Origin of the sequence: Thalassobaculum salexigens DSM 19539 (assembly GCF_000423805.1) — a bacterium.
Classification (GTDB): domain Bacteria; phylum Pseudomonadota; class Alphaproteobacteria; order Thalassobaculales; family Thalassobaculaceae; genus Thalassobaculum; species Thalassobaculum litoreum.
Map to the genome: position 1 here is coordinate 1 of NZ_AUIR01000014.1, position 55,295 is coordinate 55,295.

Below are 55,295 nucleotides of genomic sequence, written 5' to 3' on the forward strand. Positions count from 1 at the left end.
GCTTCCAATGACCGTCATGGGGCGACGCCCGATCGTGAGCGTCTGGCCAAGCCCATCTGACCAGGTCTGACGATCGCCGGTACGCTCAGCAGTGCTGAGCGTAGGTCCAGGGCAACAACTCATCGAGCCAGTTGATCTTGTGCTCGGCGATCCGGCCGAGCACGTCGGTGAGCCAGGCCTGCGGGTCGACGCCGTTTAGCTTGGCGGTCTCGATGAGGGTGTAGGCGATGGCCCCGGCCTTGCCGCCGCCCTCGGAGCCCATGAAGAGGTAGTTCTTCCGCCCGACGGCGATCCCTCGGATCGACCGTTCAGGGGTTTCCGTACCGGATTCCCCCAAAGTACCGGGGACTGTTCCAAACGTGGGGTCACGCAGTGGCGGCAGTCGCGACGACACCTCTTCTGGTCGCTGCGTTCATAGCATTGAGACGCATGGTAACGACCGCGTGGGCACCGGCGGCCGACCATCGCATTTGCTGCAGCTTGTTCATCCGGCGGTTCACCAAAGCGTTTGCCAAGCCCTCGGAGATCGACGTGCCGACCGGCTTTCCGGCCCGCTGGCGTTGAGCGTAGTCGACCAGGTACGCGCTCTGACCGTCGACATACTCCCGCAGGCGTGCCTCCTGGAGCTCAACCACAGCACGCTGGAGATCAGCGAGAAGCTGATGCGCCATGGCATGATTGAGGCCGATATCGTCGACGCTGGCCGGAGCATGGATCTCGCCAAGCCAACCAACTTCCAGGCGGCGAGACCCGGAAGTCGGACCGACTTCCACCAGTTCGAGCTTCCAACTCATCCAACACTCCCGTCTCGGCCGATCCATGGATCCCTCACATCTGACCGATCGCGAGAACCCACAAGTCCGTCCGACCCCCACGTTTGGAACAGTCCCCGGTACTTTGGGGGAATCCGGTACGGAAACCCCGTACTATGGTGCAGGGTCAATGTTCGATTCGATAGTGAAAGCAGCAGGCAAAGCGCCTCAGACGGCGGCATTAGATGGCAGGGAATGTACCGGTGGGGGCACCACCCTTCTGTTGGGCTTGTGCGGCGTTATCCGATACGCCCAAGCAGTGGGAATGCGTCGAGCAGCCAGTATGAGAATGTCGAGAGTTGACCGGTCATCATGGTGATCCCCATCGCGACCATAACGCCCCCTGCGATTTGTTGGAGCCGGCGGCCGACGCGTCCAATGGTGCGCAAGCGCCTTGCGAGGCGGTCGGTGAAAGCGGCGGCGAACAGAAACGGGATACCCAGTCCGGCGGAATAGATGGCGAGCAGGGCGACGCCTTCCGCGACGGTCGCGGATGCGGCGCTGGCCGTCAGGATGGCGCCGAGAATCGGCCCAATACAGGGCGTCCAGCCGAATCCGAAGGCAATGCCGAGGACATAGGCAGAAAGCGGCCGTCCACCCGGAACGGACAGGTGGAACCGGAACTCTCGTTGCATCACCGTGATTTTTGCCATGCCGATCATGAACAGACCGAACAAGATCACGATCGCACCGCCCACGAGATTGAGCTCATACCGGTAGCTCAGCAGCATCTGGCCGAGCGCAGTCGCGCTTGCGCCCAGAGCCATGAAGATTGTGGAGAACCCGACGACGAAGTAGAGGCCCATGCTGATTGCCTGCCGTCGATGGTCGGACGGCTCGATGTACACGGTGCTCGTCGTATGCCCGGCGACATAGGAGACGTAGCCCGGCACCAACGGCAGCACGCAGGGCGAGACGAACGATACGGCGCCAGCCAGAAACGCGGCGATCAGGCCGATCCCAGACAGATCAAGCATCGACGATCACTGGCTTTCGACGCACCGTTGGGAGCGCCCTGGCAAGACTGAAACCGGCGAGCGGGACGATGATCCATTGCAGGACCGGGCTGAGTCCGACGTCCAGAATCGGGATTACGGGCATCAGTTCGCGATAGGCCCAGGCTTCCCGTATCTCGATGTTCAGCCATTCGCTGAAAATCGTATAAGCAAGCCCAAAGACGACGGTGCCCGCAAATACAGGAACCTTGCGTTCCGTGGGCCACGCTCCGTCGCCGAAAAGGAACAGGGACAGCATGACGGCGCTGAGCGCGATGAGGATATCGCCACCAGTGCAATGGATGGCTGCGAAGATGATCTCCCCTGCCGACCCTGTTTCCCACAGCGTATAGAGTGGCATATGTGCGAATTCCCAGATCAGGTTCGCGAAGGCGACAAAGGTAATATAGCGGCGCAGCGCCGAAAGCCATCCGACCGCGCCTTCACCGCGCATAGGGTCCATGTCCCGATGGGCGCCTGTCATTGAAACAACCCCTTGAGGTTCTCCCACCAGTCAGGCGCCCCCGGCTTCGCGGGGCGGTCGGGGGCATTGGTGAGCCCGTTGATGTAAAGCACGAGGTTCAACGGCCCGAACCGCAGCCCGTGGAATTTTGCTGCGAAACGCCCGCCTCTGTCGATCACGTGGGTGGCCACCCCGTGCATCTGCTGCCCGTCATCGAGCGGCTCGAACTTGACGTTATAGGTCTCCGATAGAGCGCGCGTCGCATCCTCGGGATCGCCGGGGCGTCGGGTAAGAAACATCCAGTTGCGGGGATCGAGGCCATGTGCCTCGCCATAGCGCCGCAGAATGTCCGGCGTGTCGACTTCAGGATCGGTCGTCACGGTTATGAATTGGACCATGTCCTCCATTGGTGTGCCGTTGATTTTGGACTGGACATCCGCGATTAGTGCGGAATGGAGCGGGCAGACATCGGTGCAGCCGGCGAAGACGAAGTTGAGCACGACGATCTTGTCGGCGAAGTCTGACAGACGGACGGTATTTCCATCGGCATCGGCCAGTTTGAACGGTGGTGCCGGGCTGTCGATGGCCTGAAAGAACTGCTCCTTGCTGCCCATGAACTTGTCGAGATCGGCACCGGGATGATGCGCCATTGCCGGCACGGCGAAGGTGACCGTTGCAATTGCCAATGCGGCAAATCGTGCGAAATACATGTTGTCTCTCCGGAATATCTGGCCGGCCGGTGATACCTATTGGCCGCGTCACTCTTGTCGATGAAGCGATTGTGACGCTGCGTCCGCCTTGCCGTGGGTGGCGCAGGACCTTGCACCGCCGCCACGCATGCACAGGCCGAGGGCGCACATCGCGGCACAAGGCGCAAGGCTGAGTAAAATTGGTGCGGCACCCACGGCAGTCAGCCAGTCCCAGTTGAGTGCCAATCCCGCGCCCACGGTCCCGAGGGCCAGAAAAAGGACAATCCGCCATCTTGATAGCCAAGGCAGCCAGAGTGATAAAGGCAGACGTGGGGCAGGTTCTGCGGCATTTCGGTCTGTGATCATTGGTTGGGTTCCTTTTCGGTGTATTTGGCGATCACAGCTTTGAATAAGGCGATCATCGCCGGTGTGTCCCATTCTGCTGGCCCGATCAGCCGACCGAGCTCCTGGCGATTCGGTCCGATGAGAAGTGTCCCTGGAAGGCCGAGAATCTTCAGATCGCGCGATGCCTTCATCGTCTCGTCGATGAAGATGTCCAGATGGGTGATACCGATCTCGTCGAAGAACCGGCGCACGACGCCGGCACCGGCGCGGTCTATCGACAGCGCCACGACATCGAAATGCTCCCCTCCGAGCGTCTCCTGGAGCCGGTCCAGTGTTGGCATCTCTTCACGGCAAGGACCGCACCACGTCGCCCAGACGTTCAGAAGGACGATCTTTCCCCGCCAACGGTCGAGCGTGAGCATATCGCCGCGTTCGTTAGTGAACGAAATTTGAGAGAGAGGCCGCGGCGTGTCGTGGAGTGGGACGGCAGTCGGTTCGGACGCTGCCGTTACCGATGGGAAAATGAGCCCGAGTACAAATCCGAGTGCAATCGCGACCTTCATCGATTGCCCTCCTTTTCCCGACGGCTGATCTCGGCCTGATGCGTTCGCTCGCGCTCGGGCCAAGTACTCTCGATGAAGGCCAGGACAGCGAGAATCTCGTCGTCGGAGAGCACGCCGCCGAAGCCCGGCATGTCGCTCTCATAGCTGCCGCCGACAACAGCGGCAGGCCCTTCCTTGGTGATGCGGAACAGCATGTCGTCGGGGTGATGCCACGTGTGCCCGGATGCATCATGGGGCGGTGCCGGCATGCGACCGGTCGGCAGGCGGCGCCGCCAGTTCGGCTGACCTTCCAGTTCTGCGCCATGGCAGGAGGCACAGTTCTCTGCGTAAATTGCTTGTCCGCGTTCCAGGCGTTCTGCGGACGGCCCCGTCGAACCGTTCCGGTCAAGTTCGACCCAGAGCAGGCTGGCCGCAGCGCCTCCGCCGAGCAGCGACACAACGCCGAAAGCGATCCGCGCCTTCAACGTTCGCCTCGGAAGAGGTGTTTTATAAGAGCTGCGACTCCGAGGACGAGTACGACAATCACGAGCAGCCAGAAAAGGCCCATGCCCCACATCATCATTCCGCCCATGGCGTCCATCATCTGGCCGCCCATGCCCATACCGGTCGGTGCGTTGTTCATGTCTTTTCCTTACTTGGTCGCGTAGAGGTGCGGGGCGCCGTCGCCGATGGCGTAGATCTCGAAGGCGCCGGTCTTGACCCCGCTCATGCCGGGCGAGCCCTGCGGCATGCCGGGTAGCGTGATTCCCTTGATACCCGGCCGCTCGGCGAGCAGGCGGTCAATAGTCGCAACAGGCACGTGGCCGCTGACCACATAGTCGTCGATGAAGGCGAGATGGCAGCCCTGGAAGCCGTCTGGAATCCCGGACGAGCGGCTCATGGGCACGAGTTCGTGGGTCGGCTCGACGGTGACGTCGAAGCCGTTTTCCCGCAGGTAGTCGGCATAGCCTTCGCAGCAGCCGCACTGCGGGTTCTTGTAGAGGGTCACCTCTTCGGCCTGCACGGCGGTGTCGAGCGTGAGATAGCCGGCGACGCCCAATACAGAGGCGGCTAAAACGGCGATGATAGACTTGCGCATGGTTTATTCCTTCCAAGTCGTGTCAGGCGACGCGGATGACGCCCATCATTCCGCCCGCCTGGTGTTCGAGAATGTGGCAATGGAACATCCAGTCGCCGGGGTTGTCGGCGACGAAGGTGATCTCGACCCGCTCGCGCGGCGCCATCAGGACGGTGTCCTGCCATTCGCGGTGTATCGTCGGCGCGCCGTTGCGCGAAATGACACGGAACGAATGACCATGCAGATGGATCGGATGATGCCAGGCGGTCGCGTTGGTCATCGCGATCACGTGGCTTCTGTCGCGTTCGAGCGTCAGCATCGGGTCGAGGACGTGCCCCTCTGCGGCCTTGCCGTTGATGAACCAGATGCCGTCGCCGTGCATCATGCCCATCATGCCGCTCGAACCGCCTTCTCCCATGCTGCCGCCCATCTCGCGCATCACCATGTCGCCCATCATGCCGCCGTTGAAAACGATCTCATGCCGGCGGACCGTTGCGGGATCGGGCTCCGGCAGGGGGTTGGCCGGCAGGGCGACGGACCAATTGGGTGCGCTGTCCCTGAGCGGCGCGTCGTCATAGGCGAGGTCGATTAGCCGGTATTCGAGGTCCTGATAGAATCTGTCGATGACCTGCACCCGGCTGCCCGGCTCTGCAGTCATGTCGAGGATAAGATCGGCGCGCATCGCCGGTCCGAGAACGACAAGACCGCCTGCCGGTTCGTGCGGGGTGACCGGCTGGCCGTCGAGGGCAATGACCGTGGGCGCGTGATCCTGGAAATCGAGACCGAAAATGCGAGCGTTCGCGGCGTTGACGAGCCGCAACCTAACCCGCTCGCCGCGCCGCACCGCGAATTCCTCCGGAACGCGGCCGTTGATGGTCGCTGTATTGCCGATCCGTCCGCCATGGCTCATGTCGTGACGGTTGCCGAAATCCTCGCCGATCTCGGCGGACTGCGTCAGCCGCCAATCGTCCAGGACCCAGGTCACCTCGCGGTCAACCCGGGGGGGGTCCGCCTCCTCTATGATCAGGGGACCGTAGAGACCGCGCCCGACTTGCTCGAAGCTCCGCTGGTGCGGGTGATACCAGAACGTCCCGGCATCGACCGCGTCGAACTCGTAGACGAAGGTCTCCCCGACGCCGATCGGCCGCTGGGTAAGATGCGGCACGCCGTCCATTGCGTTCGGCACGCGCAGCCCGTGCCAGTGGACGGTGGTCTCCTCGGCCAGAGCATTCTCGACCGTTACGCGGAGGCGCTCGCCCTGGCGCACGCGGAGTTCCGGGCCGGGGACGGCGTCGTTATAGCACCAGGCCGGCGTCTCGCCGTGTGGCTCGGGCACGAGACGTGCCCGGCCGGGGGCCGCGCGCAGCGAGAAATTCTTCCTCCCAGCGGCGCGCGCGGGATTCGACATAAGGCGCAGCATCGCCAGACTCGCCGTGCCGGCGGCGAGTGCTGTCAGCAGGCGTCGCCGTGACAGCGGCAGGTTGTGGATTGGGGACATTGTCGTGGCCTCATCTGATGTCGGGATTGCGGCACCAGCACGGTTCTCGATCCGAGCATGGGGTCAGCAGCGGCGGCCGGCGCAAGGGCCGGGCAATCGCGTTCCGACGCAGCGATCGAGGCGTACCTCGACCCGCGTCCGATCAGATGAGGGTTCGGGGAGGGTAAGGCTCCGGCAGACCGGTCTGGCCCACCAAGCGTTCAACCAGCAATGGCTTGGCCACGTGCGCAAAGTGGGGGCTGAACATGTCGATCTGGCCCAGGCTCGCAGCGAACGAGACCGTGCAGACGATGTCGCATGTTGTTCCGCTGTCCTCGCCGTCAATGTCGGTGCCGCAGCCTTGACAGTCCGCCATATCGGTTATGCCGGCGTCGCCCAAGGCCATCTTGAGCGACATGGATGTCGCGCCCGCAGAATGCACAATGACCCCCGCCGCAAAGAGGGCGAGCACTGCGAGGGTAAAGATCCGGTTTCGCGAGAGCATAGGTCTTTATACGGTGGGGGCTGTGGACTGTCGAGGCGCAAGGTGTCGCGGCCTCCGAGATGGGTCTATCCCGCACAGCAGGACAGCATCGCCACGTCCTTGTCGAAAGTCTGGGCGGCGAGTTTCAGCGCTTCGACGGTCGTCAAATAGGGGAAAATCGTCTCACCGAGCGCCTTCGCCGTCATGCCGGTCTTGAGGGCGAGGGCCAGCGTCTGGATGCTGTCGACGCCTTCAGGCGCGAGGATCTGGCCGCCCAGCAGCCGGTCCGTGCCGGCGTCCGCGACCAGCTTAACGAGCCCGCGCGTATCGCGCGCCGAAAGCGCCCGGGGCACCTGGTCAAGCGGCAGGATCGAGGTCTTGACGGCGTAGCCCGCTGCATTGGCAGCGGCTTCGCTCAGACCCACGCCCGCCACCTGAGGGTCGGTGAAGACCACCCAGGGCATGGCGGTGTTGTCGTAGACGAGGCTGTCGCCGTTCAGCGCGTTGAGTGCGGCGAGCTTGGCGCCGTAGGCGGCCATGTAGACGAACTGGTCGCGCCCGGTCACGTCGCCGGCGGCGTAGAGACCGGCCTTGGAAGTACGCATCCGCTCATCGATCGCGACGCCACCGTTGTTGGCGAGCTGGATGCCGTTTTCTTGAAGATCGAGCCCGTGCGTGTTGGGCGACCGCCCAGTCGTTACGAGCACCCGGTCTGCCGTCAGCGTTTCCTCCCGGCCGTCGACTTCCACGGTCAGGGCAACCGCGCCATTTGCTTGCACGATCCGCCGATAGGCGAGGCTATCACGCACGGCCAGGCCCTCGTCGCGCAGGTACCCGGTCAGGGCGTCCGAGACTTCCGGCTCGGCCTCGGGCAGCAGACGCGATCGGGTCACCAGCGTCACCTCTGCGCCCATCCGTGCGAACATCTGGGCAAGCTCGCAGCCGATGTAGCCGCCACCGACCACGATCAGAGAGCGGGGAAGCTCGGTCAGTTCCAGTGCGGTGGTGCTGGACAGCCACGGCACGTCGTCGATGCCGGGGATGTCCGGCGTTGCCGGCGCGGCGCCGGTCGTGATGATGGCCTTGCCTACCGGCATCACCTGTCCGTTCACGGCGATGCCGTCTGTGGTCAGGCGTGCGGCACCGTCGAGATAGGAAATGCCCGGCCAGGCGGACAGCAGGTCGATGTACTTGCCCTGACGGAGGCTCGTCACCAGTTCATCCTTGGCGCTCACAAGAGCTTGCCAGTCCGCCACCTGGGCCTCTCCGGCGAGGCCGGGAAAGCGGCTCGCAGCGCGCGCGCCATGCAGCGCCTCGGCGGCGCGGATCATTGTCTTCGATGGGACGCAGCCGACATTGACGCAAGTGCCGCCGATGGTGCCGTGGCCGATCAGCGCCACATTCGCTCCCTGTTCGGCCGCGGTGATGGCGGCGGAGAATCCCGCGGAGCCAGCACCCACAACGGCGAGGTCGTAGCGTCCGTCTGACGGCGGCGTGCAGCAGTCAGTCATGTCAGGTGTTCTCCTGTATTGCATTGGTATCAGTCGTGCAGCAGGCGGCAGCCCGTTGCCGCCGCCAAAGGCCGTAGGCCGTGATGCCGACAAAAACCGCCAGCGCGGGCAGCAGCACATAGTCGAGCCAGCCGAGCCAAGCCGACAGCCCGACCACGCCCAGCCCGATGACCAGCACCGGCGTGAAGCAGCAGATAGCGGCGATGACGGTGCCGATGACACCGGTCTTGATGAGCGTGGCGTCTTTCATATGCCCGCCCTCACGATTTCGGCTGGGCGGGATATCCCGCATTCGTCGACGCAGCGGCGATATCCGCCGTGGACGTGGTGCTCGGGTCGAACACGGCCGTGGCCGTCTTGGCTTCGAAGTCCACTTCGACGGAGCGCACCCCCTCGACCCCTTCCATGGCCTTGCGCACGGTGATCGGGCACATGGCGCAGGTCATTTTCTCTATGGTGAAGGTTTCCGTGGCGGTTTCCGTCGCTGCGGTTGTCGACTGCGCGTTTACCTGCGACTGCGGCACCAGGAAAAGCGCGGCGCCAATGGGCAGGATGGCTGCCGCCGCGGCTGTGATGAGGGGTCGTTTCATATGTTCGTCTCCTAATAAAACAGCGGCGCCCACCAGTTGATCGTCAGCGCCAGAACGAGCAGCGCCGTCCCGATCCAGAGGGCCGTTTGGGTGATGATTGAGGCCTGCGGCCGCGCGCAGTAACCGCCGTCCGCACACGCCTTTTTCGGCTTCACATACATTTGGTAGAAGCCGAGCCCGATGAAGACGAGGGTCATCGCAGCGAAGTAGGGCTTGTAAGGCTCCAGCGCGGTCAGATTGCCGATCCACGCGCCCGAGACGCCAAGCGTCAGCAACACCAGCGGCGCGATGCAGCAGGACGATGCCAGCACCGCGCCGATCAGCCCGCCGGCGGCATACCAGCGCTTTCTGTTGTCACCGGCATTTTCCGGGGTTTGGTGGACCTCGGAGCCGGTCTGCACCTCATGCATGTCGTTCTGTCCTCGATCTTGTTGTTCATTCAAGGTAGGGTCTGTAGTAACTACAGGCTCAAGGGGCTATTGCAGAAAAGATGAGAAACGACACGTCAGGGAAGGGATTGCGCAGGGCCGCGCTGGCGCGCCGGACCGGCTGCAACCTGGAGACCATCCGCTACTACGAGACGATCGGCATGATGCCGGAGCCGCCGCGCACGGAAGCGGGTTATCGCGTCTACGATGACCGCCATGTGGAGCGGTTGCGGTTCATTTTGCGGGCGCGTGAGTTGGGCTTCTCGCTCGACGATATCCGCGGGCTGCTCTCCCTCGTCGATCGCGGTACGCAGACTTGCGCCGAAGTGAAGGAGCGCACGGAACGGCATCTTGCTGATGTGCGTGAGAAGATCGCTGATCTCAAGCGCATCGAGCGAGTGCTGGCCGACACAGCAGCACAATGTTCCGGCGACGAGCTGCCCGATTGTCCCGTGCTGGAGGCACTGACTTCGTGAAACACCATGACGACCCAGCCCTGGGATTCCGGTACGGAAACCCCTCGTCGGACCAACGCCGGTGCCCTCTCTCCGCCATCACCCATACAAACGGCTAGTCAGATGTCTTTCGCTTACCGCCCATCACCAAAGCGGAGGCGCTTCGATCGACCCGCCGGGTCTCTTCCACATACCGCAGAGCCGTCACCGGCGTCTTCCAGCGCCCGGCGCGCTGCACGGCAGTGACATCCCCGTCGGTCGCCTCCGCCACGGCCGTCGCCATGCCCCGGCGCAGGCTGTGGCCGCCCCAGCGTATTGGTGCTGTGATGGTCTTGCCGCCCCGGTAGGTGCTCCGGACATCGAGACCCACCTCCCCTGCCCGCTCCTTCAGGATCAGCCGTACACTCTGCGCTGTCAGGGCCGTATGTTTGAGGCCGCCCAGCGGATCGAACGCCCGGAAGACCGGACCCTCCGATACGCCGGCCCGCTCCATCCAGTCGTTCACCGCCCGAACCGGACACAGGCTCGTACCCGTCTCTGCGATCACACAGACGTTGTCGCGATCGCCCTCGTCCGTCTTCGTGGTTCCCAACCAGATCTCATATCCGCCGTCGACCGCCTGCAGGTGATCCGCGTCTATCGCGACCAGTTCGCTTCGGCGCAGCGCCCCGGCATAACCGACCAGGATCAGCGCCCGGTCGCGCAGGCCGCGCAGCCAAGTCGTATCAATGGCCGCCACGATCGTCGTCAGATCCTCGATGCCCAGCGCCTGCACGGGCTCCTGACGCACCAGGACCGGGTTGTTGCGGGCCAGGCCCTTCAGCTGGTTGCGGATCGCCGGGTGTTTCCAGTCGAGCCCCTGCCCCGCCTCGCGGAAGAAGTGCTTCAGCGCCGCCAACCGCAGTTTGACCGTCGACAGCTTCTTGCGCGCCGCCGCATCCCCCGACGGCACCAGCGACGCTAAAAATGTCGCGATCTGCTCGGGGTGTTCGGTGAGCGGGGTCAGGTAGCGCGGCCGGCACCAGGCGCAGTATTGCCGCCAGCCGGTTTCATAGGCGCGCCGGGTGTTTTCGCTCAAGGCCGCGTCGTTGTTGCGGCCGGCATCGCCGAGGTTCGCGATCAACGCCCGATCGAGTGACGGGTCGAGCTCGACCACGCCTGGTGCCGTCGGGGCGGGAAGCGTCGTCGGCCCAGCGTCTCTCTCAGCGTCACTCATCGTCAGCGCTCCAGGTTTTGTGTCCGTGCGGGCCGTCTGCGCCGGATTCTACCGTCTTTTCCTTAAGTATCGATAAGGAAAATTATCACTACTAGTAACACATACCCCTTAGATGTATAGTTAAGAGGTGCTATCGTTACGTGCCCCATGGAAACCTCTGACATCATAGCATCCCTGGATGCCTTTGCCGCCGGACTGGAGAGCGAGCGCGACCCGGTACAGGTCCGGCTCGATGCCCTCGCCGACACCCGTGTGGTCTTGGCCGCCACGGACGGTGTTACCCGGGCCATGCTCGACCTGGAGCGCGCAGCCCTGCGAATCCCAGCTCAGCGACGTCGTCCCCTGCTGCGGATCCACGAAGCAGTCGCCCTCACCCGCCTGAATGGCGAGATGGTCCACGCCGACACCCTCCTCCTGGCCGACCTGGAACGCACCCACTCGCGCATCGTCGGCCCGACCGGTACCGGCCTTCGTGCCTTGAGAGCCTTACGGGCCCTCGACGACCCCAACACACCGTCACTGGAAACAGCCTTCCTACACCTCGATCGCGACATTACCGAATGGCCCGCGGATCGCGGCGCTGATCCACGGGCGCAGGCAATCCACCGACTGGTCGAGAAGCTCGAAGCCATCGTCAGTGCCGAGGGACCCGTGCTGGCCCGTCTCTACGATGTATGGCATTGCGTGAGAGGGGTCACCCTCCCCCGGTCCAACCTTGCCGGCACGGCTGCCAACCAGACGTCCTCGCTCGCCGGCGACGACCCGGCCTGGCTACGCCAGGTTGGCGCGTTAAATGAGACCGACCCTCGGCGGATGTTCGCGGCGATCGCTTTGTCATGGGCTGCATGGTGCATGGGATGGACTTCGGATCGAGGTCTCTGCACAGCGGCAGCCCTGCGTGCCCTACCCTACCCGCAGGACGATAGAACCAACCTTGGGCTTGCCTGGATCGCAAGGGTTTGCGCTCACGCCGCCGAGTTGACCCGCATGGAAGTGATTCGGATTGCACATGCCCTCGATCTGCTCGAGCTCGACGCTGGCGGTAAACGGGACCGATCCAGGTCCACCTTAATCGACTGCCTCTGCGCGCGGCCCGTTACAACGGCTGCCCAGCTCGCGCTAGATGCCGGGATTACCCGACCACCCGCCCTCAGGTTCCTCAATCGTCTGTCTGCCAATGGAAGTTGCCAGTGGAAGGGGATTAGACAGACAGGTCGTGTCGCCGTAGCTGTTCGGCTCACGGGATGAGCTTCCCGGCCATGGCAAAACAGGTTTTACCATATAAACCAGCCCAACTGTATAAACCATCTCAACTGTATAAACCATCTCAACTGTATAAACCGGCGCTTTCGGGCTACTCGCTCCTCACGGGCGAGAAGGCCTCCCGAAGCCCTGCAGTCGGGCTTTGCCGGCGAAACCACATCCCTCGTATCAACCATTAATCCCGTCTAAACTGGTATTTCTGGTTTTGCCATATTAATTACCCAATACATCTCTTCCATCTTATCCGTCTAATCTGTATTATCCGGCTTTACTGGATTAACCGGCTGGTCCGGTTAGACCGGCTTCCCTGGTTTTTCCGTATCATGGGGTTTAGCCGGTTTGCCCACCGCAACCGTTTTCGCCGGTTTTACCATATTAACCGGCCGTATAGAGGGACGGCGCCATGCCCGCGAAGATCATAACCATCGCCAACCAAAAAGGCGGCGTCGGGAAGACTAACATCGCCGTGAATCTTGCTGAGGGCCTAGCCCACGCCGGGCTTAAGACACTCTTGGTCGACACAGATCCCCAAGGAAGCGTAATGGCCTACCTTACGAGGCTCGACGAGGGACTGGAGAAGCCGCCCGTGCCGACCTTTGATCTCTCCGGTGCCGAAAAGCTCGTCCACCAATCGCTGCGCGCCTATGTCAACGAGTACCACGTAATAGTCGTCGACACTCCACCGCACCGAGCCGCAGTACAGCCCCGCAGCGCAATGCTGGTGTCGGATCTCGTCCTGGTGCCATTGCCCCCATCCGCTCCCGACCTTGACGCTACCAAGGCGACCTTGGAAATCATCGACGAGGTCAGGGCCGTTAACGAGACACTGGACGCTCGGATCGTCATTAGCCGAGTCGCTTCTAACCGACGTCTTGCAAAGGAACTACGGCCCGTCCTCGAAGATTGGGGCGTTCCTGTCCTAAAGCAGTCAATCGCGGAGCTGGAGGGCTTCCGAACAGCGGCCGTCGACGGCCGGTCCGTTCATGGGATGAGGCGGTCACAAACCGGCGACGCACGCCGCCAAGTTGACGCATTTGTGGCTGAAGTTCGCGAGATTCTGGGGGTGTGATATGGCTGGCGGATTAGGGAAAGTGGGGAAGCCAAAGGGTGCCATTGACCGATTTGCTGCGGCCGATGAGGCAATGTTGGAAACAAAAAGGTCGGACGCCTACTTGGCGACGCCGACGGCTGCTGTAACACCCACAGAGCCCGCACAACCGACATCCTCGACAATCAAGAAAACGCTTACGCTGCCATCGAGCACGATCGACCAGTTACAGGCTATCGACACCGCGCTACTTCGCAATGGCCGGAAGGCCAAAGAGGTTGAGCTTGTGCGAGCGGCGATCGCCTATCTCGCGACACAAAGCGACGACGTCATCGTCAGCTCTTTCGACGGTATCGAGAAGCTTCAACGCGGCCCCAAGCGTTAGACCTTCAAAGCACGAATCGACCTAACCTGAGTTAGAAGAATCTTAGAGAGTTAAGACTCGTTACCGCCTGGTTTTTGCCTTTTAGCTCAAGCTGTTATCAATCTCTAAGGTCCACACAGCACGAGCCCAAGGGTTCTATGACACGAATACTAGGCCCTCATAACTCGAGCCATTAGGTGTTCAGGACACGAATTACGACCGCAAATTAGGCGTTCAAAGCACGACCGACCATCGTACAGCTATCGCAATTCGTGCTTTGAGAGCCTTCCTGCTTCCCCTTGGCAGCAAACCCGGTTCTCGATTCGTGCTTTGACCGCCCTGTTTGAAGCCCGTCTCCCCCCTTTTCGGAAGTAACCGAGAATCAACAAGGCGTCCAAAGCACGAATCCGTTCTTCCTTGGTTCTTCTCGAGCAGTTCCATTGACCCGACCGCTGGAAATCGCAGCCGAGAACGCCTCCCAGAATGCTGCTAGCTGAACAGGGAAGGGGACTGTGATGCGATCTTCGTGCCTTGAGGGCCCTATCGCCCGATTCTTTATAATCAAGGCGTTCAAGGCATGAACATCCAATGTTGAATACAGCCGATATGTGGTCACACTGTCTGTGACGACCACAGGATGTGCCATGTCCAAATCCACCAGCCAACTCCCGCTGCAGCTCGACGGCCCGCTCGTCGGGGCGATCAAGGGCGAGCGCAACATCATGGCCTATCCCTTCTTCGACCTCGACAAGAGGGCGCTCAAGTCACGAATCGAATTCGAGGATCCGGAACTCGGTGTGAAGATCGCCGTCCGCGCCGCCGATGGCAGCGGTGTACCGACGATCTACGACAAGGACCTGGTGCTGTACGTCGCCACGGTGATCGCCCAGCGCATGGATGACGGGCGCCTAAACGGCACGGATGAAGACCGCGTCATAAATTTCAGCGTTCACGACTTTCTGCGCGTCGCCGGGAGGTCGACCGATGCGCGGAGCTACGAACGCTTCAAGGCAATGCTCGACCGGCTGACCAGCTCCACCATTTCCACCAACATCGAGGTGACGATCGACGATGAGACGATCGGCACCGACGGCTGGTTCGAGTGGTTTGAGCGGACCGGAACCGGAATTCGCTACCGAACTTCCGGTGGAAAGAAGCGGATCAGCCATGTTCGTGTGACTGTCGGGAAATGGCTGTTCAATGCGATCGTGAAAGACCGCAAGATCCTCACCTACGCTAAGGCCTATTTCGACCTGGAGCCGATCCCGCGGCGCCTATACGACTTGGCCCGGGTGCATGTCGGCAATCAGGATCGCTGGCAGATCCGCCTCCCCAAGCTCCAAGCCCGAATTGGAGACCGCGGCCGGCTTACACACTTCCTGTCGGCACTGATCAAGCTGGAGGCGGAGGACCCACTACCCGAATACCGGTTCCGGATCGTCGAACAAGTCCGACCAGGAGCAAAGCGGCGGTCGCAAAACGACCTTGCCCGCGTCCTCGTAGTCTTCACGCGGAAAGAGGCCGCTAGCAAGCCCGACGGCGGGGAGGTGATCGATCTTCCTTCCAGAGAGATCCGTTATCCTGGCCTGGTGACCGAACTGCGGTCGCGCGGTTTCACCGGTCGTTTGGCCTTCTTTGACCGACTGAAGAGGAAAGCCAAGGAGTTGGGTCAGGTCGAGCCGAATCGATCACTAGCCGACGATCCGGTCGAGCTCGCTGCGGCACTCGTGAGCGCTGGTTTGGAAGCCGCCCGCTAGATCGGCCCAGCAAAACGCCACGTTGCCGCGACTATGCTTGACGCGATCGTATCCCTGGCTCTACCAATAGTCGAGTACATCAGTTGCCGTCCCGGTACGGACCATAGCTATGCTTAAGGACGTAAAGTCAGCTGGCCGCTTTGCCGAAGAGGTTGCCATTCGGAACGAAGTCGGCCTTTTCGTTCTTCTCGCGGGACTGTTCTGGCGTTATCGCGTTGCCTTTTTCGCACTGCTAATCGCCATCCTCAGTATGGCCTGATCCAGGAAGCGCATGACCGCGAGGCCATTTCGACTGCATCTTGACACGTAACACCTAAGTGTCATGTTCTCGTCTCACTCACACATTGCCCGGGCGCGGCTCCATGGCTGACACAGCCCTCGTCGTCAGATCCTTTCTACACGCATTCGGACATCCGACGTTCCAGCTCGGGATCTTCAACGCGGCGAAGGAACAGATGTTCCTCCAGACCGCGACACCCGAAGAAGTTCACAAGCGGCTAGCCTGGCTGAAGCGCTGCAATGCCCGCGGCGAGAACATTTACGTCCGTCCCGTTCACCCCCATGGCTTCACCTTGCTCGATGACATCGACCGTGCGGCTGTTGCCGACCTGCAGGGCAGGGGAGTGGTCGCCGTCGTCGAGACGTCGCCACAGAACTTCCAGGCGTGGATCCGACACAGCCGTCACCTTGAGCCCAAACCCTCAACGCGGGTGGCCAAACTCTTAGCGGCGGACTTCGCTGCGGATCAAGGCAGCGCCGATTTTCTGCATTTCGGGCGGCTGCCCGGCTTCACCAATCGAAAGCCGAAACATCAGCGCCCGAACGGGCTCTTCCCCTTCGTCCGCCTGATCTCTTGCAATCGCCGGCATGCTGACTGGACCGACACGGTGATCGAGCTCGCAGAAAGGCAGCTCCGACAAGAGGCGGCCGACGCTGCCGAGCGTCGGGCGATCCGCCGACCCATAGAGGGCGGCGATCTTCGACGCTCAATCTCCGATTTTCACACCGACCCGCAATACGGCGGAGACCTGCACAGAGCCGATTTTGCATACAGTGTGTATGCCGCTTCGCGGGGGCGCTCCGTGGATCAGATCGCCGTGGCCATTCAGGCGGCCCGCGATTTGGATCACAAAGGCGGCCCCGCACGCCAGGCCAAATATGCCACCCGAACGGCCACGAAAGCCCATCAAACCGTCCGGGAAGCCGGATGAGCGGCTTCATCACCATCACCGAACGCTTCATCGAGGGGCGCCGCAACATGCGCATCATGGCAGGCGTGTGTACCGAGGGTCCCGAGATCGAAAATCAACCCGGTCGCCGGCGGCGGCTATTTCGCATGCCGCCAACCGAAATCATCCTGTTTGAGCGATGGGCCGGCAATGACCACGGAACCATCCTGTCCGAAATGATCGCCTTCACCGGTGGGGCAGGGGGCCGGATACCCGAGGTCGACCAGCCGGTAGAGATCCTGATGCATCTCTCCACATGGCGGATCACTCAGCGCTTCTATCCGGTCTACGACCGAATACGCGAAACCGGCACCTGGACGCTCCTGTCGCCCACTTGGTGGTGCATCTGCGGCGCGAGGATCAACGCCAACGTGACGCCTCCCTCCTTAGATCCGGAGTACCTAGACCGATGCGCAAGCTCCGGCCGTGGCACATAGCGGCACTGACCGCCTCAACGCTTTTCGCTGTCCTCAGCATCGTCGCACCAGGGAGCGGCCAGATCCATATCCCGGCAACGTCGTCAGTCCCGTTTGATCTCTATTTGGAAACGTCCGGCAACCCGGAACCAGGGGATTACGTGCTGGTCCGCGTTCCGGACGCCGCTGCACGCTTCGCACGCGAAAGAGGTTATTGGTCGGGCACGTCCGCATGGATCAAGCGGATTGCGGCACATACTGGCGATCAGGTTTGCGCTGAACACGGCCACGTATTCATCAACGGCCGCAATGCTGCTATCATTCTGAATAGTGACGCGCAAGGCCGTAGGCTGGAGCACATAAAACTCTGCAGAGCTCTAACAGAAACGGAGTTCTATGTTTTGGGTCTATCCGATCATTCATATGATTCACGCTACTTTGGACCTGTACCAGCCAGCTCGATCGTCACTAAACTTCACCCCGCATTTAACTTCTTTCATTCAGACTAGAAAACCCCCGGTGGTCCACACCTGCGGCCTCGCTTAGACGCTGCAGTGGCCAGGGCGGGGGAAAGCCTTCCCCCTGGCCGGAACCCTCACGCGGTTTCCTCCACACCCCCTTCTGCGGGGATACCCCGAAACGCCCCGGGAAGGCGGCGCCTTCCCCTTGTCGAGGGCCTGGCGCAAGCGGCCGGATCGGGCTGTGCCCGCCCGGCGCCCTCGACAATTCCCCTACCGCTCATTGGCGCGGGCCTAGTTCCGTTTGCATAGCAAACGGCCATGGCCAGTAAAGGAAATATCAAAGAAGAATAACCCAATAAAACGACGGTCTATGCGGCGGGTGTGTGAGGCTTTCACACGTTCTTTGTTTCGTTAATTCTTGAAGACATAGGTGTTATGTGCCAATATTAATCAACAACAACGCATGAATAGGAGCAAGGCAATGGCCATCATTACTGACGAGACTTTCACGACCACCTTTGACCAACTGCTGCCGCCGAAGGACAACCCGCGTAAGACTATCGGTGACGTCTCCGGCCTGGCTGCGTCGATCAAGAGCACCGGCCAGATTCAGAACCTTGTGGTGAAGCGCGAGGGCAAGCGCTTACGGGTGATCGCCGGTGGCCGTCGTTTCGCGGCCTTCAAGATGCTGATCGAGGCAGAGGACGTGCCCAAGGACTTCCCGATCAAGGTCGCTATCGGCAAGGGCAAGCCGAAGGAGCTGGAGCAGGCCGCTCTCGTGGAGAATATCCAGCGCCAGGATATGGAGCCCCTGGACGAAGCCGAGGGCTTCGTGCGCCTGATCGATGACGGCTGGTCGCTCGATGATATCGCCGAGAAGACCGGCATCAGCACGATGACCGTGCGCCGACGCCTTGCCCTGGCGGCACTCTGCAATGAGGCGAAAGAGGCCGTGCGCAGCGGTGACGTGAGCCTGTCCGAAGCCCAGGCCCTCACGATGGGCACGCACGACGAGCAACGCGAGATGCTACAGCACGTCGGGTCTTGGAGCTTCGACGCCGACAACATCAAAGAGGCCTTCACCGACAAGAAGCCGTCGCTGGCGGCGGCGATCTTCGACCCGTCGCTCTACACCGGCACGGTCACGCGCGATCTGTTCGCGGCTGACGATGCGGTGTTCTTCGATGACCGAGCGCAATTCATGGAGCTTCAGCGCGCGGCTCTCGATGCGAAGGCCGAGGCGTTCCGTGAGCAGGGTAGGACGGTCATCGATCTGACCGATGATCCCAATTACTCGTGGCACGACTACTACGAGCATGAGGAGGGCGATACGGTCCTGATCCGCATGTCCGTGACCGGCCGGGTGGAGATCCGCGAGAACGTACTTCGTCGCCCGAGATATTCGAGCGCCCCGGCGGTGAGCAGTGCGAGCGGTCCCGAGCCGACTGAAAAGCCCGTTCACACCGGCGCGCTCTTGGAGCTGATCGGCGCCACCCGTTCCGGTGCTGTGATGCAGGCGGTGATCGCCAACCGCCGCAAGGCACTTGAGATCGCGGTCTACCAGATCATGAGCAACTTCCAGGGCTTCGCCCATGGGATCGATCAGCACTGGTCCTTCCGCACGCTTCGCACCAAGGATGCGGGCATCGCCATCCTGGAAGCGCTCGACGCGGCGGCCGAGACGGCGGCTGCGCCATTGCGGGCGGCTGGTATGAAGGACGTTGAATATGAGGCACGCCCCGTCGAAGCCATCATGCACGCGGGTGGCGGCTTCCAACGGCAGCGGTTCGACCTCTACGGGGTGATCAGCGGTCTTTCTGATGACGATCTGGAAACCCTCCACAGCCTGCTGGTCGCGGTCTCGTTCGGGCAATACACCCAAGGCATGGACACGTCCGCCGACGTGTTCAATCGGGTCGCCCAGGACCTCGACGTAGACGTTCGCCGCTCCTGGCGTCCTTCGGAAGCCTTCTTGAAATCCTATCGGACCGATCGGCTCAAAGAGATTGCCGTGGAATGCGGATACGCCGCTGACCTGTCCGCGGTCGCGAAGGCCAAAAAGGGCGAGCTGGTTAAGGTGCTGGTCGCGTGGTTCGCACAAGCCGCAGAGGCCGACGCGCCGACCGATAAGCAGGTTATCGCGAACGCCTGGACCGATCCCGCGCTTCTCTTTCCCGCCGTAGCTCCTGGCGGGGAGCCGTCAGCTTCCTGTCCCTCCGAGGAAGTGGACGACCCGGAGCCTGTATCCGAGGCCGCCTAGACGGAGACTGGCCGCGCGATAAGTAGTCGCGCGGTCTCGTTTTGTAATTATTTCTAATACAAAGTAACAGTGATTCTCTATAGGCCATATTCGTTCGAGTATTATAAGTGACGGCCGTTGGTTTATTGTCAACTTGGCGCATTAATGCTACTGCGTCACTTGATTTGAATTTCTGTTTGTCCCGTCTTACATGCCTGAGAAAACCAACACCGGGAGTGTTGATATGACCGATGACCATGGCCGATGTGCTCTGCTTGTCGAAGCGGCCCGGTCTGTTTGTGCAGATCCGGTTTCGACCGGCATTCCGGCCCCAAAATTGGCCGCGCTGCGCGCGGGCCTGGAGACTATTGGCGAGGACGGCGGGCAGCGCGTTGGCTTCGGGCTCTACGTCGTTCGGTGGCGCTGGGACAATGACGCCGAAGCTCACTATGGAGCTGTCAGGCTGACGCCCGCCCAGGCCGACCAGATCCGCTCATGGCTCACTCGAAATTCGTCGGCCATTGGAGCTTCGGGAGTGTCGGTCGAGCCCCTGGCCGACGCCCTCGACTTCCTCAGCTATGAGGATCTTCTGTCGCAGTGGTCGACGCTGTTTGTGGGTTTCGATGATCTCGGGCGGGAGCGGTTCCTGTCGGAGGCGATCCTGACGGCCCCCGGCCTTACGCTGCTGCGCCGCGCGCCCGTGGTAGAAAGAACATAGCCCATACGTGCTATGTTCTTTCTCGCTCGCCGCTGGCGAGCCCGTCTGCCATTTTGCTTGCTGTAAGCAAGCCGCTGCGGTTTCAGTCCAGCCAGTCGTCTCCGATCAGCCCCGACCCGGCGCGTTGCCGCTCGCACGCAAGCGGTCGCGCCGGCGTCGTCTCGCTGATCTCCGACCAGGCGCTCGCATACTCGTGTCCCCAATCGACGAGCTGTTCAAACCTGGCGCAGTAGCCGACCCGGTGCACGGTCGGCACCAGGTCCGCATCCCGGGCCAGCTCTCGCGCTGCTGACAGGTATGGGTTCTCGGTGGATGGGGCAGGGCGGGCATCGTCCGCAAGAAAATGCCGAACGACGGTCTGATTTGCGGAGGCCAGGCACGTTGTGGCCAGGACCAGGATCATCGTCTTGCCTATGCTGGATAGCCATTCACTCATGACTCGCTGCCTTGGTTGCTTCCCCATTGCGCAGAGATGCAGAACTCCGGGTCGATCTGACAGTTGAGCCGAGCGACCCCGTACCCCCGGTCTTGGATGGATCCGGCCGTGCGCTACTCTTGCCAATCTCACATATCACCGGCTGCTGGAGCCATGTCGTCGCCACTCCGCGGGTGAGAGCTGGTCTATCGCTTGCGACGTGAGGGTGCATGGAGCCTGCGTCTTCTGTCGTCAAACCCGACATAGCACACAACACCTATGTGTTATACACTCCGTTTGATCAGGAGGGCGGCGATCCCGTGACACACCTTTTATCCGCACAACGACTCCTCCGCTGGCGAAACCGGCCCTGGTCAAAAAATTCCCCGGTCTGCGGCCTTCCTCGCGCAGCAATTTTTTGCCCGAGGCCAGTGCTCCACTGCGTTGCGCCCCTTCGGGTTCGCCCACGTCGTCATCGTTGTCAGCGGTCGGTGTTTACAACGGGGCACTGCCCCACAAACTCGGAGGACTACCACATGGCTACCATCGGCTACGTCACGAAGAACGGCGACACTTACACCGGCTCCCTGAAGACCCTTTCGATCAAGGCGCCGATCCAGATCATCCCGGTCTCGAACCCCGCCAACGATAAGGCTCCGGATTTCCGGGTCATGAGCGACAACATCGAGCTGGGCGCCGGCTGGAAGAACGTGGGGCAGCGCTCCGGGAACGAGTACATCTCGCTCACTCTGCAGGCCCCCGAGTTCGGCACCATCTACGCCAATCTGGGCAAGGCCGCTGGTCAGGACGAAGAGGACGTCTACGCCCTCATCTGGAACCCAGCCCGCTGACAACCAGGCCCGGCGCCACGAGGCGCCGGGCCTTCGCTTCTGAGAAGCCGCTGAGTAGGGCAGTGGGCCGGGGTTTGGTGCCTCACTGTTCCGGTTATTTCAAAGAGGAAACAATGCCGAACAAGTTAATGCCAGATGATGTGCTGCAGGATCCCGCCACATCGCTGTGGCTTCGGGAGGCGCTTTCAGGCGCACTTCTCAGAGATCCAGTCGATGCAGTGAACGACGGTGAAGTCCTCGTTGCGGTCTTGACCGAACGTGCGAACGATTTCATCGCGACGGCGTCAGCAGGCGTACGAACTGAAAAATAACATTTTCAACTAGCTAGACCTGATCACCCCATAAAGTGGCCCCGTCTACGTAAACCTGGGTAAGGCCGCTACTCAGGACAAAGAGGACGTCTTCGCTTGCGTTTGTAACCCGCCCGTTGACATCCAGGCCCGGCGCCTCGCGGCGCCGAGCCTACCGTCTGCAATCAGCCGTTCGGCGCCGGAGCAACTGGCTCGTAGCTGCTCGGTACATGAACTTCAAAGTAAGCGTCCCCGTCACGATTCCAGCGCATTTGCGGCGGTTTGCCTAGTTCACGGACTTCGCACCGACAACTTTCCGCGGCCACCTGCGCCGCTTCACCACACGAACTGGCCTCGTCAATTGGCTTAGATGGAACATTCGGAGAGCCAATCAGATAGACAGGCAGCGGCGTATCGAAGGTGGCGTGTGTCAGCAACCATTCGACATTTGCGTTTAAACGCCCGTCTTCTTTAATTAGCCTCTCATTCATCATCGGCTGTCCGGCAAGATAACACACAGGATCGAGTAGTAGATCGATCGCGCGAGCCCATTCCTCACCCTCAATAGCAAGTTTTACGGCCTTACGAAGGTCGTCCGACATATCAACATGGCTCCAAACACCGTTGCGGGTAAAAATACAATATCCCCTCATGCCATGGACGAACATGAGTTTAGCAGACTTCGCGAATTTTCTTCCTAGCTTGGCGATCCCTTCGGGCCGGGCTCTACTCGCGGCACTGCGCGCCGCTCCCCGAGCCCCCTGCGGGGTCTCGGCCATCCGGTGACGACCCCTATCGCGGCTGCGATTGACTCCCGAACGATTCCGGATAGGGGGAGAACATAAGACGAACATTCTAGATCTAACATACCGTAGCCCAGCGACCATCAGGCGCGGGTGCCTCGTCGACCAAGGCGTTGAGTATCTATGAATGACCGGCCCGCCACCCACTCTGCAGTTTGTGTTGGACAGCGGCGTTCTCGAAGTCGAGGCGTACTGCAACACCAGGAGCTGCCAGCACTATGGGCGGGCTGCGCTCGCGCTGCTGATACACCAGTTCGGGCCGACCCTGCTGTTCCCCGATCTCGTGGGCAGATTGCGGTGCAGCGTGTGCGGGACCCTGAACATTGACCCGCGGCCTGTCTATTGGGAGCGCGAGGCCCCAGGACAGGCGAAAGGCGGATATCCGGACTGGTCAGTATGACTTTCGGTTCTGGGTTGCCCGGAAGTGTTCCAGAGAGTCGAGAGCGAGGCCGCTGGCCTTGTTCATGCTCGCCGGCGGCGATCGCCGCCAGCTCTCCGGTGGGAGAGGGGACGCCGCCCCCTCTCCCAAAAGGCCAGGTTCGCAAGCTCGCGCGCGGGGCGGTATCCCCAAGGTTCGGCCCGGCCAAGCCCGGGCCTGCACCCGGTGCTGCGCACCGCCCTACAGGTTGGGTGATCCCCCTCCGTCCCGCGCGGCCTTTTCCCTCACCCCCGCTCCTCGCCGGAGAGGCAGCGTTGCATGCAGGCAAGCAACGCAGCCCAAACCAAAGAACAGGAGCGAGAAAATGAAGGTGCTACCGAACGCGGCCGGAAATTGGGATCTGCACTATCAGAACCTCAACACTCGCGAGGGCGACGATTGGGCCGGTCAGCATGGCAACGTCTGGCAGATCGACGATTCGATCTATTCATACTTCCTGGACATTCTGCCGCCGATCTACCTGCGCACCGCTCGCGGCTTTCTGGTCTCCGAAGCGTTGACCGGTGAGATTCATTCTGCCTTTTTCCAGATCGGAACCCGCTTCTATTGCGGTTACGTTCGCCGGAGCCAGGCAGAAGCCGAAGTCGCGGAACTCGCGGTAGCCGTCCGCGACACCGTATCCGCCGATTGAAATCCTTATCGGATTTGATAATATGACTCAGCGAGAGAAAAAGCCGATTGAATGGCGCGGCGACAGTCGACAGCAGGTTCAGACGTGGCCCAAGGCAGCTAGGACTCGACTAGGTACGGGACTTCTTGCCGTAGAGCTCGGAAAACTACCGTCGGACTTTAAACCGATGCAATCAATTGGCCCCGGCGTGCAGGAGATTAGAATCCGTGACGATCAGACCAACCAATATCGAGTTGTTCTGACAGCACGGTTTTCGGAGGCGATATATATCCTGCACGCCTTCCAGAAGAAGACGCAGAAGACCTCACCGCGTGATTTGAGCATCGCTAAGCGGCGGTTTTCCGAACTGAAGGATGAGAAGAAATGACAAGAATCCGATCCGTTTTCGATGACCTCATGGACAGTCCCGAGGAAGCTGAAAACCTCCGTATCCGTGCGGAACTGCTGCTCGATCTTCGCGATCTGATCAAGTCGAAAGACTGGAGCCAAAAGGAGGCCGCCAACCACTGCGGTGTGACGGTGCCCCGGCTGAATAATCTGCTCAATGGGCACACCGACAAGTTTTCCATCGATGCACTGGTGAAGATCGCCGCACGTCTCGGTCAGAGCGTCACTGTTGAGATGTCCACGCAACGGGCCGCCGCCTGAAATCCGCGCGCCGGCCGAGGCCGGCGCGCGTCCTCTCAATGCACAAAGGTACGTAAGACGTACGTCTTACGTACAATAATGGAGAACCCAATGATCATCGCCGCCGCCTATCACTACCGCAACCGAGCGTTCGCATTACCGGCCCCGGCCGACCATAAGGACGTTGCCGCGTGGCTACGCCAGATCCACAAGAGAGAGCACCTGGACGGCGCTCGGGAGGGTTTCATAGACGATGAGCTGGGCTTTCTCGAAAGTGGCCCGGCGTTCGCTCGCGCTCGCGCCGAAAATCAAATCGGTGAGCGCCCCACCAAAGGCCCGCTCCTGGCGTCGGACCTTTGGTAAACCCATGCTTTCCGGGAAATCGAAACAGCTCGCTTTCGCATCGCTCTTGGCGATATCCCAGCTTGCAGCGAGCCCCGGAAGCGCCGCCGAGCAATCGCCCCCGGTCATCGCTGGCTACGGCTACGCCGTCGATGGTGACTCGCTCGAAATCGGCCAGTATGCGATCCGACTCTTTGGCGTCGCGGCACCCGAGATAAAAGAACCAGGTGGGCCAGCCGCCAAGATGGCGCTGGCCCACCTAATCCGTGGAAAGCGGGTCCGCTGCCAGCCGACTGGGGCGATGTCGTATCACAGGCATATCTCTACCTGCTGGACGGCGGATGGCGACCTCGCCGCCCTCATGATCGGCGCCGGATTTGCCCGCGACTGCCCCGGATACAGCGGTGGCAAATACGCGGCCTTCGAGATACCAGGAAGCCAGCGCCTACCCTTCCCAGGCTATTGCACTCCTCGATCTCGGTGAGGTGAACCCGGTTGGGCGATCCCTGCGGGCCGGGCTCTACTCGCGGCGCTGCGCGCCGCTCCCCGAGCCCCCTGTGGGGTCTCGGCCATTCGGTGACGATCCCTATCGCGGCGTTCGCCATGCGACCGCTTTAGCAAACGGCGACCCGTGGCCTTGTACATGCTCGCCGGCGGCGATCGCCGCCAGCTCACCAGTGGGAGAGGGGACGCCGCCCCCTCTCCCAAAAGGCCAAGTTCGCAAGCTCGCGCGCGGGGCGGTATCCCCGAGGTTCGGCCCAGTCAAGCCCGGGCCTGCACCCGGTGCTGCGCACCGCCCTGCGGGTCGGGTGATCCCCCTCCGCCCCACGCGGCCTTTTCCCTCACCCCCGCTCCTCGCCGGAGAGGCAGCGTTGCATGCAGGCAAGCAACGCAGCCCAAACCAGAGAACAGGAGCGAGAAAATGAACCGATACATGCGAGGCATGACCAACGGCGGAATGATCCGGGCGAACGGAACCCAGGCTCTATGCCTGGACGAGATGCGCGCCCGCGTGCCCGCGATCTTCGCCGCAGCGGCCCATGAAAGCCGGTCCGAGCGCTACGTCTATATCCCCACTGAAACCGTTCTGCGCGGTCTGATGGCGGAAGGGTTTGAGCCCTTCTTTGCCCAGCAGTCCAAGACCCGCGTGGAGGGCAAAGAGGCCTTCACCAAGCACATGGTGCGCCTGCGTCACGCCTCGCGGGTGACGAGTGGCGACGAGGCCCACGAGATCATTCTGATCAATGCCCATGACGGCACAGCCAGCTATCAGATGATCAGTGGCGTTTTCCGCTTCGTGTGCGCCAACGGGCTCTTTGCCGGTGACACGTTCGGACAGGCCAAGGTCATGCATTCGGGGGATGCCGAGAGCAAGGTTATCGACGCCGCTTATACGGTGCTCGAGGACGCCGACCGGATCATGAACGACGTGCAGGAGATGAAGGCCGTAGAGCTGCAGCACGACGAGCAGCAGGCCTTTGCCAAGGCGGTTCACGCCCTGCGCTTCGACGATCCGGAGAAGGCGGCAGTTTCCGCCGACCAGCTTCTCTTGCCCCGCCGTTACGAAGACCGGCGCGGCGATCTCTGGTCGACGTTCAACGTGTTGCAGGAGAACACCATCAAGGGCGGGCAGCGCGGCTTTACCCGCGATGCCGCCGGGCACCGGCGCCGGGCTTCCACGCGCGAGGTGCGGGGGATCGATCAGAGCAAGGCTCTCAACCGCGCTTTGTGGACCCTGGCCGAGGAAATGGCCCGCCTCAAAGGCGCACCCCTGGCAAGCGCTGCCTGACCCGCAGGCCGGGCGTTCCAACCCCGGAGCGCCCGGCTTCTCTCCCGACAATCCGTTGACCGTTCAGCCCGACCGAGAGGAGGCGATATCATGCCGACCTTCACCCTTGGCGATGACCGTTTGAGCATTCAGGCGGGCAGCTATTCCGATGAAATCGCGGTGTCCCAGATAGCGCGGAATTGGGACGCACTCAGCCACTATCCGGAGCGCCACGCCGCCGCCGCCCTGCACGATCTCAACGCCAGACTGACCGCTTTCGCAGCACACCTGGACGAGCTGCAGGCCATGGGCGGGTCGCTCGACATGGAGGCGGAAGCCGAGCGCTTCACGCGCCGCCATATCGAGGTAACCCGCGCGTGGTGGCAGGCAGAATCCCGCTGCATGTCATCGTTCATCGTTGGCCCCGCCAGCTTCCCCGTGCGGCGGAATGAAAAGCGCCAGGCCACCGCGCACAAGCGAATGGGGGAGATCGCCGACCACGTCGCAGCCGCGCGAAAGGCCGTCGAACGCCGAGCCTTTCCCAACGGCCGACCCGACGGGCCGGTGAGGGGAAGCAACCCCGACGCCGCCGACCTGCTCCGCCAGAAGATCGAGGAGCGGGAGAGCCGACAGGCAGCGATGAAGATGGCGAACAAGGCGATCCATAAGAACCGCCAGGAGAGCGAGGAAACCATGGCCCAGGCCGTGGCCGAGGCGACCGGCTGGAGCCTTCAGGTCGCCCGTGCGGTCATTGCTCCAAACGCATTTGCCAAGCGTGGTTTCGAGGTCTTCGAGCTGTCGAATAACAACGCCGAGATCCGCCGTCTGCGCTCGCGCCTCGCCGGCATCGAGGCGAAGCAGCAGGAGCCGGGCAGGGACACCGAAGAGGACACGGCCGCCGGTCCCGTGCGCGTGGTGGAGAACGTGGAAGCGGATCGCATTCAGTTGATGTTCCAGGGCAAGCCAGAAGAGGCCGTGCGCCGGACGCTGAAGGGTTTGGGCTTCAGGTGGTCGCCGTCGCACGGAGCATGGCAACGCCACCTGAACAACACCGGACGCCATGCGGTCGCGCGGTTCCTCCAATCGGTCAAGACGGGTGCGGAAGTCTTCCCGTCATGACCTCCGCAGCGATCCGGCTTTTGCTGCGCGCGGAGGGCCGACTATGGCCCGTCCGTACGCTCAAAGAAGCCTCGGAAAAATACTGTGCGGTGCGCGACCGATTGGGGTTCGGAGCCAGTCAGATGCCGCCCGTTGTGCTGGTCGATCAGCACGGGACGCAGCGGTTCTATATCTCCTACAATGGCCGGGTCTGGCATGGTCATCATCACGACTATGCGCCGGGCCGAATACCAGCCTACGACAACGCCCCGCCCCCCTGACGAATACGCGATAGACGACATGGGCCGCTCCGATCTCCGGGCGGCCTTTTTGTTGCCCGGATCCACGCCAAGGCGTGGCCCGGGCGGGGAGGGGGGCACCGGCACCCGGTGGACGAGGTGCGGGTTTGTCCGACCGGGAAATGGCGCACCAATCGCCAGGGCGATCGGTGCCCAGTTTAGCGCATGCGGTCCGCCTCGATGCTGCCTTGCCTCGACGTGGCCGAGGCACTTTCCAGCTTGCGCGGAAAGGACGGGCACACGTCGATGCCGTCCAACCAACCCCTACTTTCAAGCGAAGCGCGCCGCGGTCTGAGATGGCGGCCCGGGCGGGATGCGGAGCGGTGATCGCGTGAGCGATCACCGCCTGGCTGTGCGCTGATCATCGTCCTCGATGCTGCCCTGCCTCGACGGGGCCGAGGCACTTTCCAGCTTGCGCGGAAAGGACGGGCGCATCGCGGCCGAAGATCAGCAGGGGGTAGGGGATGGAGAGGGTGGGGAAGGGTGATTTAGAGGGTGAAAGCGTAGGACAAGATAAGAGAGTGGTCCCATTTGGGGGCCGGCAGGCCCTAAGAGATTGGAATCCCTTGCGTTTATGTGGGACCATGTTATGGTACTTAACACGTACGTGTCTCCACAAACTGCTAAGTTGCCGTAATCAATGGAAGAATATAGGCCCAAGCTGATATTCCGCGACCCGGCGCCCAGCAACGCAGGTCCGGCGGCTGCCGTCGCGGGCGCCGCTGCCTACAGGCTCGCGCCCAAGACCTTTTCCAGCACGATGGCCAATTACGCCTTCCGGATTGCCAGCGGGCGCACGCCAGTGTCGGCGGCGTCTATCGCTCGCAAGGGGGTGAAGCGCAGGGTTCGAGCGACTTTTTCTCATCTGGTTGGCGCAACAAATGCGGTGCTCAACGCGTCGAGATCACCTTCATTCTTGCAGCGGGTTATCGTCAAAACCCGTGTCGTAAAGTCGGTGGCCGGGGTGCGCGGGAAGGTCCGCGCCCACATGAATTACATCACGCGTGACGGCGCCGGACGGGATGCAGAGCGCGCCGAAATCTTCACGAACAACGACCGATCCACGTCGGACTTCGTGTCGAAGCTTGAGAACGAGGAGCATCATTTTCGGCTGATCCTCTCGCCGGAAAACGCGTCGAATGACATGGAGAAATTCACGCGCCAGGTCATGGAACGCATGGAAGAGGATCTTGGAACGGGGCTCGAATGGAAGGCGGTTGTTCACTACAACACCGATCATCCGCACGCCCATGTGGTTCTGCGCGGCGTCGATGATCAGGGCAAAACTCTGTTCATTCCCAATCAGTATCTAACCTGCGGAATCCGCGAACGAGCGCAACGCACGCTGACCCGTGAGCTAGGGCACCGCACCACCCAGGACCTCGAAAATACGCTCAACGAGGAGGTTCACAGCCTGCGGCCGACGTCGCTCGACCGAGCTTTGGAAGGTCTTGCGGACGACGCTGGCGTGGTCGATCTATCCAGGTCTGCGTCAAAGAGCATCAACCCGCAACAGCACCGCCGGCTGGCACGGCGCGCGGATTTTCTTGAGCGGCAACAGGTGGGCCAGTGGGGGCCGGGCCACAGATTCACGCTGTCGAAAAATTGGAACACTGAGCTGCGGGCCAGTGCCAATGTCGTTGAAATGGCCTCGCGTTCACGCTTTGCATTCGGCGGCGAGCAGCGCGTTGTGGTCGATCTCAACGGCAAGGATCTGCCGAAGAAAACGATCATCGGAGAGGTGCGCGCACGCGGCCTCGCAGACGAACTATACGACAGGCCTTATGTGATTATCGACGGCGCCGATGGCCGCGCCTACCACAAGGTGGCGACCAGGAACGATACGCTGGATCAGATCAACGAAGGGTCCATCGTTGCCATAGATCTGGGGTCCGGAAACGACCCTCGAAAGATCCGCGGCCTCAGTCAAAGTCTGTCGCACGCGGTCCAGGAGCCGAACGCGAACTGGCTCGATGCGTACGGGCAAAACAAAACCGGTGGAGCGCGTCACACGGCCTTTCAGCGGCGAATATCGGACGCCGTCGGGCAACGGGATCGGTTCCTGCAACAGGTCGGAGAGAAGGACGTCTTCAAGGACCCCAGAGCCTTCGAACGATGGGCTGCGCGATCCTTCACCGAGCAATCTCCGGCAGCACTTCGCGCCGGCATGACGGACCAAACCGAACAGCTCTTGTTCTCATCCGACCCGCAGCGCTTTACCGGCCAGGTGGCGCATGTTGTGCAGGGTGCGAAAGGCCGGTTCGCACTGATCGTCGACCGAAATTCGAACGCATTTGCAGCGATACCGGTACGCGCCGCCGACAGCCTGAAGGTCGGACATCAGATCGGAATACACTCGATGCCCGAGATGGGTGCGGGACGAAATGCACTGAGAATCCATTCGCTCACACGGTCACTCTAGGAGAGATCAAATGCTCGCAAGAACGGCCGTCTTCTACCGCGGATTCTTCATCATGTCCGCGTCCATCTTGATCGGGTTCTTTCTCGGCACGCAGTATGTAGCGCACGAATACGGATACCACGCCGCACTTGGCTCGCCTCTCTTATCGGTCGGAGAACATAAGATTTATGCACCGATTATGTGGCTGATTTGGATGTTCAGATTCCCCGAGCCCGCAGAAGCAATCTACGACGTTGCGTACCTGTGTCTGCTGGGTTCGATCTCGGTCGGGATCGTCATCTTCATCTCTGCTGTGACCATGAGACGCAAGCCGTCCTCCGGTAAGTTCGGAACCGCCCGCTGGGCTAAGCCGGACGACCTAAAAGGCTATTTGGGTCATTCAGGGGTGATCATCGGGACAACCGGTCTTAGGTCGCACCGTCGCCACAGCCCACCGCGATACGTCTGTCACGATGGACCGGAACATGTCGCCCTCATTGCACCTTCACGCTCGGGTAAAGGTGCAACGACCATCATTCCGACGCTCTTTCGATGGCAGCAAAGCGCGCTCGTCCTAGACCTAAAAGGAGAGAACTGGATCGCGACCAGCGGTTGGCGCTCGCGCTTCTCGACGTGCTTCAGATTCGAGCCGGCAGCACCAGGTTCTGCGAAGTTCAACCCGCTCCAGGAGATCCGAATAGGCCACGAGGATGTGAGCGATGCCGACCTGATCGCAAGCATGTTGGTCGACCCGGACGGCAGCAAGATCAACCCGAACTATTGGGACCAGTCAGCTCGGATCTTCCTCAAAACCGTCATCCTTCATTGCCGATATTCGGATGAGAACGCGAGCCTGGCGTCGGTCAAAAACTGGCTCAATCGACCGGGCTCTTCGATGGAACAGAAGCTAGCCGAAATGGCTTCGACACGGCATCGCGATGGCCAATGTCACCCGGTCGTCGCGCAAGGCGTTCAGCAGCTTCGAGACAAATATTTCCCGGAGTTCTCGTCGATCCTATCGACGGCGAGAAGCTACCTCGCGATCTATGACGACACTGTTTTGGCCGAGAACACATCCAGTTCCGATTTCACAATCGATCAGCTCGTAAACGCTGAACAGCCGATGAGCCTGTATATCGTGTTCACACCGTCTGACGTGTTGCGGCTACGGTTCTTCCTTCGATTGTTCGTCAGCATGGTGGTGAGAAAGCTGACGGACGCGACTGTGAGCGCCGGCGGCTTCCCACATCGTCATCGGTGCCTATTCCTACTCGATGAGTTCCCGCGCCTGGGCAATCTGCCATTGGTCCACGACGCGATCGGATACATGGCCGGGTACGGCCTCAAATGTCTGATCATCGCTCAATCGGTAAAGGACTTGTATCGGAACTATGGGCGGGAGCAGACAATTGTCGAGAACTGCGCGCTACGGATCTTTCATGCGACGAACGATCCGGACACCAGTGACTACGTCTCTCGATTGGCTGGAACCGCGACCCATCGCGAGCAAGAGATAAATATCTCAGGTCATCGCCTCCAACCGATCCTGACCCATGCCTTTGTCTCCGAACAGGAGAGTGCGCGGCCGCTGATCACAGGGGGCGAGGTCCATTCCCTTCCGGGCGATCGGGAGCTGTTGTTCGCTCCCGGCATTCCTCCCGCCAAGCTGTTCAAGATTGAATGGTGGAAAGACCCCTTCCTCGCCGCGCATCAAGATGCGGAAGCTACGAGTGTGCCAGCCGCGCATAGCCGGCCGGTTAATCCGTGGAGCGGATACGTCAGCGCAGATTCAACCGCATATGACCACCAACTGAGCATAGAAACCCCGGAAGAAAATCTAGCTCATGAGCGAGGACGAAGTGTCTCTGAGCGGAGCGAGGAAGAAGATCAGACACGGGAGAACATCACCCCTTCGCCATGGGGAGAACCAAACGAATCTCAGCAGTCCAACGGAAGGAATGGAAGGGTGATAGATGATCGAGACGAAGGCCTCTGGCAAACGTAGCTCACCGAGTTGCCAGAAGAAGTTTCGTATCCCGACCGACCTGGTGCGGCAGCTCAAGGCTTCTTCGGAGGAACGTGGAGTGTCGGAATCACAAGTCGTTTGCGAGGCCCTGAAACAGTTCTTCAATCCGCAAACGCCCGATTTCGTCGAAATGGAAGCGGTCCTCGGCGGCGGGATCGACCGCCTGCGACGAGCAGTTGCTACAGTTCAGAAAGACCAGCAGATCGCAACCGAAACCCTGGCGCAGTTCGTCCGCCTGTTTCTCAGCAATACAGCCCCACCAAGCCCGGACGAGCAAACGAAGCTCAGGCAGATAGCGCCGCAGCGCTTCGATCGCTTCATTGAGGCCGTTCGCTCCCAAACCAAAGGAGCAGGCTACGTTCGAGAGGTCTTAAACGATGACTCAGAATGAGGTTGCAGATCGTGGAGCCCGCGCGCTCTACGAAACCCTCGCGAAGTATCTCCCGTACATCGACGATCCCCAAATCACCGATATCTACTTGAATGATGATGGAGGATTATGGACTCAGCGGTGGGGAGGTTGGCCGCTGCTGGTCGAAGAGAAATTCTCCATCTCGGCCGCGGAATCCATTCTACGCCTCGTAGCCGGCCAGGGTGGTCAGGAAGTCACGACCAAGTCCCCGAGGCTTGCCGCCGAACTACCGGATGGTACGAGGCTTCAAGGTTTCATTCCTCCGGTGACAACCCGGCCGGTGTTCGTCCTTCGGCTTCATCGGCAGACGAATATCAGTTTAGGCGATTACGTCTCTCAGGATTTCATGACCGCGGAGGCAGCGAACTGGATCCGTGCGGCGCTAAATGAGCGGCGGAATATCCTCATTGCGGGGCCTACCGGGACCGGGAAGACCACCCTGGCCAACGCCATCTTGAGAGAGCTTGCGCAATCCTACGATAGGGTCGCGATACTAGAGGATATGCGTGAACTACGGTGTCCGGCCCCAAACACCTTGTCACTGCGATCGAGTGCGGCGGTCGGCTTGCGGCAACTGGTTCAAGATGTGCTGCGGGTAAAGCCCGATCGCATCGTCGTTGGTGAGATCCGCTCTGGTATCGTCGCGCGAGAACTCCTGAACGCATGGAATACCGGCCACCCGGGTGGCCTGGCCACGATCCATGCAGACAGCGCTATGGACGCACTGCGTCGCCTGGAGCATCTGTTGTCAGAGGAATATCAGGTACCGCCGCGCCATCTCGTCGGCCGAGCGATTCAGGAGGTGCTGTTCATCGGTCGCCGCTCTGCCCGCCCTTACCTGGAATCCCGCGTCACGGTGGGCTGGGATGAAGAAGCCGACACATACCGCACGGAAGTGCGTCGTGATCGATCACCGCTCGCACAATCGCTGGGGACGGACTCTTGACGCCGAAATCCTGCTGGGATTATGTTCGGCATCAACGCACATAACACATATGTCTTATCATATAGGAGTCGTTGCCATGATCCGTACTCTGCCCAACGCCGAAAATCGCGCGTGGCACATAACCCTGTCCGTATGCATGGCCGTCGCCGTCGTCATGTTTCCGGAGATCGCCCAAGCTACCACCTCCATCGGCGGGGCCATGCCCTGGGAAGGGCCGTTTGACCGGCTGTCAGATAGCCTCCAGGGGCCGGTGGCCCGCGCTTTGGGGGCCGCGGCCATCGCGGGCTCCGGCCTGGCGGTTGCTGCTGGTGAAACCGGGAGCATTCTGCGTCGCTCCGGTAACATCGCCGTAGGCGGAAGCATTGCCTTCAACGCTGCCAGTTGGGGCCTACCCTTCCTCGGCTACACCGGCGCCGTGACGCTCTAGGGCCACGATGACCCCATGGAAGAGCCAGTCCCACAAACACTCACCAAGCGCCTTCTCACATTCGGGCTGCCTCGGCGGGTGGGGATTCTGATCGCAACAACGACGGCGGCTGGCTTCTTTGCACTGCATAGATGGGAGGTATTCCTAGCGGGAGCCTCCCTCTTTCTGATCGGCAACCTGCTGCATCGCCACGACGATTGGATGTTTGAGGTCCTGATCCGCCACATTCGATATCACAATAGGTATATCCCCTGATGGCTTCGCTGCTCGGCCGATACTGGATTGGATCCTTCAAAGCCGGCACAGCACATTCAGTGGCCGACCTGCTTCCTTGGACACTCTTGCTCGAAGACCAGCGAACCGTTCTCCTGAAGGACGGTGCCCTACTCACGTCCTGGTCTGTGCGAGGCCCGGATCTGGACGCATTGCCCGACTATTTCTTCGGGAAACTGTGCTCCGAGCTGGCTGGCCAACTCAATGCACTGCAGGGTGGATGGTCGCTCTTCTTTGAAGACACCAGGGTCCCCAGCTCTCCCTATCCTGAGAGCGCATTTGCCAATCCCACCGCGCAGCTCATCGATAGCGAACGACGCGCCAACTTCGCAAATACGCCTCACCTTGAGAACCAATACGTACTCACCGTCACCTATTTGCCGCCGAAGGTATCTCACGGGCAGTTCAAGAAGTTTCTGATCGAGTCTCCAAAAGCAGACGACAGTGCCGTGCCCGCGGAACTGTTGGACTTCCGGCAACAGATCGCCGCGCTCGACGAAGCACTGCGCCGCTTCTTCCTCGCTATGAAGCCGCTGCTGGGAAGCGAGATCCTGTCCTACCTGCATTCGACCATAAGCACCCAGCGTTTTGATATCGGAGATCATCCGCCGGTCTTTCTTGATCGCTTGCTTCCCGACGAGGAACTGACGGGAGGTTTCTATCCGAAAATCGGCAAAAACCATCTGCGGGTGGTGGGCATCAAGACCCTGCTCGGACCAACCAGGCCTGGCCTTTTTCAAGAGCTGAACGAGCTACCGTTCCAATACCGTTTGATGGCCCGTTTCATCGCACTCGATGACCGACGGGCAGAAGCCGAGCTTCGGAACATGGGGCGCCACTGGACGCAGCGCCGCACCAGTATCCTTGGCACCATCTTCGCCAACTTTACGGGTGAACCTGCAAAAGAGAATGCCGAGGCTATCCGGCGCTCGGAAGACGCCGACATGGCCGAACTCGCAATTCAGGAACGGCATGCGAGTTTTGGCTACTGCACACTCTCGATCGCAGTTTGGGACGAGAATGAAGAGGTAGCCGAAGCCCGCGCGGTCGAGGTCGCAGAGCTCGTCCGACGGGCCCGTTCAATACCGGTCATCGAGCGCGCGAACACCCTGGAGGCCTGGCTTGGCATGGTGCCGGGAAACGCGGTGGCGAATGTGCGCCGGCCGATGCTCAACACCATCCACTTTTCACATATGGCGCCCATGTCTGCGACTTGGGCAGGGCCAGAAGGCGTCAACCATGAGCAGCTTATTGGTCCGCCGCATGTCTATTGCGAAACCGGCTCGACGACGCCGTTCCGTTTCTCGACCTACGTCGGGGATGTGGGTCATTTCATCGTGGTCGGTCCCACCGGAGCCGGGAAGTCCACTCTGCTGAACCTCCTTGCGGCGCAATGGCTTCGATATTCCAACGAGGAAGGTGCGGCCCAGGTCTTCGCTATCGACCATAAGCGAAGCCTCCGGTGCATGGTCCGCGCACTCGGTGGCACTTACCACAGTCTGTCGGACCACGCCGGCCGGCTAACGATCCAGCCCCTTCGAGATATCGACCAACCGGATCAATGCGAATGGGCAAGCAATTGGCTGGTTTCGATGATCGAGAACACCGGCCAATCCGTTCCGGCAGAGCTGCAAAGCGAGATCTGGTCCGCCCTAAAGACCTTGGCCACGCACGCCCCGCATCATCGAACCTTATCCGTGCTCGCGCAGTTGGTGCAAAGCGAAGACCTCCGACACGCCCTTTCGCCTTTTACAATGGCCGGGCCGGCGGGGCGGTACCTCGACGCAGATTCCAGCGAGGATCCAGATGACATCGAGGCGGTCGATCTCGGGGATCTCCTGGACGCCACCTATGCCGGTCCGGTCGTCGAGGCTCTGTTCAACCGGTTTGAACGTCGGTTCACGGGTCGGCCAACTCTGCTTCTTGTCGACGAAGCATGGCTGCCCTTGCTCAATCGGGCCTTCGCGGATCGCTTACGAAAGTGGCTGAAGACCTTACGGTCCAAGAACGTCGCGGTCGGCTTTGCGACACAGGAAGTGGCGGATCTCCAACAATCCACGGTCGCACAAACCGTTCTGAACGCGTGCCCCACACACATCTACCTGCCAAACCCTGCAGCCGGTCGCCAGGACGTCGCGAGCCTCTATCAGCAGTTCGGTCTAAACGAACGCCAAATTGAGTTACTCGGGGAGGCTCGACGAAAGAGCGACTACCTGTTCGTCACCGACATGGGCACCCGCCTGATCTCCTTCTCGCTGGGACCTATCGCGTTGGCGCTGTGTGGATCGACCAGCGAAGCCGCTCAGAACCAGATGGACCGAATCCCGGCCGAGATCACGGGTCCGGCGTTTGCCTCACTTTGGCTTGAACAGGCCGGTCTCCCGGAGCCAGCCGATCTTCTGCGGGAACCCTTCAGCCAGGCGGCGGAGTAGCACATGAAAGTCATGCGCACCGCCCTATTGGCTTTCAGCACATTCGCTGCACATCCAGCCCTTGGCGATTGGGAATGCTCGCCGCTGCCGGTGTTCCTGAATGTTGATTACACAGCCAGCACCGCCGATGCACTGTTCTACCTAGGGCCGACACAAGACCAACCGCTCCATCTCTGGGGCGAGCGCGAACAATTGAGAGCGCTGACGGAGGCAGACCAAGCCGTCACCAACGGCAACGGGCTCAACCATCGCCTGCCGGGCTTCTCGATTCAGATCGATGCGACCCGACCATGCGGTGGCGACTGGTGCGACCATGAGCTGCCTCCAATCAACATCACACTGGACCCTCGATATGAGGCGCGGTGTATCTACGGCCCTCTTCGTGCGCCTACGCCGACCTCCACGCTGACCATGCGGGCGCCGACGAACTGCGTTCCGCAGCCACAGTTCCGCATCGGCAATCGAACGGCCTACAAGGCGCTTAAGGTTGAAGGCTGCCGTGGGCATATGTCCTACGACTACCCGAATGTCCCGAAGGCAACCTTCGACCTCGGGACGCTGGCCCTCCTGTTCAACGACGGCTTCGTTGGCTACCGGAACGCCTATTTGCCCGGCGCAATGACTGTCTTCCGTGGATCGCTTCAGGGGGACCGGATCGCCGGCGTGGGCTTGAGCTTCAGCGACCTTCTCAACACGACGGGCGCTTTTGTCTACCGGATATCGATCGACATGCCGACGCAATCTGAAGACCAAGGGAGGCGATAATGATTCCGATCATCCGCAAGCGATTGGCGATCGCCATTGTGGCGAGCAGCTGTGTTCTGGCCCCGCCAGCCAAGGCCTTCACGGTGTTCGACCCGGCCAACTTCTCTCAGAACATCCAGCAGGTCGCCGAATCCATCAAAGCCTTCTATCAGCGGCATGAGCAAACCATCCAATTGATGATGGTCGTCGGCCAAACGGCGCTCTCCGTCGCCACCCTTCAGAATGGAAACTACTCAGGCGTAGCCTCGTCGCTCGCCAATCTGGCGGGTGTCGACCAGGACTATTCCGGTGCCATCAGCAATGCCCAGGATCTCATCATGAGATCCCAGCAGCTTATGTCCCTTGCCGAGCGAGTGAAGACCCCCCAAGACGCCGTTGCCGCCGCCAAGATCGCTATGACGCTTTCGCAGAACGTCATGAACGACTCTGCCGCTCTCCTGGGACGGCTTGAGCCAATGGCCGTCAGCCAGCAGCGACTTATGCTGGCGATGACCGCCAGCGAATTTGCGGTGGGGCAGACCCAGGCGACACAGGCGCAGTCTCAAGTTGACGCGATCCGCACACAGATCGAGGCGCAGTCATACGAGATTCAGCGCCTCCAGCTCGCCAACTCGCTCGCCAAGGAACAACAGGCGATGATCGAGCGCGAGGTTGCCGCCTTCCGCTTTCAGGAAGAGAACCGCGTTCTGGCTGAGCCGGTCAAAAAGGGGGCTGTCCCCGACGACTGGTGGAAGCCCAAAACGACGTTCTGAGGCCTCCAGATGGATCCTCTCGGCAGCCTCGACGAACGGGCCATATCGCTAATCCAGCTCTTCCAGAGCGGGCCGGCGAATTACCTTGGCACGGCCATTTCCCTATTTTCAAAGCTCGCCGTCATCGAGATCGCGCTGTTCGGTCTCCTATTGGCCGTTGGCCGAGGGCTTGGCTTCGCTGACGCCTTCACCAGGCTCTTCAAGCTCGGCCTCTTCTTCTGGTTCATTCAGAACTTCCTCCAGTTTCAGGGGACCATCCTGGGAGGGTTCCAGTGGGCCGGTCAGACCATGACTGGGCAAAACGCCTCAGCGGGTCCCGAGGCTTTGCTTCCGAGCACGTTCTTAAACTATGGACTGACCGCATTAAGCGGTGTTCGTGAATGTGCCGGAACACTGAGTGTGTTTGGTGGAGAAATCGGCACCTACATTCTGTTGTATGTAATTGGTTTCGTGATCTTCCTGGGCATGTTGTTCATGGGCTTAAGCGCTCTGTTGACCCTCCTAGAGTATTATTTGGTCACAGCAATTGCCTTTATCCTTTTGCCACTCGCCGCATTATCCGCCACTGCGTTTGCAGCCGAGCGAACATTTTCCGCGTTCCTCGGGATCGGCATTAAGGCCGCAGCCATCGTCGTCATCAGCGGCTTCATACTTGGTGACCTCGATACCCTGATTTCTGCCGATGGTATTTGTGGCGGCGGCGAGCCGGAGTCCAACCTGCGCAACGCGCTCCTGCTATTCGCAACAGCCTCGTTCTACATTGTCCTGTTCATTACCGCGCCAAGCCTCGCGGCCAGCGTGCTAACCGGTAATTCCCGACTTGGTGCCGGAACCGCTCTTATGGCGGCCGGCGGCCTTGGCTTTGCCATAGCTGGTGGCGGGGCTATGGCGGCAAAGGCGGGAGCGGCAGGCGTCGGAGCGGCTGCCAGCGGCGGAGCAAGCGCCGCCAACGCAGCACGCGCGGCCGTATCTGGCACCAGCGCCGCGATGAAGGCCGGCGCCGCCTCGATGAAGGGTGCCGGTAGCATTGGGAAAGCTGCAGGGGCAGCCGGGGGGGCCGCTCGCTATGGAATGGCCGCAGCAGGAAACGCGGCCAAGGCAGGTGCCAACCGTGCCGCTCAGATGCCGCGGATCGCCAGCGATTTCCGCGACAAGATGCGATCCGGTTCAGCCCAAGCCGAAGCTGCCCGGGCGGCGGGAACAACTGCGGGAACGGCAGGCGGTCGTTTCGTACGATCTGCCAGCACCCGGATGCGGGCCGCCCGAAGAGGAAGGAAAATTCGCAGTACCCTCGACCAGCAGCAAGGCGATGAATAATGAGCGCTTCTAATACAACCCCGCCAAATACCGCGTATCGCAACGCTGGAAAGGTGTTCGCAGACTTCCTCGAGGCCGACCAGCGGCGAGGCCGCGGACTGACGATTGTTGCGATCCTGCTTTTCGTCGGCCTGATCGGCTCGAATTTCACGATGGCCTACATGTACGGCCAACGCCGAGAAACGATTGCGATGGTCGAAGTCGATGGGAACACCGGCCAGATCATTCGGAAATATCAACCCGAAGACTATCGCCCCTCCGATCTCCAGAAGAGCTACATCGCGCGGGAATGGATCAAACTCGTGCGCCGTCGCCCGGCCGATGTTCTCGTGATGCGCGACGACCTCTTGTGGGTGTACGCGCACACGGCCGGCGGCGCCAGAGAACGCCTCGATAGCCTCTTTCGCGCGCAGGCGCCGTTGGAAGACGCCAACCTGCGGGTGATCAGAGACCTAACCGCTTTCTCGAAATCCTCCGACTCCTACCAGCTCACCTGGCATGAAGACGTTTATACGCCGAGCGGCACCAAAATAGGGACATCGGAGCAAAGCGGATTGCTGACGATCGCCATGCGAGAGGGGGTCGGAGCCGACCTTACGCGCAACCCGATGGAACTCTACGTTGTGCACTTCGACTGGACGGTCCCCGCCCCAAATGCGGCGAATTGATCTTTTTTTCCGTTGCGACACATAATACGTAAGTGTTAGGTAAGCATCCCATGAAACAGGTCCTCCCGATCCTCTGCTTCGGACTATCCGCATGCCTCCCGGTGCAACAATTTGGCGCGCCACCAGGCCCATCAAATGTCCCCGGAACGGAGGTCCGCTATATAGAAATTCCCACCGGTCCAGTCGCACCGCCAAAGATCGTCGAGGTTCCCGCGCTAGGCGCGAGCGCCGACCTAACGCCCATCCCCCTTCCTCAAGTAACCGCTCAACGCCCCCGTAAGAACCTGAGGGAAGCGAAGGAAGCGTCATTCTACGACGACGCGCGCGGGCAATTTGTCCAGGGAAAGCAAATCTATCCATTCTTCGATGGCGCCAGCTACAAGATCCTGGCCGCGCCTCTCCGGATCGTTGATGTCCGACTGCAACCAGGCGAACAGATCCTAGCCGCCTCTGCCGGCGATACGATCAATTGGCGCCTGGAGCCGACGCTTTCGGGCTTCGGAGACAGCCAGACCGTTCACCTCCTGATCAAGCCGATCAACGAGGAAGCCGACACCAACCTCATCGTCACGACCGACCGCCGCACCTATAACCTGGAGCTGCGCGTTTCCCAGGCTGGCGATCCATTCCACAACTCCGTGACCTGGACCTATCCTGACGACGATCGCCAGTCGCTTCATGATCGGATTACTGCTCTTCACACGACCGGCCGAACAGAGTCGACTACCGCCGGCGGTGCCGTGGGCAGCGAACCTGGGCGCTACACAGTTCTCGGCTCCCCGTCGTCATCAATCGACGAAGCAGTCGCAAATTTGAACTTCAACTGGACGATCGAGGGCGCAGCCGATCAGCCCTGGCTTCCCACTGAAATCTACGACGACGGCGCCCGGGTCATTCTTCGATTCCGGCCGGAGATGGCACGCCGGCAAATGCCTGTGCTTTCCCTTCTGACCTCGAACAATCAGATCGAGATCGTCAACTACATCCAGAACGGTTCCGCCATCATCGTCCCCTACATGTTCGACCGGGCGCTCTTGTACATGAGCCCCGACGACCGTGTTGTGATCACCCGAACGGGTGTTTGGACGCATAACGCCCGCGGATCACGCTGATGTCGGATTTGATGCCAGACTACAATGTGGCCGGGTCCACGCGGGTCAATAAGCGCCTCGTGATCCTTGGAGCCGGCGCGCTGACCTGCATCCTCATTGGCGGGGTGGTCTACGGCCTGACCGACACTGGTCCCGACCGATCCAAACCGAATACTGAAAGCTACAATGCCGAGCTTCCGCCATCGCGCGAGCAGGAGCGAATCGAATCCCTGCCTTCAACATACGAGATCGCGCCACCCGTGAAGCCGGAGGAACCCGAAGAAAGTCCTCCGCCGCTGCCTGAGCCTCCCCCGTTGGTCCCGCAACCCGCACCGCTTAGTCCCTCCATCCCTGATCCGATGGCGGAAGCCGCGCGGCAGTCCGCGATCGCCTTCTTCAACAAAGCCGATCCGAGGCAGACTCAAGTCGCCCTCGGTTCAATGGCAGCCTTGCCAGGCGCGCAACCCCTGCCCCCCTCACCGAGCATGCCAATCCGCCCTTCGCTCCCCGGCGGGCCACCACAGGCCACCCCCAACGCTTCCGCGGCGCTTCCTCCATCCACCCGGAGCGACATTGCCAACCCTTTCCTCAGCAATGCCTCCTTGGGCGACGCCAACAGCGCCGATGCGCCGGCGCGAAGGACCGAGACCAATCCGGCCACGACTGTCTTCCCGGGAACGGTCATCAAAGCTCGCCTAGACACCGCCATCGATACCACGCACCCCAGCGTCGCGCGGGCGCGCGTGGTCGAAACCGTCTTTGACCACCTTCAAGGTCGGTCCGTCCTGATCCCCCAGGGGACAACGCTTATCGGCACACCGACGTCGAATACCCGCTACGGCCAAGAAAGGATCTTCATCGCCTGGACACAGGCGACGTTTCCCGATGGAGAAAGCATCGAGCTGTCGGGCATGTCCGCCGCGGACAGTGCCGGCCGAGGCGGCATTCCGGCCAACGTGGACAACCACTACCTCGAACTTTTTGCGACCGCAGCCCTCAGCAGCATCGTCTCCGTCGGCTCCGCGGTTGCCGGCGGAAACCCAAGCGACCCTCTCACGCTCCAACAGCGTGCCGCAGAAGGCCTAGCCACATCGGTTTCGGATACCGGGAGCACTCTAATCGACCGCGCCGCGACCATCCCGCCAACACTAACTGCCGAACCCGGAATGATGATCACGATCATCGTCAACAGGCCAATAACGTTGGAGCCCCAATGATCGCTCGACAGACCCGACTCGAATCCCATCGCAAGGATTTACTCGATGCCTACTGCGATAGGCTTTGCATCACGCGGACGTCGTTTTTCAACGAGGCTCTTCACGATTTCCTTAAGAACGACAACAACACGACCCTCATGCGAGCGGTCCCAAGGGATTCGCCCGTTGTCTATTTGAATTTTGACGAAGGCCTAATGGATGGGCTGCGCTCGTTGATGACGCTGCACAGCGTGTCTCTTTCATCAGTGCTTTACACGGCAATCTGCAAACACGCGCAAGCAAAGGGAGTATTTCAATGACGGACCCGCTTGGAATCACCTTGAAGAACGTCATTGTCCGAAAGCAGTCCATTTCGATGGAATTGACCGGCGACGTTCTTTCCCAGTTCGAGAAATATCAGGCCTTCCTCCAGGAGGATTTAGGCCAGGAGGTCAGCCCGTCTATTCTCGCCCGCGAGCTGGTCCGGAAGGCCCTCGACGGCGACAAGGGCTTTCAGCGGCGTCTCAACCCTCCGAGAAAGAAAAAGGCCAGCGCCGACCCTGCGTCCACTGGCACGGCACCTGCCGCCCAGGCTCCGCGCACAGGCGACGGAGGCTCAGTATGAAACGCGGCCCGCTCTTCTTGACGTCTATCGCCATCCTATCTGGCTGCGCTCCGCAATGGCAGCAAAGCCCCTCGGCACCGCTTAAGCCGGCGTTCCTGAAGAGCAGTCCGGCAATCGACATTGCTTCGACGAAGCCAATCCAGAACAGCGCCAGAACCCCGACCGAAATAGCCTCGCCTCCTCCTGTGGAAACACCGGCGCCGGCGGCCTCCTCCGTCGCCCCAATTGTCCCCACACCGCCAGAACCGGCCAGCGTCGAGGCCAAGCCCGAACTGGACGTGCTGGATCCACACGAGCCAGCCCGGGTTCCTGAAGAGCCGCGAAGCGCTTCCGCACAGAATGTGCTGATGAAAGGGGCCTCAGCGTCCAACACCGTTGACCTTGAGGAGTATGCATTTGAGCTGCGCTCTTCACACGGCAGCAACGACCCACTTCCGGACGACGCAATCCCGCAACCGTTCGGAGCGATCGCTGCCGATCCGCTGACCCTGTTGCGGGAGCTCGCAAAACAACGGGGCTTCTCGGTCGCTGCAGGCAAGAACGTCCAAGCACGGGCTATATCGCTTCACCTGGACGCCATGCCGGTGTCTAAAGCGGTTGAGGCCATCACGCGGGCGGCTGACCTCAGCTACAGCTACCGAGGCAACCAGCTGACCGTTTCGACAACCCGCGCCTACACCCTCAGCCTTCCTCCGATCACCGCGCGTAGTCTCTCCGAGGACAATATCTACGAGAACCGCGACGAGCCCTTCTACAACCAGGTCGCGGAGACGATCACAGGCTACGGCGGAATCGACGTTCACCAGGATGTATCCGGGCGCCTGATATCCTTCAGCGCGGGGCCGCGCGCTGCGGAAGCGATCCGCGACTACGCGCGGGAACTGCGCACCAGGCGTGTCCGGATCACCTACGACATATGGATCGCGGAGGTGTCTGACACCAACTCGGAAAGCCGCGGCATCCGCTGGGATCAGCTCACCGCCAGTATCGGCGCCCTCGATCTCGGTTTCTCCGGGGGGTCGGCCCTATCCGACGCCTACGCAATAACAACCAGCTTCGTTGCCAACGGCGTAAACATCTCGAACGTCGCCACATTCCTGGAGAGCCAGGGCGATGTGGAGGTCGTCTCAAATCCACATGTTGCGATGATCTCCGGATCATCCGTTCGCTTGGATGACACGACCACGAATCCCTATCTCGCACTTCAGCCGATTGCGCCGACTGCCGACAGCGACGCGAGCGTAAGCGTCACAACCGGCGTCGATACCAGAGAACTGACGACCGGCGTGGTTCTCTCGCTCTCTGGCGATTATCAGGACGGCCTCGTGACAACCTCCTTAAGTCTGTCGCTCTCAGACCTCTTAGGGTTCGAGGAATTCCAGGTAGGCGACGCGGCAGCCCGCTTGCCGCGCTCGACCGAGCGCACCATCACGACCCAAATCACCACGCCTCCGGGTGCGACCGTCGTGCTCGGTGGCATCTCCCGGTCCTCTAAGAGCCGCCAGCGCGATGCGGTGCCGCTTTTAGGCGACGTGCTGCCCTTCCTGTTCAGCTCAAAGAACAAGTCCGCCGAACGGAAGCAGATCGTCATCGCGCTCGTTCCGCACATCGTCCGCTTCAAAAACGAGAACGACACATGAGATCGATAGCTCCATGGGTCTGCTTGTTGGCGTGCCTGGCTACGCCAGCTTCCGCAGAAACGGTCAATCCATTCGGTGGCCCCGCCGTACAGGCCCAACCTGTCACGGTCACCCCTGTGCCCACCTACCAGCCGTCCGCTCCGCTGCCGCCTCTGTCTTACTTCGCTCTGATCGGGCGGGTTGCACTCCTGGCCGACGGACAACGGGTTATCCGCGCGGCACACGGCCGACCGGTCACGATCCTCGGGGCGAAATACCAAGTCGAACTCGAAGGCGACGAGCTGGTGCTTTTCGATGACGACGATAAAGCCGTCTTCTACGCCAGCTTGGGCTACGGGGTTCGAACCGAAGGGACAGACGAGCAATGACCTCCGAGCCCCTATTGCCAGACATGAAACGGGCTCGCCGTACAGGGCGCTGGAAGATCTTCGGCCGAAGTCTGATCGCCAGTGCCCTTACCCGGGCAAGGAGGACGAAGCCGAACGCCTCACATCAACCGGAGGGCTCGTCGCATGACGTCGGCCAAGAGCCTCAGATCGTTCGGCAAGCTCCGGTTGCCGTCCAGCCGCCGCCGGGGAAGTCACCGACCACAGAGTTCCTAGACGCGCTCGTAGGCACACAACAACTAAGTGCCGGCCGCGCCGACTACATCTCCTCGATCGTCAAGGAACACCAATTGCGCGGTCGACCAGCGACCGCAGCAGAGCTGGTAATCCATTTTGGGTTCGTCCCGGCTCGGGCTGTCCTGGATCTGATTCAATCGATGGGGCTGCAAATGCCGCTGCCGGCCGACGCGGCGGCGCTCTATTCCCTTTGGCCGGCGTCGTTGCTCGCGCAGCTTCGAGTGAAGCCAATACGCCTGCACAACGGCACTCTCTACATCGCCGCGGTTCGCCCCCTGCTTCCATTTGAAGAAGCGCTTCTCATCGACAGAGCCAGAGCAGGCGACGTCGTCATTACACAGATCGTCCAAGAACCTCAGGAAACCGTGGCGACACTCGCCGCCATCAATACGACGGCACATACGACCGGCCAGCAGTTGACCGACTTGCTCGCCCGACACGACATCGCAGCCACCCCGGACGCACTTGGACCTGCCCTGGATTCACTCCTAACGGACGCCCTCGAGAACGGCGCCTCCGACATCCATATCGAGGTCCACGACAACCTGGCCGAAACTCGTATCGAGTACCGCGTCGCGAACGGCCTGAATCATCGAGCCAGCGTCTCGCCTCAGCTAGGGCGCAGACTGGCAGTCCTTATTCGGGAGCGCGCCGGGATCGACACCTCGAATCTTGAAGCGCTCTTCGACGGCGATTTTCGCTTCAGGTACCACGGCCGACCGATCGACATCCGTGTTGCGATCTTGCCGACGCATGCTCAGCAAAAGTTGACGCTGCGCCTCAGCGATCCGTCAGCGTTCCAATCGCTCCCCGCAATTTTCGAGCATTTCCCAGAGTTCGTAAAACGGCTCGAACATGACAGCGCGAAGGCGTCCCGGCGCGGTTCGATGGGGATCGTCACAGGAGCGACGAACCAGGGAAAATCGACCACCTTGCGAGCGTTCGTAATGAACATGCCCCGGCATGCTCTGCGGGTGCTTGAGGCCGGTGAGCCGATCGAGGTCAAAACCCCTCTCACCACTCAGACGCACATCAACCGCCACGCCGACGTCGGCCTAACCTTCGACGCCTTCTTGCGAGCCGCACTGCGTCACGATCCAGATGTCGTCTTCGCGCAGGAGCTTCGAGATGAGGAAACCATTCGGGCCGCTCTGCGGATCGTCGAAACCGGTCACATGTTCCTCAGCAGCCTGCACGCCGACTCCGTTGTCGATACCTTCCCCCGGCTGTTCTCATTCATTCACGCTAGCCGAGCTGAAGCCGCCTTTGTGCTGTCACGCGGGCTCTCCTGGATCATCCATCAAGTTCTGATTTCGACACCCTGCCGGGCTTGTTCTACCACCGTCCCGACCTCCCAGCTTCCCGAGGACGCCCGCACTACGCTTGGTCTTGAAGACGATGTTGAAGTCGTCTCGCTCAACCCGGCCGGCTGCCCGGAATGTCGCTATCAAGGCTACGGCAAACAGCGCACCGTCGTACCGGCCGGGATCTGGATCAACGCGTCAGCCCGCCAAGCCTTGCACCAGCATCTGTCTCGCATCGTGGCCGATGGGCATTTCGCGGACTACGACCAGATCCTAGCCATTCCCGGTATCGACTATTTCCCTAGAGGCCCGCACCTCCAGACCCTCGCAGAACGCCATGTCATCGCGTGGCAGACCGCCGTCCATGAGATCAATTGGGAGGCGAACCGTGGGCATTAATCCTTTCCAGGTCACCGGAACCTACATCGAGGCGCGCTATTACGATCCGATCGTCAATAAGACACAGTCGAAGCACTTCCATCGCGGAACGATCCAGAGCGTCCGTCGTGAACTGACGGGTGCCGGTCACACCGTTCTGGACCTCACCGAGCGCTCCCACCGACGAATCAATAACCAGTTCTATGCCGCCACCGAACGGTCGAATTTCCTCCGGACCCTCGCCGCTTTCATCCGCGCTGGCATCCCGCCGACCGACGCGGTGCGATCCACCGTTGGAATGATCCAGCACCGCAGCAAACGCGCCGAGCTTCAGCCCGCTTTGGACGTTCTTGATGGCGGTGGCACCTTGTCGGATTCCCTGGAGCGAATCCCTCTCCTGGATCCCGTGGCCAAGTCCTTCTTCGCAGCCGCCGTTGCGGCAAACGCTGTTCAGCAGATCGTTGAACCGCTTCTCGCCTATCGAGCCTCTCTAACCACGATCTGGCGCTCTATTTCGACCGGATTGGCGATCGCCGGTTTCGAGCTTGTTATGGCCATCGCATCGGTCGCCTCCATGGAGGTTGGCGGCTTCGATTGGATCGCCTCAGAAATGGGTGGCAGCAACCCCGATTTCGCTTCCAAGGTCGAGCTCGCACGGCTCCTAAACCGCTGCCTTCTGATCGTCGGCCTGGCTCCCTTCGTCTATGCTGGTGTCATTTTCGTTCTGTCCCGATTGACTGACCCGGGATCGCGCCGGCTAGTCGGTTTGGCGATATCGCACACACCAATTGTTCGGCGCCTCTTCAGCCATCTCGCCGTCGCTGAAACCTTCTCCATTGCCGGTTTCATGCTGCGCGCCGGCGCACCTTTCCTGGTGGCATGCAACTCAGCTCTGTCGGCCACAAACCACCCCTTAACCCGCGCCTATTGGCACCAGGTGCTCACTCTGCACCGGGAACGCGGCGAGCCCGTAACAGCGGCAATCGCCTCTGCGAAGGGTCCCCTCACACCGTGGGAGCAGATGCCGCTCGTCGGCCATAGCGGCACCCGCCATAGCGATCTGGCCGAAACCATGCAGGCGATCGCCGCCGATCGCGTTCACGCAGCATCAGTCGAGGCCGGTCGGCTTACACGTCGGATCAGCCTGGTCATCCTCGCCTACCTCGGCGCCAGCATCGGTCTCTTTCTCTACCTGGTCCTCGCTCAAAACGAGATGACGGACGGCCTCTTCCAAGGAGCGTTCTGATGGTCGACTACATACCATCGTCATTCGGAGCGATTTCAGCTCCGCTCGCATCGCAGCGCAAAGGCGACGTCGTCGCTCACCACGCCGCTGCGGGACTCCTGCAAACCGACGCCGTAGCCATCATTCACACGGTAGCCGACGGCAAGGTCCACGCGCTCTTCGCTCAAAGCACGGATTTCCCACAAGACCCCTCAAAAGGCGACTTCACATGCGCACTCGCCGCCGCTCTTCCTGGACACAGCAGACACCAGGGCGACGGGGTCTATATCACCGAATCCTCGTCCGGCTATGCCGCTGTCCGTACAGCAGCGAATTCGGTGGCGTCCTTTCACGGCAACCATGACCTCGTCCTTGCTTGGGCAGCGGATCAAGGATTGCCCCGGTTCTTCGTAGAGCCGGAGGATGGGTCGCCATGGCGGCTCCCGATGTATCAGCGAGAACAACGGCAGAGCCGTTTGAACTTCGCTCTAACTATGAGCGGCCTGGCCTTCGCGGTCTTTGCTGCTTTCAATCTGTCCCAAATCGTGGCTCGCGATAACCGCGCCGCCCAGGATACGGCTGAAATCACCAACGCCTCGCGCGGCTACGAAAGAGAGCTGCGCACAGAGCTCGGACACGTCGCCGGCCAGCCGGCTTTGGCGGTGATCGGTCGGTTGTACTCGCTCAGCCGAATTGTTCCCGAGACGGGCGGCGCGCTGTCCGAGTTCCGCGCCGAAGGCGACACCGTCAAATGGACGGCCGAAGTACCGGATTGGGTCTCAAACGAGCAGATCGATTCCTACGGCCCCGACATCCAGCGAACCCGCTTACCCACGACCCAAAAACTCCGTCTGACCGCCGTGGAGAAGATCCAATGAAGATCGGCAGGATATCGTTGACCGCGCTTGTCGTCTGGCTCGCGGCCCTTGCCGCGGCCGTGTACACGAGCAATGCCCAAGACGCCTCCATGGACCGCATGCGCGTGGTCTCTGCAGCGCGCACCCTCATGCCTCGACCAATTGGGTTGAAAGCCGATCCGGCGCCTGCCGAAACCTACCGGCGGATCGCCAACGACCTAACGGCCACAAATCCCAAGGTCGACTTCCTCGCCACGCCGACTGGACTCATTGTCCGCGCATCCGACGCTGGCGAGTACGTCGCCTGGATGCTGGCCGTAACCACTGCCATCGCGCAGGCCTCCCAATACCGCTGGTCCATCAAAGAGCTCTGCGCTGGGACTCAGTGTCCAAGCGCACCGCTCTCTGCCGACCTCGTCGCCCACCAGATCCAAACGGAGATCAAATAATGAGCGCCGTTCAAGCTAACCACCGCAATGCCGGCTTCGGCTGGATCGCCGTCATCATGATTGTCTTGATCCTCGTCGTCGCGATCGGAGCCTTCTTTGTCACATCAAGCAATTCGTCCTTCTCGCGGATCCATGAGTATCTGGCTCGACTGAACGGCAATTCGATCTACTCGACCGCTGGCAGCATCAATTCCGGGATCTCGTTCATCAACGCACAGGGGTGGGGCGTTGAAGACATCGACTTTGTCGACACCGCGAGCGCAAACACGGAACGGGTCTCGCTCTTCGACCCCGTGAGCGGCGCGATTTCCGAGCCCACCATGAGCACCGGGCTGTTCATCACCAGGCCCACGGGCATTGATTCCGACGATTGGGGCAAGTGGGCCCTGATCGGAAACACGGGCACAGGTGCGGGCACTTTCACGGTCCCGGACGTCGCCACCACAGCACCGGAATGGGCGATTGTCCTGACCGGCATCAAAGACAAGTACTGCAAGTCGATCAATTCCGACCTGTGGGGCGTCGACGAGGACGATGACATTCCTGTCGCCAGTGCTGTGGCTTCGACGACCATCTACACCCCGATGCAGCAGACGACCCGCGTTCAGGCCGTAACCGTCAACCTGACAAGCGCATCGCCATCTGGTGCTTTCGACGGACAGTCGAAAGGGTGCGCGCAAACATCGGACGGCGTCAATTTCTTCTATCTCGTCGTGAACGCCCGATGAAAGCCGCGCCGGATGACCGAAACGCCGGCTTCGGCTGGATCACGTTCATTCTCATCGCGCTGTTCCTGTTCCTGGCTCTCGGGAAGATCTTCTTCGACGGTCAGGCGACTACAGGAGACGTGCTCGGCCGAGCGATGACCAAGTCGCAGCTCACCGCCGACGGTAGCCTGATCATCCAACGGATCAGCGGGTGCGCCCTTCAATACCCGACCTCTACGGGCACAGGCGCGTATGCCTCATATCCGGACGAGCCGGCCACCGAATCCGTCTCCGACCTGGTTTGCCCCGGCTCTGGAGCGAGCCTTTGGTCAGGGTCGGACGGCGTCTATTACCCGCCTGCCCCAATAGGCTTTTCGGAATGGTCATATCACCATGCCTCGGACGGGATCTGGGTAGAGGCGATCGGCCAAGCCGATGCCGAAGAGCTGGTCGGTTCCGTTGTCGCTGAGTTCGGCAACGCGGCTACGCAGCCCACACCGGGAACCCTACGCCTTTACGTCCGGGGGAATTGAACGATGCACATCGGGATCGCCCTTCTCCTCCTCGTCGCAGCCATGGGAGCTGGCGTCTACGCCCAAAAGTCCCATCAGCTCGCCCGCGATCAGGTCTACCTTGCTCAGCATTCGAAGACTGTAGAAGCGATCACGGTCGCGCTTGATCGGGCGGCCAAATCCAGCAGTCACCCCGTTGGCGTCACCCTACCGGATTTGTCCTCGATCGACACAGCCAGCATCACCGAAACCCTCGACGGATGGGGCCGAGCTGTCCAACTCTGCACCAACCCTACGGACGATACATTGCCGGCGCTACTCGTGATCAGCGCCGGCGCCGACAACAACTTCGATACCGGGTGCTCGCAGGCTCTGGCCGGCGACCTGAATGGCGACGACGTTGCACGGAGTCTCCGCCATGAGCAGGTCTTTGCCCGCCAGGCTCTAGAGGCGCCCGAAACGGAGCTGATCGCCAATTACACCGTTCCGTGCTCTGCCTCGTTCGACCTTCTCGAAAAGCCAACCACGTCAGCTTTCGAATGCCACAACCTGTGTGAGGCCTTCGCTGAATTTTCCGCCAGGTACGGCTTTCACGACGTCCAGCCGGACTGGAGCACATGCAGAACAACCCCATGAGCGACCGGAACGCCGGAGCCATCGTTCCGTTTCTCCTCCTGTGCCTATTCCTGGCCCTCATCGTGCTTGGGCCGACATCCAGGAGGGTCGACCAGATTCTTTCGTCGGCCGATCAAACCACCAGGTTCTCAACGTCGGTAGACCGCATGAGCATGACGGCCTATGCAATCGGCCGCGCAGCCACAATTGCTTCCGACGGAACGCTGACGCCTCCTACGGCCTCGCCCTCCGGAGGCATTCCCGACAACATCGGAGCCGTCCCCCTCGACCGATTTGGCGTCGCGTTCGGATACTGCCCGTCGAACGGCTATACCTCGACTGCCGATCCGCTCTTCGCGTTGATCTCCTCGGGCTACGACCGAGCAACCGAGACCAGTTGCGCCGACGCTCTTCTCGGTCAGTCCTCAGGCGACGACATCGTCCGCACGCTGTCCGTCTATGAGGCAAGTTTGACCCCGCACCAGGTCGCACCGCACATGGCGACCGTCAACGAGATGTGGCGCAGCCAGTGCGCCTCCATCGGCGTAATTCAGAACCTTCCCTCAGCCTCCCAATGCGCTGAATTCGACTCGCTTTGGTCCAGCTTTATCGTCAGCAATCCGGGACTCATGCCATGATCGCGCACCCGTTCGTCATCCTGCTGGCCGCAGTCGTCAGCTTCCTTGCACCCTCGCTCTACTCGGCGATGCAGACAAAGACCGACGCCGTGACATCAGCCCGGGCGTCGACCACCCGGGCGAGCCTCATTGAGGCTGCGCAGATCCTTGCGACCCAAGGGTCGCTCGATCTCGCCTCTGGAACCCTGATACTGCCGGCCGCCGGAAGCGGGAGCACTCTTCCGGCTGACCTTCCTGCACAAACCACGGACTCCTGGAACACGGCGATCACCTATTGCCGCGGCGGCTCGCAAACCATGGCAGCCACCGCACTTGCTTTGATTTCGGCGGGCCCCGACCGCCGCGCGGACACCACGTGCACGACCGCTCTCAGTTCGCTGTCCTCCGGCGATGATATCGTGATCACCCTGTCGCATAGTGATGCAGCGACCTGGGCGGCCCAGTCCGCCAACCGTCTCGGCCTGGTCAACACCGTCGAAGCCCTGAACTGCGTGGCCCCAGACGTGGTCGCCTACAGCGGAGGCACCTGGACCTGCGTCAACGTCGACGACTTGATCTCAGAGAGCCTCGACGGCACCTCCACTTCGTGCCCGATCGCAAACGGTACGGGGGAAAAGACCTGGGACGGCGCGACCAAATCTTGGAGCACATGCGTCGTCACAGGCTGCAATGCCGGGTATACAGTCCACAACAACACCTGCATCCCTACGACGACGCCCTGCAGTGTCTCCAACGGTAGCGGACAACAGACGTGGAACGGGTCGGGCTACGGCTCCTGCACCGCCACCTCCTGCAACGCCGGCTATCACATCGAGAACGGTCAATGCGTCCCTGATGGCCTGCAGGCCGGTAGCTGCTATCGGATCACCTGCACGTCACAGGCAAACCGGACACAGACCCTCATCGGCAACGCTCAGAATTCTCAGGTCGTCCGAGCTGGTGCCCCTAGTGGCGGCGGAGCCTGGGTCTTGGGGGTCGGTGGGAACTCGCAATCCGGCTTCTATCTCACGCAGGCCTACAACTGCATCAAGAATGAATCCGCCGTCATCGCTCAACATAGCGGCAACGGCTACTGCCAGGCGTTCGGCCCCGCACATTCCGGCGAGGCTTATCAATACTCCGGCGGATACTTCAATTATTTCGCTTATTGTCAGGTTCCCCAATCCTGTTAGGTTGCACATAAAACGTAAGCGCCGACGCCTATCCCAGCGGCCATGAACGGACCAAGTGTCACCGTTCCTGGCCCATACGGGCCAATACCCCCACGGCCAAACACGACCGAAACAAGCGCACTGAAGAGCGCCACCACTGCCGCGACCCAGATTCCAAATCCGCCCAACCCGAGGGCCGCGGCTGCCATGAGATTCCAGTCACCCCGGCCGAAGTACGGGCCTTTGCCGAGCTTGTCGACGGTCCACCAAGCGGCATGACCGGAAGCCAGTATCGAGATTGAGAGGACCGAATTATTGAAGACAGCGATCGCCCCCACCTGGCTCGCGAAGACGACGCCGGCGATCGCGACGCCCATAATTGCCAGTGGCGGAATTATGCCTCGGCGAAAATCCGCCCAACCCGCGCCGGCCGAGATCACGACCATCGCAATAGCAGCCAGCACGGTCATGGCGCGACCAGGCCCCTAAAGTTGCTCGCGGCCTGGCGCTGCCCCCGAAAATCCACGCTTGTGTTGATCAGTACATATGTCTTATTCATGGATTAGGACTATCGCGTTAACCGAGCTTCGACATGGATACCTAAAAAAATTTGAAACCGATGGCCGCTACTAAGTACAAAACTGATAAGCATGGCAAAATAGCGCGTCTCGTTCGACTTGCTACGCCTGATGCAGAACGGGTACGTGCCGCCTGTAATTCAGCGGGAATCACGCTACTTTCATTCTATACATCAGCGGCCAAAGCTTACCTGAAAGCCAGGGCTGAAAATACCGTCATCCCTATCACCCCGACGCCAACCGGAGTGCAATTTGATGTGCTGACCGTTCGCGTTAGCCCCGGCCTATTTGAAGAGTTAGAAGCTGCCGCCACCAGAGACGGCGTTCATTTGGGAAGGCTCCTCGCCACAGCTCTCATCTACGGCGTCGACCTGGTCGAGTCCTCCCAAGCCCTGCCAGACGATTCCTGATTTGATCAACGCGATCTGGCGGGGATCCTTGCTGATAGTCCGGATCTCGACTCCGCACTCGAAAAGCAACAGATCAAGCAATTCAACGACGGCCTCGTACGACCCGAACTCTCTTGCACACGCATCGACCCAAATAGACCGATAGAGCGACAAGGACTCGTAATCCGTCCTCTGACCATCGCGTTCGAGCGCGTCAAGGTCGAGCTCGTCTGCCTCCATAATCCGTACGTTCTCCACGGATCCAATCACCCTGATAGGTTTTCTCAACGGTTGGCCTCAGACTAGCAGGCGTTGTAAACCAACACATAGCCAGAATCGCCATATGGCCGTAATTTTCTATACTGTTTTCGTATTAATTCTAAAGAAAATGCCGCCCAAGCGCGGAAACGGTTACAATTCCCGGGCGAGTGTCGCGGTCTACTGCGACACTCATAACCATGAATTCCAGGCCTGCCGTCGATCTGACAAACTGAAAGATCGGATCGCCCGTAATCAGGGCTTTCCAGTATCTTTCGAACGCGGAACGGGATACGATCGCATCCCCTATGTCGAGAACACGTGCGCCGATCGCCCGCTCCCCACCCCATCGGATTCCGGAGCCCATCTCGTCAATGTAGAGATCGCCGTCGTGTAATGAGACAGAAGTGACTCTTGTCGCGTCACTTAACCTAACCCGCTCCAGCACCTTTTCCCTGTCTCTGGTCCGCATCGAGATTTCGAAAAGCGCATAAATG

65 protein-coding genes (1 of these 65 running past the window's edge) are annotated in these 55,295 nt (G+C 60.8%); 43 read left to right on the forward strand and 22 right to left on the reverse strand.

Annotation, left to right across the window (positions count from 1 at the left end):
* Positions 1-85 precede the first annotated feature (85 nt).
* The 15 genes from G578_RS0103410 to G578_RS0103480 all read right to left on the reverse strand — a co-directional run bounded on the left by G578_RS0103410 (position 86) and on the right by G578_RS0103480 (position 9,396).
* On the reverse strand, positions 86-262 hold the full coding sequence (locus G578_RS0103410) for a transposase domain-containing protein (RefSeq protein WP_211228858.1): 177 nt from the start codon (positions 260-262) through the stop codon (positions 86-88).
* A gap of 103 nt (positions 263-365) precedes the next feature.
* The gene (locus tag G578_RS0103415) at positions 366-794 is read right to left on the reverse strand and encodes a hypothetical protein (protein WP_028793060.1); all 429 of its coding nucleotides are present in this window, start codon (positions 792-794) and stop codon (positions 366-368) included.
* Between the two features lie 257 nt (positions 795-1,051).
* On the reverse strand, positions 1,052-1,789 hold the full coding sequence (locus G578_RS0103420; RefSeq protein ID WP_028793061.1) for a cytochrome c biogenesis CcdA family protein: 738 nt from the start codon (positions 1,787-1,789) through the stop codon (positions 1,052-1,054).
* Positions 1,782-2,261, reverse strand: a complete 480-nt coding sequence (locus tag G578_RS0103425) for a hypothetical protein (RefSeq protein ID WP_028793062.1) — start codon at positions 2,259-2,261, stop codon at positions 1,782-1,784. Before G578_RS0103425 ends, G578_RS0103420 begins: the two co-directional genes overlap by 8 nt.
* 26 nt (positions 2,262-2,287) lie before the next feature.
* Positions 2,288-2,980, reverse strand: a complete 693-nt coding sequence (locus G578_RS0103430; RefSeq protein ID WP_028793063.1) for an SCO family protein — start codon at positions 2,978-2,980, stop codon at positions 2,288-2,290.
* A 341-nt stretch (positions 2,981-3,321) separates the two neighbouring features.
* Complete coding sequence (locus G578_RS0103435) at positions 3,322-3,867, reverse strand: TlpA family protein disulfide reductase (protein ID WP_028793064.1); 546 nt, start codon at positions 3,865-3,867, stop codon at positions 3,322-3,324.
* Entirely contained in the window at positions 3,864-4,331 is a 468-nt protein-coding gene (locus tag G578_RS28125) for a c-type cytochrome (protein ID WP_028793065.1), read from the reverse strand. Before G578_RS28125 ends, G578_RS0103435 begins: the two co-directional genes overlap by 4 nt.
* Positions 4,328-4,489: a hypothetical protein gene (locus tag G578_RS29350; protein WP_156907194.1), complete on the reverse strand. Its 162-nt coding sequence runs from the start codon at positions 4,487-4,489 to the stop codon at positions 4,328-4,330. The genes G578_RS28125 and G578_RS29350 overlap by 4 nt, the downstream gene beginning before the upstream one ends.
* 9 nt (positions 4,490-4,498) lie before the next feature.
* Complete coding sequence (locus tag G578_RS0103450) at positions 4,499-4,945, reverse strand: DUF411 domain-containing protein (RefSeq protein WP_028793066.1); 447 nt, start codon at positions 4,943-4,945, stop codon at positions 4,499-4,501.
* A gap of 22 nt (positions 4,946-4,967) precedes the next feature.
* Positions 4,968-6,422: a multicopper oxidase family protein gene (locus G578_RS0103455; protein ID WP_028793067.1), complete on the reverse strand. Its 1,455-nt coding sequence runs from the start codon at positions 6,420-6,422 to the stop codon at positions 4,968-4,970.
* A gap of 142 nt (positions 6,423-6,564) precedes the next feature.
* Positions 6,565-6,819: a hypothetical protein gene (locus G578_RS0103460; protein WP_139189454.1), complete on the reverse strand. Its 255-nt coding sequence runs from the start codon at positions 6,817-6,819 to the stop codon at positions 6,565-6,567.
* 152 nt (positions 6,820-6,971) lie between these two features.
* Entirely contained in the window at positions 6,972-8,396 is a 1,425-nt protein-coding gene (gene merA / locus G578_RS0103465) for a mercury(II) reductase (RefSeq protein WP_028793069.1), read from the reverse strand.
* Between the two features lies 1 nt (position 8,397).
* A complete protein-coding gene (gene merF, locus G578_RS0103470; protein WP_028793070.1) occupies positions 8,398-8,646 on the reverse strand; it encodes a mercury resistance system transport protein MerF in 249 nt (82 codons plus the stop codon).
* Between the two features lie 10 nt (positions 8,647-8,656).
* Positions 8,657-8,986: a heavy-metal-associated domain-containing protein gene (locus G578_RS0103475; protein ID WP_028793071.1), complete on the reverse strand. Its 330-nt coding sequence runs from the start codon at positions 8,984-8,986 to the stop codon at positions 8,657-8,659.
* A gap of 11 nt (positions 8,987-8,997) precedes the next feature.
* Positions 8,998-9,396, reverse strand: coding sequence for a mercuric transporter MerT family protein (locus G578_RS0103480; RefSeq protein ID WP_028793072.1), 399 nt, complete (start codon positions 9,394-9,396; stop codon positions 8,998-9,000).
* 80 nt (positions 9,397-9,476) lie between these two features.
* Here G578_RS0103480 and G578_RS0103485 point away from each other — a divergent pair, with 80 nt between their 5' ends.
* Positions 9,477-9,890, forward strand: coding sequence for a MerR family transcriptional regulator (locus G578_RS0103485; RefSeq protein ID WP_028793073.1), 414 nt, complete (start codon positions 9,477-9,479; stop codon positions 9,888-9,890).
* Positions 9,891-9,984: 94 nt separating this feature from the next.
* Here the strand turns inward: G578_RS0103485 and G578_RS0103490 are convergent, their stop codons facing one another.
* A complete protein-coding gene (locus tag G578_RS0103490) occupies positions 9,985-11,025 on the reverse strand; it encodes a tyrosine-type recombinase/integrase (RefSeq protein WP_169400815.1) in 1,041 nt (346 codons plus the stop codon).
* A 207-nt stretch (positions 11,026-11,232) separates the two neighbouring features.
* On the opposite strand from G578_RS0103490, the gene G578_RS29355 reads away from it, so the two are divergent.
* The 9 genes from G578_RS29355 (at position 11,233) to G578_RS0103540 (ending at position 20,580) form a co-directional block, all read left to right on the forward strand.
* Positions 11,233-12,333 carry a hypothetical protein gene (locus tag G578_RS29355; RefSeq protein WP_156907195.1) on the forward strand — a complete coding sequence of 367 codons (1,101 nt, stop codon included), beginning with the start codon at positions 11,233-11,235 and terminating at the stop codon, positions 12,331-12,333.
* 418 nt (positions 12,334-12,751) lie between these two features.
* Entirely contained in the window at positions 12,752-13,417 is a 666-nt protein-coding gene (locus tag G578_RS0103505; RefSeq protein WP_028793076.1) for a ParA family protein, read from the forward strand.
* A 1-nt stretch (position 13,418) separates the two neighbouring features.
* Complete coding sequence (locus tag G578_RS0103510) at positions 13,419-13,781, forward strand: hypothetical protein (protein WP_156907196.1); 363 nt, start codon at positions 13,419-13,421, stop codon at positions 13,779-13,781.
* A 623-nt stretch (positions 13,782-14,404) separates the two neighbouring features.
* Positions 14,405-15,517 carry a replication initiator protein A gene (locus G578_RS0103515; protein ID WP_028793078.1) on the forward strand — a complete coding sequence of 371 codons (1,113 nt, stop codon included), beginning with the start codon at positions 14,405-14,407 and terminating at the stop codon, positions 15,515-15,517.
* Positions 15,518-15,879: 362 nt separating this feature from the next.
* Positions 15,880-16,728, forward strand: coding sequence for a DNA-primase RepB domain-containing protein (locus G578_RS28130; RefSeq protein ID WP_051243825.1), 849 nt, complete (start codon positions 15,880-15,882; stop codon positions 16,726-16,728).
* Positions 16,725-17,183: a DUF2840 domain-containing protein gene (locus tag G578_RS29360; protein ID WP_028793079.1), complete on the forward strand. Its 459-nt coding sequence runs from the start codon at positions 16,725-16,727 to the stop codon at positions 17,181-17,183. Before G578_RS28130 ends, G578_RS29360 begins: the two co-directional genes overlap by 4 nt.
* Positions 17,156-17,671, forward strand: coding sequence for a S26 family signal peptidase (locus tag G578_RS28940; protein WP_156907197.1), 516 nt, complete (start codon positions 17,156-17,158; stop codon positions 17,669-17,671). The genes G578_RS29360 and G578_RS28940 overlap by 28 nt, the downstream gene beginning before the upstream one ends.
* Before the next feature lie 433 nt (positions 17,672-18,104).
* The gene (locus tag G578_RS0103535; protein ID WP_028793080.1) at positions 18,105-19,883 is read left to right on the forward strand and encodes a ParB/RepB/Spo0J family partition protein; all 1,779 of its coding nucleotides are present in this window, start codon (positions 18,105-18,107) and stop codon (positions 19,881-19,883) included.
* Positions 19,884-20,106: 223 nt separating this feature from the next.
* Complete coding sequence (locus tag G578_RS0103540) at positions 20,107-20,580, forward strand: hypothetical protein (protein ID WP_028793081.1); 474 nt, start codon at positions 20,107-20,109, stop codon at positions 20,578-20,580.
* Between the two features lie 82 nt (positions 20,581-20,662).
* Here the strand turns inward: G578_RS0103540 and G578_RS0103545 are convergent, their stop codons facing one another.
* Complete coding sequence (locus G578_RS0103545; RefSeq protein ID WP_028793082.1) at positions 20,663-21,016, reverse strand: hypothetical protein; 354 nt, start codon at positions 21,014-21,016, stop codon at positions 20,663-20,665.
* A gap of 515 nt (positions 21,017-21,531) precedes the next feature.
* Between G578_RS0103545 and G578_RS0103550 the strand changes: the two genes are divergently transcribed.
* Positions 21,532-21,846, forward strand: coding sequence for a DUF736 domain-containing protein (locus tag G578_RS0103550; RefSeq protein ID WP_028793083.1), 315 nt, complete (start codon positions 21,532-21,534; stop codon positions 21,844-21,846).
* A 113-nt stretch (positions 21,847-21,959) separates the two neighbouring features.
* Positions 21,960-22,157, forward strand: coding sequence for a hypothetical protein (locus G578_RS28945; protein WP_084618666.1), 198 nt, complete (start codon positions 21,960-21,962; stop codon positions 22,155-22,157).
* A 164-nt stretch (positions 22,158-22,321) separates the two neighbouring features.
* Here the strand turns inward: G578_RS28945 and G578_RS29365 are convergent, their stop codons facing one another.
* Entirely contained in the window at positions 22,322-22,915 is a 594-nt protein-coding gene (locus G578_RS29365; protein WP_156907198.1) for a hypothetical protein, read from the reverse strand.
* 767 nt (positions 22,916-23,682) lie between these two features.
* Between G578_RS29365 and G578_RS29830 the strand changes: the two genes are divergently transcribed.
* From G578_RS29830 to G578_RS0103570, 3 genes are read left to right on the forward strand one after another with little or no spacing between them, the layout of a single operon-like run.
* Positions 23,683-24,009, forward strand: a complete 327-nt coding sequence (locus G578_RS29830; RefSeq protein ID WP_028793085.1) for a DUF1419 domain-containing protein — start codon at positions 23,683-23,685, stop codon at positions 24,007-24,009.
* Positions 24,010-24,031: 22 nt separating this feature from the next.
* Positions 24,032-24,376: a type II toxin-antitoxin system RelE/ParE family toxin gene (locus tag G578_RS0103565; protein WP_038013467.1), complete on the forward strand. Its 345-nt coding sequence runs from the start codon at positions 24,032-24,034 to the stop codon at positions 24,374-24,376.
* A 29-nt stretch (positions 24,377-24,405) separates the two neighbouring features.
* Complete coding sequence (locus G578_RS0103570) at positions 24,406-24,657, forward strand: helix-turn-helix transcriptional regulator (RefSeq protein WP_211228860.1); 252 nt, start codon at positions 24,406-24,408, stop codon at positions 24,655-24,657.
* A 174-nt stretch (positions 24,658-24,831) separates the two neighbouring features.
* Here the strand turns inward: G578_RS0103570 and G578_RS29370 are convergent, their stop codons facing one another.
* Complete coding sequence (locus G578_RS29370; RefSeq protein ID WP_156907199.1) at positions 24,832-25,107, reverse strand: hypothetical protein; 276 nt, start codon at positions 25,105-25,107, stop codon at positions 24,832-24,834.
* Here G578_RS29370 and G578_RS30375 point away from each other — a divergent pair.
* The 28 genes from G578_RS30375 to G578_RS0103715 all read left to right on the forward strand — a co-directional run bounded on the left by G578_RS30375 (position 25,004) and on the right by G578_RS0103715 (position 53,594).
* Complete coding sequence (locus G578_RS30375) at positions 25,004-25,462, forward strand: thermonuclease family protein (RefSeq protein WP_425425866.1); 459 nt, start codon at positions 25,004-25,006, stop codon at positions 25,460-25,462. The genes G578_RS29370 and G578_RS30375 overlap by 104 nt on opposite strands.
* Before the next feature lie 438 nt (positions 25,463-25,900).
* Positions 25,901-26,767 carry a DUF932 domain-containing protein gene (locus tag G578_RS0103580; protein WP_051243828.1) on the forward strand — a complete coding sequence of 289 codons (867 nt, stop codon included), beginning with the start codon at positions 25,901-25,903 and terminating at the stop codon, positions 26,765-26,767.
* A gap of 90 nt (positions 26,768-26,857) precedes the next feature.
* On the forward strand, positions 26,858-27,865 hold the full coding sequence (locus G578_RS0103585; RefSeq protein WP_038013470.1) for a hypothetical protein: 1,008 nt from the start codon (positions 26,858-26,860) through the stop codon (positions 27,863-27,865).
* A complete protein-coding gene (locus G578_RS29375; RefSeq protein ID WP_156907200.1) occupies positions 27,862-28,125 on the forward strand; it encodes a hypothetical protein in 264 nt (87 codons plus the stop codon). The genes G578_RS0103585 and G578_RS29375 overlap by 4 nt, the downstream gene beginning before the upstream one ends.
* Before the next feature lie 658 nt (positions 28,126-28,783).
* Entirely contained in the window at positions 28,784-30,565 is a 1,782-nt protein-coding gene (locus G578_RS0103590) for a DUF3363 domain-containing protein (protein WP_084618668.1), read from the forward strand.
* A gap of 10 nt (positions 30,566-30,575) precedes the next feature.
* Positions 30,576-32,549, forward strand: coding sequence for a type IV secretory system conjugative DNA transfer family protein (locus tag G578_RS24530; RefSeq protein ID WP_051243832.1), 1,974 nt, complete (start codon positions 30,576-30,578; stop codon positions 32,547-32,549).
* On the forward strand, positions 32,518-32,961 hold the full coding sequence (locus G578_RS29380; RefSeq protein WP_156907201.1) for a hypothetical protein: 444 nt from the start codon (positions 32,518-32,520) through the stop codon (positions 32,959-32,961). Before G578_RS24530 ends, G578_RS29380 begins: the two co-directional genes overlap by 32 nt.
* Positions 32,948-33,928 carry an ATPase, T2SS/T4P/T4SS family gene (locus G578_RS24535; RefSeq protein ID WP_051243834.1) on the forward strand — a complete coding sequence of 327 codons (981 nt, stop codon included), beginning with the start codon at positions 32,948-32,950 and terminating at the stop codon, positions 33,926-33,928. The genes G578_RS29380 and G578_RS24535 overlap by 14 nt, the downstream gene beginning before the upstream one ends.
* Before the next feature lie 76 nt (positions 33,929-34,004).
* A complete protein-coding gene (locus tag G578_RS29835) occupies positions 34,005-34,355 on the forward strand; it encodes a TrbC/VirB2 family type IV secretion system protein (RefSeq protein ID WP_051243837.1) in 351 nt (116 codons plus the stop codon).
* A gap of 254 nt (positions 34,356-34,609) precedes the next feature.
* Entirely contained in the window at positions 34,610-37,060 is a 2,451-nt protein-coding gene (locus G578_RS0103620) for a hypothetical protein (protein ID WP_051243841.1), read from the forward strand.
* A gap of 3 nt (positions 37,061-37,063) precedes the next feature.
* On the forward strand, positions 37,064-37,825 hold the full coding sequence (locus tag G578_RS0103625) for a hypothetical protein (RefSeq protein WP_028793096.1): 762 nt from the start codon (positions 37,064-37,066) through the stop codon (positions 37,823-37,825).
* On the forward strand, positions 37,825-38,577 hold the full coding sequence (locus G578_RS0103630) for a TrbJ/VirB5 family protein (RefSeq protein ID WP_028793097.1): 753 nt from the start codon (positions 37,825-37,827) through the stop codon (positions 38,575-38,577). Before G578_RS0103625 ends, G578_RS0103630 begins: the two co-directional genes overlap by 1 nt.
* Positions 38,578-38,586: 9 nt before the next feature.
* Complete coding sequence (locus tag G578_RS0103635; RefSeq protein ID WP_028793098.1) at positions 38,587-39,894, forward strand: type IV secretion system protein; 1,308 nt, start codon at positions 38,587-38,589, stop codon at positions 39,892-39,894.
* Positions 39,894-40,562 (forward strand): VirB8 family type IV secretion system protein, encoded by a 669-nt coding sequence (locus tag G578_RS0103640; protein ID WP_084618669.1) that lies wholly within the window; start codon positions 39,894-39,896, stop codon positions 40,560-40,562. The genes G578_RS0103635 and G578_RS0103640 overlap by 1 nt, the downstream gene beginning before the upstream one ends.
* Before the next feature lie 50 nt (positions 40,563-40,612).
* Complete coding sequence (locus G578_RS28135) at positions 40,613-41,674, forward strand: TrbG/VirB9 family P-type conjugative transfer protein (RefSeq protein ID WP_051243844.1); 1,062 nt, start codon at positions 40,613-40,615, stop codon at positions 41,672-41,674.
* Complete coding sequence (locus tag G578_RS28140; protein WP_028793100.1) at positions 41,674-42,870, forward strand: TraB/TrbI/VirB10 family type IV secretion system protein; 1,197 nt, start codon at positions 41,674-41,676, stop codon at positions 42,868-42,870. The genes G578_RS28135 and G578_RS28140 overlap by 1 nt, the downstream gene beginning before the upstream one ends.
* A 295-nt stretch (positions 42,871-43,165) precedes the next feature.
* Entirely contained in the window at positions 43,166-43,474 is a 309-nt protein-coding gene (locus G578_RS0103660) for a hypothetical protein (protein ID WP_028793102.1), read from the forward strand.
* Positions 43,471-45,114, forward strand: coding sequence for a type II secretion system protein GspD (locus tag G578_RS0103665; RefSeq protein ID WP_084618670.1), 1,644 nt, complete (start codon positions 43,471-43,473; stop codon positions 45,112-45,114). The genes G578_RS0103660 and G578_RS0103665 overlap by 4 nt, the downstream gene beginning before the upstream one ends.
* A 116-nt stretch (positions 45,115-45,230) precedes the next feature.
* Positions 45,231-45,482 carry a hypothetical protein gene (locus G578_RS0103670; protein WP_156907202.1) on the forward strand — a complete coding sequence of 84 codons (252 nt, stop codon included), beginning with the start codon at positions 45,231-45,233 and terminating at the stop codon, positions 45,480-45,482.
* Positions 45,479-47,440 carry a GspE/PulE family protein gene (locus tag G578_RS0103675; protein WP_028793105.1) on the forward strand — a complete coding sequence of 654 codons (1,962 nt, stop codon included), beginning with the start codon at positions 45,479-45,481 and terminating at the stop codon, positions 47,438-47,440. The genes G578_RS0103670 and G578_RS0103675 overlap by 4 nt, the downstream gene beginning before the upstream one ends.
* A complete protein-coding gene (locus G578_RS0103680; RefSeq protein ID WP_028793106.1) occupies positions 47,430-48,665 on the forward strand; it encodes a type II secretion system F family protein in 1,236 nt (411 codons plus the stop codon). The genes G578_RS0103675 and G578_RS0103680 overlap by 11 nt, the downstream gene beginning before the upstream one ends.
* Entirely contained in the window at positions 48,665-49,522 is an 858-nt protein-coding gene (locus G578_RS0103685) for a hypothetical protein (RefSeq protein WP_028793107.1), read from the forward strand. The genes G578_RS0103680 and G578_RS0103685 overlap by 1 nt, the downstream gene beginning before the upstream one ends.
* The gene (locus G578_RS0103690) at positions 49,519-49,950 is read left to right on the forward strand and encodes a hypothetical protein (RefSeq protein WP_028793108.1); all 432 of its coding nucleotides are present in this window, start codon (positions 49,519-49,521) and stop codon (positions 49,948-49,950) included. Before G578_RS0103685 ends, G578_RS0103690 begins: the two co-directional genes overlap by 4 nt.
* Positions 49,950-50,678, forward strand: a complete 729-nt coding sequence (locus tag G578_RS0103695) for a hypothetical protein (RefSeq protein ID WP_028793109.1) — start codon at positions 49,950-49,952, stop codon at positions 50,676-50,678. The genes G578_RS0103690 and G578_RS0103695 overlap by 1 nt, the downstream gene beginning before the upstream one ends.
* Entirely contained in the window at positions 50,675-51,190 is a 516-nt protein-coding gene (locus G578_RS28145) for a hypothetical protein (RefSeq protein WP_051243847.1), read from the forward strand. Before G578_RS0103695 ends, G578_RS28145 begins: the two co-directional genes overlap by 4 nt.
* Before the next feature lie 3 nt (positions 51,191-51,193).
* Positions 51,194-51,805 (forward strand): hypothetical protein, encoded by a 612-nt coding sequence (locus tag G578_RS0103705; protein ID WP_028793110.1) that lies wholly within the window; start codon positions 51,194-51,196, stop codon positions 51,803-51,805.
* Positions 51,802-52,422: a hypothetical protein gene (locus G578_RS0103710; protein ID WP_028793111.1), complete on the forward strand. Its 621-nt coding sequence runs from the start codon at positions 51,802-51,804 to the stop codon at positions 52,420-52,422. Before G578_RS0103705 ends, G578_RS0103710 begins: the two co-directional genes overlap by 4 nt.
* Complete coding sequence (locus G578_RS0103715) at positions 52,419-53,594, forward strand: hypothetical protein (protein ID WP_028793112.1); 1,176 nt, start codon at positions 52,419-52,421, stop codon at positions 53,592-53,594. Before G578_RS0103710 ends, G578_RS0103715 begins: the two co-directional genes overlap by 4 nt.
* Here G578_RS0103715 and G578_RS0103720 read toward each other — a convergent pair.
* The 3 genes from G578_RS0103720 to G578_RS0103730 form a co-directional block, all read right to left on the reverse strand.
* Positions 53,591-54,043 carry a hypothetical protein gene (locus G578_RS0103720; protein WP_028793113.1) on the reverse strand — a complete coding sequence of 151 codons (453 nt, stop codon included), beginning with the start codon at positions 54,041-54,043 and terminating at the stop codon, positions 53,591-53,593. The genes G578_RS0103715 and G578_RS0103720 overlap by 4 nt on opposite strands.
* A 404-nt stretch (positions 54,044-54,447) precedes the next feature.
* Positions 54,448-54,780 carry a hypothetical protein gene (locus G578_RS0103725; protein ID WP_028793114.1) on the reverse strand — a complete coding sequence of 111 codons (333 nt, stop codon included), beginning with the start codon at positions 54,778-54,780 and terminating at the stop codon, positions 54,448-54,450.
* A 139-nt stretch (positions 54,781-54,919) separates the two neighbouring features.
* Positions 54,920-55,295 carry the 3' portion of a helix-turn-helix domain-containing protein gene (locus G578_RS0103730; RefSeq protein WP_169400816.1) on the reverse strand. It continues 281 nt past the right edge of the window, so only the last 376 of its 657 coding nucleotides appear in the window; its start codon lies beyond the right edge, outside the window — the gene reads right to left on this strand; it ends in the stop codon at positions 54,920-54,922.

Coding starts and splice junctions, on each gene's coding strand:
- G578_RS28940 (WP_156907197.1), top strand. CDS start 17,156: ATGCGCAAGCTCCGGCCGTGGCACATAGCGGCACTGACCGCCTCAACG.
- G578_RS0103505 (WP_028793076.1), top strand. CDS start 12,752: ATGCCCGCGAAGATCATAACCATCGCCAACCAAAAAGGCGGCGTCGGG.
- G578_RS29355 (WP_156907195.1), top strand. CDS start 11,233: ATGGAAACCTCTGACATCATAGCATCCCTGGATGCCTTTGCCGCCGGA.
- G578_RS0103535 (WP_028793080.1), top strand. CDS start 18,105: ATGGCCATCATTACTGACGAGACTTTCACGACCACCTTTGACCAACTG.
- G578_RS0103715 (WP_028793112.1), top strand. CDS start 52,419: ATGATCGCGCACCCGTTCGTCATCCTGCTGGCCGCAGTCGTCAGCTTC.
- G578_RS0103620 (WP_051243841.1), top strand. CDS start 34,610: ATGGCTTCGCTGCTCGGCCGATACTGGATTGGATCCTTCAAAGCCGGC.
- G578_RS0103630 (WP_028793097.1), top strand. CDS start 37,825: ATGATTCCGATCATCCGCAAGCGATTGGCGATCGCCATTGTGGCGAGC.
- G578_RS0103415 (WP_028793060.1), bottom strand. CDS start 794: ATGAGTTGGAAGCTCGAACTGGTGGAAGTCGGTCCGACTTCCGGGTCT.
- G578_RS29380 (WP_156907201.1), top strand. CDS start 32,518: ATGATCGAGACGAAGGCCTCTGGCAAACGTAGCTCACCGAGTTGCCAG.
- G578_RS29375 (WP_156907200.1), top strand. CDS start 27,862: ATGACCTCCGCAGCGATCCGGCTTTTGCTGCGCGCGGAGGGCCGACTA.
- G578_RS0103710 (WP_028793111.1), top strand. CDS start 51,802: ATGAGCGACCGGAACGCCGGAGCCATCGTTCCGTTTCTCCTCCTGTGC.
- G578_RS29835 (WP_051243837.1), top strand. CDS start 34,005: ATGATCCGTACTCTGCCCAACGCCGAAAATCGCGCGTGGCACATAACC.
- G578_RS0103455 (WP_028793067.1), bottom strand. CDS start 6,422: ATGTCCCCAATCCACAACCTGCCGCTGTCACGGCGACGCCTGCTGACA.
- G578_RS29365 (WP_156907198.1), bottom strand. CDS start 22,915: ATGGCCGAGACCCCGCAGGGGGCTCGGGGAGCGGCGCGCAGTGCCGCG.
- G578_RS0103570 (WP_211228860.1), top strand. CDS start 24,406: ATGGACAGTCCCGAGGAAGCTGAAAACCTCCGTATCCGTGCGGAACTG.
- G578_RS0103660 (WP_028793102.1), top strand. CDS start 43,166: ATGACGGACCCGCTTGGAATCACCTTGAAGAACGTCATTGTCCGAAAG.
- G578_RS0103695 (WP_028793109.1), top strand. CDS start 49,950: ATGAGCGCCGTTCAAGCTAACCACCGCAATGCCGGCTTCGGCTGGATC.
- G578_RS0103665 (WP_084618670.1), top strand. CDS start 43,471: ATGAAACGCGGCCCGCTCTTCTTGACGTCTATCGCCATCCTATCTGGC.
- G578_RS29360 (WP_028793079.1), top strand. CDS start 16,725: ATGAGCGGCTTCATCACCATCACCGAACGCTTCATCGAGGGGCGCCGC.
- merA (WP_028793069.1), bottom strand. CDS start 8,396: ATGACTGACTGCTGCACGCCGCCGTCAGACGGACGCTACGACCTCGCC.
- G578_RS0103430 (WP_028793063.1), bottom strand. CDS start 2,980: ATGTATTTCGCACGATTTGCCGCATTGGCAATTGCAACGGTCACCTTC.
- G578_RS0103725 (WP_028793114.1), bottom strand. CDS start 54,780: ATGGAGGCAGACGAGCTCGACCTTGACGCGCTCGAACGCGATGGTCAG.
- G578_RS0103685 (WP_028793107.1), top strand. CDS start 48,665: ATGGTCGACTACATACCATCGTCATTCGGAGCGATTTCAGCTCCGCTC.
- G578_RS0103435 (WP_028793064.1), bottom strand. CDS start 3,867: ATGAAGGTCGCGATTGCACTCGGATTTGTACTCGGGCTCATTTTCCCA.
- G578_RS29370 (WP_156907199.1), bottom strand. CDS start 25,107: ATGACCGGGGGCGATTGCTCGGCGGCGCTTCCGGGGCTCGCTGCAAGC.
- G578_RS0103515 (WP_028793078.1), top strand. CDS start 14,405: ATGTCCAAATCCACCAGCCAACTCCCGCTGCAGCTCGACGGCCCGCTC.
- G578_RS28145 (WP_051243847.1), top strand. CDS start 50,675: ATGAAAGCCGCGCCGGATGACCGAAACGCCGGCTTCGGCTGGATCACG.
- G578_RS0103545 (WP_028793082.1), bottom strand. CDS start 21,016: ATGAGTGAATGGCTATCCAGCATAGGCAAGACGATGATCCTGGTCCTG.
- G578_RS0103635 (WP_028793098.1), top strand. CDS start 38,587: ATGGATCCTCTCGGCAGCCTCGACGAACGGGCCATATCGCTAATCCAG.
- G578_RS0103475 (WP_028793071.1), bottom strand. CDS start 8,986: ATGAAACGACCCCTCATCACAGCCGCGGCGGCAGCCATCCTGCCCATT.
- G578_RS0103720 (WP_028793113.1), bottom strand. CDS start 54,043: ATGACCGTGCTGGCTGCTATTGCGATGGTCGTGATCTCGGCCGGCGCG.
- G578_RS24535 (WP_051243834.1), top strand. CDS start 32,948: ATGACTCAGAATGAGGTTGCAGATCGTGGAGCCCGCGCGCTCTACGAA.
- G578_RS0103550 (WP_028793083.1), top strand. CDS start 21,532: ATGGCTACCATCGGCTACGTCACGAAGAACGGCGACACTTACACCGGC.
- G578_RS0103640 (WP_084618669.1), top strand. CDS start 39,894: ATGAGCGCTTCTAATACAACCCCGCCAAATACCGCGTATCGCAACGCT.
- G578_RS28945 (WP_084618666.1), top strand. CDS start 21,960: ATGCCGAACAAGTTAATGCCAGATGATGTGCTGCAGGATCCCGCCACA.
- G578_RS30375 (WP_425425866.1), top strand. CDS start 25,004: ATGCTTTCCGGGAAATCGAAACAGCTCGCTTTCGCATCGCTCTTGGCG.
- G578_RS0103425 (WP_028793062.1), bottom strand. CDS start 2,261: ATGCGCGGTGAAGGCGCGGTCGGATGGCTTTCGGCGCTGCGCCGCTAT.
- G578_RS0103565 (WP_038013467.1), top strand. CDS start 24,032: ATGACTCAGCGAGAGAAAAAGCCGATTGAATGGCGCGGCGACAGTCGA.
- G578_RS0103590 (WP_084618668.1), top strand. CDS start 28,784: ATGGAAGAATATAGGCCCAAGCTGATATTCCGCGACCCGGCGCCCAGC.
- G578_RS24530 (WP_051243832.1), top strand. CDS start 30,576: ATGCTCGCAAGAACGGCCGTCTTCTACCGCGGATTCTTCATCATGTCC.
- merF (WP_028793070.1), bottom strand. CDS start 8,646: ATGAAAGACGCCACGCTCATCAAGACCGGTGTCATCGGCACCGTCATC.
- G578_RS29350 (WP_156907194.1), bottom strand. CDS start 4,489: ATGAACAACGCACCGACCGGTATGGGCATGGGCGGCCAGATGATGGAC.
- G578_RS29830 (WP_028793085.1), top strand. CDS start 23,683: ATGAAGGTGCTACCGAACGCGGCCGGAAATTGGGATCTGCACTATCAG.
- G578_RS0103540 (WP_028793081.1), top strand. CDS start 20,107: ATGACCGATGACCATGGCCGATGTGCTCTGCTTGTCGAAGCGGCCCGG.
- G578_RS0103690 (WP_028793108.1), top strand. CDS start 49,519: ATGAAGATCGGCAGGATATCGTTGACCGCGCTTGTCGTCTGGCTCGCG.
- G578_RS0103450 (WP_028793066.1), bottom strand. CDS start 4,945: ATGCGCAAGTCTATCATCGCCGTTTTAGCCGCCTCTGTATTGGGCGTC.
- G578_RS0103480 (WP_028793072.1), bottom strand. CDS start 9,396: ATGCATGAGGTGCAGACCGGCTCCGAGGTCCACCAAACCCCGGAAAAT.
- G578_RS28140 (WP_028793100.1), top strand. CDS start 41,674: ATGTCGGATTTGATGCCAGACTACAATGTGGCCGGGTCCACGCGGGTC.
- G578_RS28135 (WP_051243844.1), top strand. CDS start 40,613: ATGAAACAGGTCCTCCCGATCCTCTGCTTCGGACTATCCGCATGCCTC.
- G578_RS0103675 (WP_028793105.1), top strand. CDS start 45,479: ATGACCTCCGAGCCCCTATTGCCAGACATGAAACGGGCTCGCCGTACA.
- G578_RS0103625 (WP_028793096.1), top strand. CDS start 37,064: ATGAAAGTCATGCGCACCGCCCTATTGGCTTTCAGCACATTCGCTGCA.
- G578_RS0103485 (WP_028793073.1), top strand. CDS start 9,477: ATGAGAAACGACACGTCAGGGAAGGGATTGCGCAGGGCCGCGCTGGCG.
- G578_RS0103460 (WP_139189454.1), bottom strand. CDS start 6,819: ATGTCGCTCAAGATGGCCTTGGGCGACGCCGGCATAACCGATATGGCG.
- G578_RS0103420 (WP_028793061.1), bottom strand. CDS start 1,789: ATGCTTGATCTGTCTGGGATCGGCCTGATCGCCGCGTTTCTGGCTGGC.
- G578_RS0103580 (WP_051243828.1), top strand. CDS start 25,901: ATGAACCGATACATGCGAGGCATGACCAACGGCGGAATGATCCGGGCG.
- G578_RS0103585 (WP_038013470.1), top strand. CDS start 26,858: ATGCCGACCTTCACCCTTGGCGATGACCGTTTGAGCATTCAGGCGGGC.
- G578_RS0103510 (WP_156907196.1), top strand. CDS start 13,419: ATGGCTGGCGGATTAGGGAAAGTGGGGAAGCCAAAGGGTGCCATTGAC.
- G578_RS0103410 (WP_211228858.1), bottom strand. CDS start 262: ATGGGCTCCGAGGGCGGCGGCAAGGCCGGGGCCATCGCCTACACCCTC.
- G578_RS0103705 (WP_028793110.1), top strand. CDS start 51,194: ATGCACATCGGGATCGCCCTTCTCCTCCTCGTCGCAGCCATGGGAGCT.
- G578_RS28130 (WP_051243825.1), top strand. CDS start 15,880: ATGGCTGACACAGCCCTCGTCGTCAGATCCTTTCTACACGCATTCGGA.